We start from the raw sequence: 57,671 nt of genomic DNA, 5'->3' as shown, positions 1-57,671 counted from the left end.
AGAAGATAGAAAATTTAGAATAGCCTATTACCAAAACCAAAGCGGCGCTCCTAGAAATGCCCAGTGTAATGTTAACCACTTGTTCAAGCTGATCAACTGCCTCGACAGAAATAGATACAATCCCGACGGCAATAAACGAAGCAAGCACCCTACAGGTACGAACACCCCAAGCCAAATCACAGACACTGAGAGGGAAAGATTAACTCTTCTACTGCCTCTACTTCCCAAAGCTCTGTGGATAGAGCAAAGACTGTACGAAATCATCCAAGAACATATCAGCAACCCCAGAAGAAAGGGTGTCAACGATTTAGCATCAATTGATACACGCAAAACTACCCTTCTCCCCGATAGCAAGTACTCGTTTGGGTTTGGTGCGCCAACTGACCTCGCACTACCCATAATTGCATCCTATCGGGTATTCCTAGACCAAGACTATAACTGGATTATTCCTTTTGATGAATTCGCCGAAAACTTTCTCCAACACCTGTGGGTTAACTATTACCGTAAATACTTGATATCGGAGAAAACAGCAGGAAATACAGTGGGGACTAAAATTTGTCGCAATCAAGAGATTTGGGAAAGTCTGTACATTTCGACCTAAAGTTATCTCAATCAGCACTTGGTGAAAATTGTCAACTCCAGCAAGCATGAAGAATTAACGCTGACACCAAGCTAAAATGTCCACTTAACAATTAATTGTCATCTAGGAAGACATTATAGGCATTTTCTGGAATGCCAGTCTCTAGGCAAAGCCTAATTGTGCTGCGATCGCCCACCGTAGGCGCTTTGTGCCATCGCAGCGCAAGGGATTTTCAAAATACAGGTTCTGTGGGTGGGTTGGCAATTACCGTCTACCCCTAAAACCTGTAGCCTTTACTAGAAAAGGATTTCCGAATTTCAATAACAAATTAGACTTGACACGATGGATTTTACGGCGTACCAAGGTAGGTAAATTGCGCTTTCACGAGAATTATCTGCACTTTATTGGTGCGATGGTCTCCGACCGACCGGAGGTCATCGCCTACGGCGGGCGGTTACGCCATCGACAGCATCAGCTTCCGGAACAAACACGGGCGGTGAATTAATTTCAGGATGTCTATGACTTGAGTAGTTTTGGATACTAAGCCTGATGAAGGCCCTTGCAAAGGAGTATCAGAAAACCGACTCGTGCGTTCACACAAGTTAACATTTCAATTAATTTGGCAAAACCCTTTTTGTTAGTAGTGAGTAGAGTAGCAAGGGGGAGTAGAATGAGACTAAAAATGTCTGGGAACAAACGTTATCGGACATTTTTTTCGGGCGGATAAACCCGCTTTATCCCGCGTATTATTTTGAGGCTGTGTGATGACGTTATCACGTACAGACGCAGGTGTAGATACAGAAGAATTAGGGGTGGCGATCGCTCAGTTATCACCGGAACAACTAGCGGTGATCAAAGCAACAGTCGAAGCGGTGGTACAGGCAACTGGCACACCCAAAATCACTGGGGCGGAAACTACCAGCGAACTGTTTTCTAGTTGGCTCACCAGTAGGGAGTCAGAGCAAACTGTGCGAGCATACCGAAATGACGTGATGCACTTTGTTCAGTGGCGACTAGGCATTGACTATCCAGACTTAGATAATTTAAACCTGCACACCACCACCAAAGAAGATGTGGACAATTACAAAGCCCACCTACTTAAAAAAGAGAAAACAGGGGAAATTGCTCGTGCTTCCGTCCGCCGTCGCCTTGCTTCCCTTAAAAGCTTTCTGCGCTACGCTTGCGATGTAGGCTACTTGCGGGCCAACCCTGCAATGTTGTTGAAAGTACCTCCGGAGCGCAAAAAGATTAAGGAGCGCACCCTGACTGAGACTGAGATTGAAATCCTATTCGATGCAGCTGCACAAGTTGTAGAACAAGCCCCCACTCCTCACAAAAAGATACAAGCGCAACGCAACCAACTAATTCTGGAGCTTTTTTACTACGGTGCTATTCGGGTAGGTGAGAGTGGTTTAACCTGGGCTACCATGCATTCAAATCAGTCCGGGCTACCTTACATTAAAGTGGTAGGCAAAGGAGACAAGGAGCGCGATGTTCCCATACCGATAGAACTTTACCAATACCTTTTGGCTAATCGACAACATACTAAAGACAAAACCGAGCCGCTTTTCACAAGCCAAAAAACGGGTGAACCCATTTGCGATCGCCACATCCGCCGCATCATCAAATCCATTGCCGAAGTAGCAGGGTTAAGTCGCATCCCCTCCCCACACTGGTTACGGCACAGCCACGCTACCCATGCTGCTAAAAACACGCCTATTCACATCATCACTAAAACGCTGGGCCACTCGTCAGGGAAAATCACGATAGACAACTATTTACACGTGGGTGAAGATGAAGCTAGCTCTCTTAACCTCAAACGATATCGCTGAGGCTTTGTGAGATATGCCCCGATTAGAAATTAGCGGCGATCGCCACGTAGCCCATTGAGCCACTACCCCAGAAATGTGAATGCTTGCGTCACCTGAGCGGATGATACAGTTCGTCAAGAGCATTCCATTCCCAACCCACGCTCATTGGATCGCGGTTACGTGACCAACTCAAAAATTCTTTGGCGCTGAGTTTTTCTCTTTCAGCAATCAGGCTTTGGGGGTTAACACCGAGTCTTGGGGCAAGACTTTCATTTGTCCTGGGTTGTAATTCAACTTGTGTTTGTTGGTACGGGTGCACTTGTCTTCGCGGTTTGTTGTTGCCCAATCTCCCAGAGGCGATTGCCCGTTCGATTAGCTCCAGCTTTTTGGTGATAGCTTCAAGTTTTGTTTCCACCGAGGAGCCTTGAACGGCAAGATGGGATTCCAGTTTCTCCAGCTTTTTCTCTAGCTGTTTGACTGATTTACTGCCTGCCGTTACATCGATATCATTATTGATATCAAATTTTATTAGTAATTCCTCTAAGGCTTGCAGCAAGGCAATTGTATGACCCTGCCTGTGTAGTTTTGATAGTCGCCGAACCACCTTAATTAGTGGAACGGGCACACGAATCATCTCGCTTGGTGGGGACTTTTGGTCAGGCATTTGATATCATTTTTGATATCGACATATTGATTGTAAAAGGTTTGGCGCAAAGCTATAATTTACTGAGTATTAATTGTGTCCAGATTTTAAAGATTGTTACATTTAGACACAATCTGCTGTAGAGGAATAAAAAAGTTCAACAATAAATAATAAAGTCCAACAATTTCTGTTAGGTGCTTTACCCCGCTCCAAGCATCCGTCCATAAATCGCTCGCTTGCCTGTACATCGCGCCCGCGCTACGTTGTTACTAGAGCGATCGCCATCGGCTCATGGCGGTTACGCCATTGCTCTTAAGGCGGGGCGTAGCTGATCGCACCCACATTCTCTTAACATCACTCTCCTAATTGTTCAACTTTTTTATTTGAGCTTGGTGTCTCTGTGTTGAAAAAGTTGTGTAGTAATCCCTTTTCCAGCCCCAAATTGTTCAACTTATTTTTACGGGGCTTGCACCCAACCACTCTAAATCAATGCTTTGAGAGACTAGAATTGTTGAACTTTTTTATATGCTTACATCTGCGAGGCGATCGCTTCCAGCGGGCGGTTACGCCATAGCACTTGCTATTTAGATCTGGCGTGTTGACCTTCAAAGGTAGCGTTGACGCACTTCCCCTCGCTGTCCATATACTCATTACTCCCTAGTGCCGATACATAAGCGCACTATCCGAAAGAGATTGTCCCAGTTTAAGAAGTGAACTTAAGACATCACCTCATAATTTGGTTGAAATTCTAGTGTCCCTTTGCGTTGATTAGTTTCATAGGTGGGCTAGAACCAACAGAGTGTTCTGATTATTCTGTAACTGAAAGCTAAAATTTTAACCATGTAGGGGTAGAGCTAGCAATGTAGGGAAATGACCGAACTATATAAGGCTGGAATCATTGAGGTAACAGAAGCAGAAGATGAAGATTTATTTGAAGTTGCAGTGCATTTTGACGGCGATATTTTTCTTCCCAGCATTGTTTTTAAAGGAAAAGACCACGCATTGCGGCAAGCTAAAAAGCTCTATGATTGGCTAGAAGCTAATCATAAAGAAATCAAGGGAGAGCAACTGCGTTGGCAATCATACACAGTTAATCGTGAATCTCTAAGAGAGTATCCAGCCTGCTATTTACCTTACTACTATTCAACATATGAGCAAAGTTTAGAAGTTTTAATTTTTGAGCGAGACAAAGAAGCCATTGTTTATGGTTGGTTGAGCGCTGAACCTTTACCTTACTATATGGATAAAGAAGATGGTTTGGTAGTTCTTGGAGACATTTCAGATGATGCTGTGCTTGCTGGTTGGCATAAAGCTATTGATATACGCATTAGACTTTACTCTTTTATCTACCAGTCAAATAGCAGTCACAAGCTTTAATAATCAGTTAACAATTAGGAGCTTTAGGTGCAGCGAAAAATCGAGTTAAAAAGAGGTGTTGACAATACATCTGTTGAAGCCTATTTGGTAGATTTAGTCCAAAGACATGTTGATGATTATGTCAATTATTGGGTAGAAAGCTTAAGGTTATTTAGTCAAGAAGATAAATACTGGGATTGGATCTTCAAATTAAGATATATTGACAATCAAGAAAATCTTGAAGGTTACGCAATTGAGTGCGAAAACAAAACTCAAGGATTAATGATAATAGAAACACAAATGCACGGTTCTCGGTTAAATGTTGGTAAGAGGCTAGTTTATGTTGATGGTATTGCCACTGCCCCTACTAACCGAATGGAAATTCAGCGTCCGCCTCAATTCAAAGGTGTTGGTCAAGCACTATTAAATTTCGCAAGAATTAGAAGTGTTGAGTTAGGGTATGAAGGTAGAATTGGGTTGCATTCCTTACCAAGGTCTGAAGGATTTTACGAAAAACAAAACATGTTGAACTGCGGTTCGGAAGAAGAATATGATAATTTAGTCTATTTTGAGTATGGTGTATTGAGACGAAGATAAAGTTCGAGCGGGTAAAAATTTATGAATCATCAACAGCAAAAGGATAATTCTGAGGCAAACGAGTCAATAACAACCCAAGAAGCTATAGATTTACTTTTTGGTGAAGGATGGCTCGAAGAGGCTGTTTGCATCGAAGATGAAGCAAATTGCACTATTGGCGCTGGTTTGGATTGGGGTAATGCATTACCACCTTTAATGCTCAACCTTCCTTTATTTGGTCGCCTATCAACGCTGCGTGTATCTCTCAACCGCGAAGTCAGGCTAATAATTGAAACATGGGATTTAGGTATAGGTACAACTTCTGCAACAGAGACTGCAAGGACACGCATTAAAGAGCGGTTGCTATCTCCTACGCCTGAGTTAATACCTCACTTGGAAGCTACTTTGTTGCAAGATGATTTATACGGTGAAGAGTTTATATCTAACCGCGAAGCTCTCAAATCGCTACTTGCAGTAGTTCTTACTGATGCTGATAGAGAAGAAATTGCAGAGAAGGCTGCTAATTCAATACGCACACAAGTTATGTCACAGGCGAATTTTTCCGGAAAACTTTCTGCGTAAATATAATCACAATAATATCGCGTCAAATTCAAGCAAATTCATCAAAGGGGCGAACGCAGGAGCAGAGGTTACTCTACATCGCTCTTAGCCACATCCATGAGAACTAAATCTATCTGGTATGATAACTCTCATTAAGTATATTAATAAGGTAAAAGAGAAATATTCTCTTTATAAGTCAACATCACAACATTTGCTGACGCAACAACTTCATTGAAAAATTGAAGTTGTATAGACATGAAAACTACTACGAGTTATAACCCAAAAGCTAACAAACAATTAGTAAAATCTGCACAGCAAATTCAACAAACAAGCACCTTCATAAGCGAGGCAGATTACTACAACTATGAAGCAGAATTAGCACAAGAGAAATCAGACTACTATCACTTGCGGTACGGATACTAAATTCAATCTCCCTTCAAGCATCAACTCTTTTTAGTCAACAACGAGTAGCAGTTACTTGCTACTCGTTTTTCATATAAGAAGTAAATTATGACTCAAGCAATTGAACGCGAAATCAACCAACTCACTCTCAAAGAATTAAGCCTAGATGCTGCTAAACTTTGGTCACAGATAGAAGAAGCAAGCGAGTTAAAAGAAGAGGGTAAGGTAGAACAACTCGTACAAGAACTTATGACTATTCAGGATGGTATCGAAACCAAAATCGATGCGATCGCCTGGGTAGTAGACCAGTTAAATCTTGACCTTGAAACCTGGGAGGAAAGAAAAGCGCGAGTAGCTGAACTCCACGATCGGGTAATTTCACGTCGCAAAACTCAACTTGAACAAATCAAGCGCACCCTCATCCACCTACACGAGATTGGATTAATCAATGACAAAAACATCGGTAAGGAAAGGGTAATTGAAATCAGGGATAACCCACCAAAAGTCGCTAACTTACTAGTAGAATTAGATGATGAAGATTTTCCTGATGAATTTAGAGTTATTAAGTACCAAGCTAATAACAAGGCAATTATTGAAGCCTATAAATCTGGTAAAGATATTAGCAATGTTGCCGAGGTAACTATCGGGAAGCAGGTGCGGTTTAAGGTGCAATCAGGTAGTAAGTCTCGCAACAAGAAAAACCACAACTAATGGCATACGCCCCAAGCATGTGAATCAAACACAGGTATATCCCATCATTTTACAAAAATATCATCAAATGGTTAAGGGTCAAATCTTAATCATTTTTATTTTTTTAAAACTANNNCTCAATTTTAAACTTCTTCAAAAAATCATCAAAACTTTGCCTGAATTTAAACTCCGTGAAGATATAATCGATGAAATTGTAGATATCAATGAAAGCAACAGTAACTATGTCGGGCTAGGTACAAACATCGTTACAATAGGTTGGTATATTTAACCTTATTTAGTGTGGCTAAATAGGTAATTGCAATTGATTAGGTAGTTTCTATTTTCAACTATCAATATGATAATTCAAACTACTGCTAAGTTTAAGTTTAATCTGAAGGGATGCAATCACCCTAAATAAAAACTTAAATATTAGGCATCGGGAGCAGCCTTAAAATGTCATATAACAAAAACCGAAGTATAGTTATCCGTAACGCTATTATCAACAGTTTGTTTATCCTCTGGTGTTTAGTTTGGCGCACTGGTTTGGGGCTAACCTTTTTTATCATCTATGCTTCCCTTGGCTATATATATAGTTGGCCATTCTATCTTCCAATTTCGATTATTTTGGGATTTGCCCCTTGGGGTTGGAAGGTACAAGAAGAAAGAAGAGATAGAGAAGAAGAACGAAAAATGAGGAAGTTGGAAAATAAAATTGGGGATGGTTTTATCTATGCCAAAGCTGAATCAAATATCGAGATAAATTACAGGGGAGTTATCTTCCTCAAGTCAGTATTTGGTCTATTTGGTAGCGGTTTTTGGGGGATAATACTTGGCTGGAAAGCTATTTTGGGTATGATATTACAGTTAGTAGATAATATCAGAACAGTTATTAAGCACATATAGATGAACCTGTTCATCTAACCAAACCAAACTCAAAAGTTATCCTATCATTATTCCTGCATCAGTTTGATACACAAAGTATCAAAACTTAGCTTGATGCTGAACCTTTGGTTAACGGGAAAGTTATCAAGACTCCAGACAATCTACTACAGACCACTTAAATACTTCAAATTCACTGACCAATATTCAAGATTTCTGGTCTTGAGATAACATCAAAGCCAATAGAGTAGTATATTATTTCAACTTTCACTTTACCACCTTTTCAACCATAACCTTGCCGTTGCGGTAAACTCAAAGTTGAAATCACACAGGCTAACGCCTTGATATAAATAGAAATCTGGCAAATCACTTCATAAAATAGCCAGTTACTAGTTATATCAACAGGAGTTAAAATAATGGAATTAGCACAGTATATCCTAACAGGACTTCTCTACGTTATTATTTACGGATTTTCTACTCTCTTTATTTTCCAATTCTTGCTAGATATATCTATCGCTTTTGAAAAACACTGTAACTGCACTACATCTACAAAACACAGTGTAATTCAAACCGAGAGCTTAACCGAAAAATCCAAAACTCAGATATCTAACAAAAACAAAAATCAAGTATCTACAACCAAACACATGACTGTTCAACACTTAAGAAAAAGATGCTCACAAGCTGGAATAAAATGGAGTTACGCTATCCAAGAATCCAAAACAGGTAAGAAACGACATCTCAACCGAGAAGAAATGTTAATAGCCTTAACCCAGATTAAACAGTCAGCATAATAAAATATAAACTGATAGTAATTTATTCTACTATCAGTTTATGTAAAACTGGGTTACAAACACTTATCAAAAGTTGGGAAATTAGTAAATCAATCAGCAGTCTTATTGACTGCTGTTTCATACCCAAATTGTCAATAAAGCACAAAAAAGTCACATAAAGTTATGTTTATTGACAAGAAGTTAGGTGATCGCTGTCATACTCAAGTTAGCATCCAGGTACGATGACGAGGATGGTTAACATGGCACGACATCTGCGATGCCTACGGCGGGCTGCGCCTACGCTTGCGTCTGGTAGAGAAAGTTAGCAGTTTGCTAGAAAGACTTTCTAAATCCTCATCAAGTTTGGATTACAAAGTCTGATGCAGTCAAGGACAGGTTGCTGGTGAGATTGGCAAACTCTGCTCCAGTTCCGAAGCCAGCCACAAGTCCATTTTGATTGTAGAAGAGTGCCCCTCTGCTTTGGTTGTAAACAATTTTGGCTCCACTGATTGCCGCAGCAGCGTCACTAGTAACGATCGCAAATTCATTATTCAGGCTAAATCCATTACCAGCCGAGCTTTGTAAGGCTGTAAATGTGGTTTTATCTAGGATGATTTTATCACTCGCTTTTTGGAAATCTGTAATCCGATCAATGGCGATCGCTGTACTGTTAAAGGCAGCATTGGTGTTGTAAAGGAAGAAATCGCTGCCACTACCACTTGGTAGGATGTCATCACCAGCCCCCCCAATCAGAGTATCATTACCACTTCCCCCAATCAGGGTATCCTTGCCACCTTCTCCACTGAGAATATTATTGCTTGTGTTACCCGTCAGAATGTTGTCGAGGGAGTTGCCAGTCCCATTAGTTCCTCCTGTTATCAAAATCAGGTTTTCTATGTTAGCACCCAAAGTGTATCCCTGGGCAGAAGTATAGGGGGCTTGAACGGTATCAATTCCTTCGCCTGCATTCTCGATAATAATGTCATCATTTAAACCACTGACAATGTAAGTGTCGTTACCACTGCCACCCCTCATCACATCATTGCCTGAACTGGCAATCAGGGTGTCATTACCTGCGCCGCCATCAAGGGTGTCATTACCTGTGTCGCCATCAAGGGTGTCATTACCTATACCCCCGTTCAAAATATTGTCACCCCGGTTGCCAGTCAGGTTATTGTTCAGGCTATTCCCAGTCCCATTAATTGCTCCAAAACCTGTAAGAATCAAGTTTTCTAGGTTTGCTCCCAGGGTGTAAGTAATGGAGGCTTGAACCGTGTCAATTTCGGTGCTGAGTGTTGATGTTTCGGTGACGATATCTCCGGTACTGTCAACAATGTAGGTGTCGTTGCCAGTGCCGCCAGTCATCCGATCATTGCCAGCACCCCCATCAATGGTGTCGTTTCCCGCACCGCCATTGATAATGTCATTTCCTGCGGCAGTATTGATAGTGTCGTTTCCAGCACCAGTATTGATAATGTCGTTTCCAGCAACAGTATTGATGGTGTCATCTTTGCTAGTACCTATGACAGTGAACTCCTCAATGTCTTGGAAACCAATCAAATCCAAGCGAGTGCTGTTGGTGCTGCTGACTTCTCGTATGGCAAAGCCGTAAGTGCTACTACCAACAAAACGCATACCAGTGCCCGTATCACCAACGGAATAGTCCACAATCAGACGGTCAATACCATCACCACCATAGACGGTATCACCATCATTGATACTTCCACCACCCAGTCCTGCGTTAATGGTGTCGTTGCCAGCACCAGTGATGATTAAGTCATTAGTCCGCAGAACAGCACCGTTAACAATTCCAGTATGAGTAACAATGTCGTTACCACTGCCAGTAGTAATCGAAAATCCCTCAAAATTGATCGCAGTGACAACACCAGAAACATTGATATTTGCGAGATTAGAAAGATTTAGGTTAGATGTTTGTGTGGAGAGATCAAGAGTAAGGTAGTCTAAGCCTGAACCACCATCTAAAGTGCCAGCAACAGCAGTAACACTGTCATTACCAGCACCTGCGTTAATCACGTTGTTTCCAAAGTAAGTTGTGATGGTGTCATTTTTGCTAGTACCTGTGATGGTGAACTTCTCAATATTTTGGAATTGGAGATCATCTAAATCTAGGGTGTTTGGAACACCGCTAGATCGATAAGCAGAGCCTGTGCCTGAACTGGCGTAGTTGCTATAAAAATCCATACCCCCGCCTGTATCACCAACGGAGTAATCCAAAATCAGGTGGTCAAAGCCTTCACCACCATCAACATACTCATACTTACCCAGTCCTGGGTTAATGGTGTCGTTGCCTGCACCAGTTATGATGGTGTCGTTGCTACGAAATACTGTGCCGTTGACAAAAACTGGTCTGATAACAGTGTCGTTGCCGCTACCTGTAATAATTTCCATGATTTTCAGTGTGTGTCTTTAATATCGGTAAACGTGATAACTCTAGTAGGTATTTCGCAGTCAAATCTAATAAATTACGCAAACTACCGAATTTTTTCTCCAAGCAAGGTATTACGTCAAGAATCGCACACTAAAACTTTTTGAATAATTTGCGTAAATTCACGACTTTTCAGTAGAAACTATTTATAGATTGACAAACTACAGTCGTTAATTACCGTAGTCGTTAATTACCGTGAAAAACGCAAGACCATTTTTCAGTGCGACCTTATCCGGACTCATACTGAATACTGCAAGTCCTGTATTAGCCTCTCAACAATCACAATCTTCATTCATTCCATTTAGAGCTATGAATAAAAAATTTTCCCAAATCGCACTTGTGGTAATTGTCCTAGCAAATATAAATCCTGTCATGGCTGCATCCAAAGAAGCGAATGCAGATTTATCAACTCAAAAATTAGACTATCATCAAAACCCAAACAACACCATAGTTGCCGGATTGTTTGATGAGATCCGAAAGACTGTTGAGCAAATAGATGAAACACGACATAATATAGAGCAGCGTGAACTGCAACGAAAACAACAGGAGCAAGCAATACAAGAACGTCAAGCACGTGAGGAAGAAAGGAAAAGACAACAAGCAGAACTCGATGCAGCTCGTAAAGCAGCTACAGAAAAGCAAATTCAGGAAGCTGAAAGAAGAAGACAGTATTTTGAGAGTTTGTCTCCAGAAGAAAAACAAGCTTATATCAAAGAGCAACAGGCACTTAGACAAAAGCAAGTAGAAGCAGGTTTGTTTATGGGAGAGTTACTTTTAAGATCGTTCTTCAGTGGCAATGGTGGCTCTAAACAAGACGAAGAGCCTAATTTCTGGTGTCTCAACCATTCATACTACGATCCTAATTGTAATGTGCGGCCTGGATACTAGTACTTGTAGGTGGAAATTATATCAGGTTCGGTTAAACACTTATAATATCTGTAGGTTGGGTTGAGGAACGAAACCCAACATTTTATCCTTATTCATGTTGGGTTTCACTGCCGTTCAACCCAACCTACATTGATAGATTTTATTATAAGTAATCACCCGAACTTGATATTATAGAATCTATGGAACATCGGAGAATTTCTAAAACTGGGACAGCTTATTAAGGAGTAGTAGTAAGGTTGGTGGACAGTACCAACCTTACTTTAATAATTTATTACTATATCTGGTATGTGGCGATCGCGCTTTGTGGTACTGGATGTAGATAGTTTTGCACATTAGCGCGAAGACAAGATTCAGTGACTGCAAATAACTAATAGTTTCTGTAAACACCTCTGAACATCGAAACTCCCCAATTGACTACAAAATCACCCGTACATCCATAACCAAATTGATTCCTCATTGCGTTGGTGAATTCATTAATTAAAAGGTCTTGAGTTACACCCGCCAAATTATTGCCTTGAAGTATTGAAGAAAGCCCTGTAACTACTCTAGAAGATGTTTCATTGGGAATATTTTCTTTTTCAAGACTACATATTAAAGAAGTTTCAGCCAATGCAATAGCAAACCTATTAGCAGGACTGACATAATTTGCATACAAATGATATTCAGATGGTTGTGAACCATCATTAACTATCGTGATATACGCATATTTATCTTCCGAAAACATTGGCGTGACAACTAACTCTGTTTCCGTCCCCTGGTTGTTTCCTTTAACCAATAGCTTCCAGTCTCCAGAATAGTCATGCACGTAAATATCGACATTTGAACTGCGACTGTGATTTTTGAGTGTAAAAATCCCAAAAGTATAGGCAGGAACTTTATATCTATAGTAAGCAAGACCTTGAGAATTTAGTGTTTCATAGTAATATTTATTATCTTGATGCTCAAAATTAGTAAACTCCTGTGCATTGGCAATACCTGGAGAAGTAATCGATAAACCTAATGCTGAGATTCCTGCAAGTAATTTCTTCATTTTGTTATTTCCTCTTGCAATTCTGGTATAATCAATTGGCGAAAGACTTGAAGGTGAAATAAAAGTTTTCATAAGATGTGCTGTGCAGTCAGTTAAAAAGTATGCTGCAATTAAATTCGCACCAATTTTCTATGAAGATGCGCCTAATTATTCCGGTAAAAACCTCTGCGTACCTTTGCGTTGAAAAAAACGGTATCACTTCTTATTGTGTAGGCTGATTTTTTCCGGCAATAGCAAGACCAACGCCCATAGAACCAGAGATTCCAGCAATCACAAGAAAGGTAAATACTAAATTTTGCTTCCGTTCTAATTCTTGTTTGTTTAACTCTTCCCAGCCCGACAATTTACTAATTGTTGTATTAAACTGACCTCGACTTTTAAATTCATTTTCAAATTTAATTTTCTCCCAAAAAGTCCAACCTCCCAAAAGTAGAAACATAATTCCAACAGAAAAGAATACCCCTCCGGCAACAGTTATCATTTGCTTCATGGTTTAGCTCCTTGAACTGCAAATACAGCAAAATATCAAAATATATTGGTTGGCTGATTTATTAATATTTCGCATCTAAGTCTAAAAAATTACGCAAACTAGCAAAATTTATTGTATTTTTTGAATAAATGGTTAATTGTTTATTTTTCACCATAGTGAAAAACAGTCAGAAGTAGGGGCGGGTTCACAAATACGCTCACTTATCGACAATGGTCTCTATGAAACCATCTCTAAACGGTTACATCTGTGGTTTTTTTATAATTCAGATTTTTGCAATAAGTCTATTGTTTATAAAACAATACGGTTCAGTTAAGGAAAATTGTAGGTTGGGTTGTTAGTCTTAACCCAAGCGTATTGGTTGATAAAAGATAAAAAGTAATTATTATCTAATTATCTAACCGATTTCCAATCAGATATAAATTCCTTAAGCATAGTCACTATGAACTGCTGCTCGCTATTAGAATATCCAGATATATTACCTGTTCCATAAGTTTCGGGAATACTGTATGTAGAAGCCTTTATCTTTCTTCCATTCAGTTCTACATATTGAATAACTTCCAAAGAAATCAGGAAAGCCAAAGGTTCGCGCGTTTTACATGCAATGGAAATGTGTATATAAGGGATGCTGCCAACTGTGTTAGTTTTAGTAATAGGGATATCGTTACGTCTGAGATAAGTCTCGATACCTAATTTTAAATTTTCCGCATTTATTCCAACTGGGCAGTATTTTTTTGCTACCTGGACTTGCAATTGCAATATTTCTCGTAAAGTCTCAGGTTGCCAGCTAGTACTTGCTGCTGCCTTTTCGACAGATAAGAATAGGGGAGATACAGTAGATAAAGCTAATATTGCCAGTTTTTGAGTTAAATATCTCAAAGGCGCGTTACTTTGGGGGATGATGTTGGATAGAAGGTGCATGTGTGGTAATTTGTAAATTAGGTTTTATTGCTTTAATCAAGCAAAAAGATCAAAAGCCGATTCACTAAATTTTTCGCATCAAAGTTTCAACAAATACGCAAACTCTCAAAACTTTTTTAAGCATAACTATCTGGTTGCTGGTTATTTCACAGCTTGATAGGTAATGGACATGGCTGCTAATTGAGTAGTATCACTCAAAAGAGCTTTTTGTCTAGAAGTAATCTCAGAAGAGTTGGAATTATTTCTACTACGGTTTTCTGGAAGAGTGCTACTATCAATATCTTCTAATAAGAGGTCGATAATATTGGTGGGATTATCTGCTAAGGTGACAGGTACATCTCCTCTTCCTTGTTTTTGAGCAATAGTTTGTAAACTCTGCAAACTCTTTCTTAAAGGTGATTTGCTAGCAACGACTAATATTTCTGTTAATCCTAGAGGTTCAATAATTCCTAATACCCAAGTATCCTGTGCCTTGGGTATTGCCAGAGTTTCTCCCGCTTTAACTAAGGTGGCATCCTCGGCAGATGACCAAGTGTTAGGAAAGATAACATCAATCTTTCCTTCGGGGTTAATCGCTAATACTGTAATGTAGAGGTCGCTATTTTCCTGATTTTTAACTTGAAATTGAATTTGTGTTTTTAAAGGAATTTGAGGAATGCCATTTTGATAATTAATATTAGTATTTGTGGCGGGTGTGAATGAATTTTGATCGATTTTGCTTGGTGAACGAGAAGTAAATGTTTGAGCAGCAACGGTTACATCTAATTCTTTTGGACGTAAAATATTTAAGGAAGCCAATACGTTGAGACGCGATGAGTTGGCATTTAAAGTTAATTTGATGATTCTCGCTGCCAAAAGAGAACGAAATTTAGGTTTGAGTCGAGTTAAGGCATCATTTATGGTTTCTTTCGCATTACCAAAAGAACCAGGAATTAAATCGAGTCCTTCTGTATATAAACCCAAACTATGGAGAGGAGGAATATAGGTAGCTTGTTTGTTTCTTAATTCTGTTTGTTGTACTTCTGTTATCCGACCAAAAATATAATGAACTTCCCCTGTTTGTAAGACAACTGGCTGGAGTCGCTCAATTTCGGCGATTTCATTTCTGGCTACAGCGATATCTTTACCTAAAGAATCGTCTAATCCAATCCGCAATTTATAATTAGAGGGAATCACTCTAACTCCTTCTTGTAATAATGCTCCTGGTTTTAACAATTCTGGTTTTTGCAGTTCTAAAATTTTGCCTTCACCCGTCAACCCCTTGCGAGATTGTAATTGTATTCTGCCTCGCTTAACTCCTTGGTTGTCTACTAGCTCAAAGATGGGATTTTGGTTGAAAGCTGCAAGAGCTTGAGGTGCTATTCCTCCTAACCAAAGATTAACATTATTCCCCCTAACTTGAGTAATTACTGCTTCCGCAGTGGGGACTGATCTAGAAATAAAATATGTTGGTTTTGTTTCATTATTACTATTGTTTTTGGCTTCAAGTTCTGGTATTTGATTAGAGGTAAAAGTACTGTTGATGCTGCGAGAGATATTAGTAATGACATTCTCAAGTGGAGTGTTACTATTTTCTTGCCACAGGTATTGAGTCATCAAATAAGTAAATGCTCCTGTGACAAAATTATCCAAGTATGCTTCGGAAGCGACTTGGTTTTTTCTGGCTGAAGCAATTACTACTCCTTTAGCAATACCCTGTTTTCGGCGTTGTTCTAGTTCTTCGGGAGATATACCTAAATCAAACAGCAATTTTTGTTGATATTCTCGTTCGATGTCGCTAGAAATGTATCCTTTTCCGCCTTCAATTGACCTAATAGTTAGATTTCCCCGTTTCCCTCCTCCTGAATAACAACTATCTAAAACAACAGTGAGATTTTCGGTTTTTATTTGTGACATTAATAAGAACAAAGTCTTACCCGTAATGTCAGAAACTTGCTTTTGATTATCGGCTAGAGAAGTAGTGCGATCGCTAGGTACAAAAGTACTATTAAGTTTGTCTTCCAAAGCACTCTCTCGGTCGAATACTTGAGAACCATGTCCTGAAAAGTGATAAACTACAATGTCCCCTGGTTTTGCCTGTTTAATGAGATGTTCTTCAAAGGCTTGTAAAATTCCTTGGCGAGTCGGCTTAATTTCACTTTCATCGCTAACTATTAATATATCTTGAGGATTAAAGCCAAAACGATGAATTAATAGTTCTCTTTGCAGATAAGTATCAGTAATTGCACCTTTGAGGTTATCAACGTTTTGATAATTGTTGATTCCTACTAACAACGCTAATTTCCGAGGACTAGAAGAGGCAATAGCTTGAGCATAGCGTAAGCTTGGATTTTTGATATCTAACTGATTTAATCCCAAAGTTGTTAAAGCAGAAGTAGCGAATTGCAGAAATTGGCGGCGTTTGAAATGAGACATAGTTAACTAATAATTAATTCGTAATCTTTAACAAAAAATAATTCAGTATTCATCATTCAAAATGAATTTTTAAATATTGCTAAAATCTCTTCTAATAATGTCAATTTAGTGAACTGTCGCATTACTTCCGAGGGGTGAATAAGTTTGTAGTAAGGACTTTAGTCCTGGATTTTTAAGCACTGAAGTGCTTACTACAAACTCATCAAAATTAATGCGACGAATTACTAATCTATTTTGATTGTCCAATTAAAGTAAAACCAGCCCAATCAACAAGGTTAGGATGAGTTTTCATGATCTCCAACATCGCCTGACGCAACGCTTGAGCTTTGTCTAACTTACGCTCTTGAAAATTACGGTAAAATTCCACCATTAGTTCGGCTGTCTCTGCATCAGGAATAGACCATAAAGAAACCACAATACTAGGAACTCCAGCAACGATTAAGGCTCTAGATAAACCGACAACTCCATCTCCGGTAATATCGCCTCCGCCTGTGTCACAAGCACTGAGAACGGCTAATTCGGCTTGTAAATTCAACTCTTGAATTTCACTAGAAGTTAAAAAGCCATTATCTTGATTAGAAGGTGCTAGAGCAACTGCTCCTGGGATACCAAAACTCGCAAAATCTTCTAATAGTCCATGAGTTGCTAAATGAATATAGCGTGCATTGGGTAACTGTTTTAACACCTCGGCTTTAGTTGCTTGATTTCCTGTTAAAAACTCAGCATTCAGCAGTTGAGCAACTTCTTTTCCTTCTCGTTCTGCACCAGGTAAATTATTTAGTTGTGTGGGAGATTGGTTATTAGGTCGCTTAATTGTAGGCATTGTGGGATTGCCTACTACTACTGCAAGTTTACTCTTTCCAGTTTGTTTCTGCCGTTTTTGTCGGGTAACATCTAAGGCTTGAATTGAAGGTGCAGTGATAATGGTGTGTTTTTCGATGAGATACTTATCTTTCGAGTCGATTAAAGCTGCAAAAGGAACAAGAAATAGTTCTTTATGAGGAACAAAAACTACTTTGGCTTCTGGGTTGCTTGGTAGTAAATCAGCAATGGGTTCTATGAGTAATTCATGGAGTTGTTTAAGTTTTTCTTTGGCTTGAACTTCAGAAGGATTGCGAGTAGAACCATCGGGTAATTCTGCATCTGGTTTAAGGAATACTCCAACACTGCGATCTAATCCCATAGTTTTACGGGTATTAGTTACTAAGTTGCTGAGGGTAATTTTTTGATTTTTCAAATCGATTTGACGGGATTTGATTTGTCCTGTGGGTTTGATTACCCAAATAACTAATTTCTGTTCTTCTCCAGCAAATGCGTTCCAATGGGCATCATTATGATCATAAGGAAGATTGGCTGGATGGAAAAATGTAGTTTCAGAAATAATTGAATATTGTACAAGGGTTGCCTGATTAAACCGTGCAATTTGTTTTAGTTGTTCTATAGCTGGAGGTTTAATAGTTGATGGAGATTTATTGGCAAGAGTTACTAGTTCATCAAGATTTGCTGGATTTGATGTTGCACTTTTTAACCAGGTTTCTTTTATTTGCCGGATTTGTGCTTCTGCTTCCTTATCGCAATCAAATTTTGCTAAATCTGACAATAAGAACGCTTTGCCTTCGCTATTATATATACGGTCAACTCCGATTCTACGATATGAATCTAGAGAATATTGAATATCTTGAGAAATTTGCTTACAAATAATTTCAGGAGTGTAAACAATATCTACTAAAGCATCCACTTTTTCTTTTAAGGTCAGATTGCTAGGTGCAGTTGCCGCTTCTAACGATAATCGCGCACGTCCCCATTCAGAAGCAGCTAAGGCTTCTTCTGGTTTGTTTTGAGCTAAGAGAACTCGCTGTAAAAAAGAAGTAGCACGAACTTGATTGTTAAATAGTTTAAAAATGTGTCGAGTATGTCCTTGAAATCTAGATTTTGTCCTAATATATTCAAATAATTGAGTAGCTTTTCGTAATTCTTCCTCTGCCTGTTCTAGCTGTCCTAATTTTTCTAAAGCAATTCCAGCTAAAACATGGCCGTGTCCACTACCTAAGTCACCTTCACGATCAATCCTGGGTATGTCGCCATTGCCATTGCCATGTATCTCATAATAATTTTGAAAAATTTTACCTCTTTCTATAGCTTTTCGAGCATAAGTCAGGGCTTCATTGTAATTTCCTAAACTATAGTGTACTCGACTGAAGTAAAGCGAAGGATCTCTAAAATCTATGAAATGGAAAAGATAGCGAAGTGAGATGTCGTTCCAATTGTCTGGTGTGGGTGTTATTGCGTCAACTTCTTTAATATACAGTAATGCTTGATTAGGTTGTTGTTTCTGTAAATAGGTTTCAGCTATTAGTAATAAAATAGGAATGCGATTTATTGAAATTTCTTGCTCATAATCAGAATCGCCTGGTTTTCTAGCTCTATATATAGCTGCTGATAATCGCTCGGCTGGCTGTAAATTAGCTAGAGCATTAACGTAATCTTCTTGGTAGAGATAAAATGCTCCTAGTGTTGCGAAAGCTGTAACTTTGTCTTGTTCTCTCCCAATCGTTTTGGCTTGAGATAATGCTTGCTGAAAATATTCTTTTGCTCTAACAGAATCTTGTTGGTTTTGCCGATTTAAGCCTTGAGAAATTAATTTTCCGACTTGGGGACTTAATTGAAATTCATATTTAGGTTTTTGTTCTCCTTCTTCAAGATTTTCTTCAGCTTTCTCAGCAGTTAACTGCTCATATTTATCGTATACTCCTCGTAACCCATAAATACGAATAAGTCTATCTCTAACCTCATTAGCAATTTTTTTATCTCCAATTTGCTGATAAATCCTCATTGCCTGTTCGAGAGTATTTGTACCTATTACATATTGTCCTGCTTCTAATTGTTTTTCTCCCTGCTGCCTTAATCTATCGGCTTCTGCTTTAGTATTATTTTGAGCGATCGCCACAGGCAATTGAAAAGATAACAAACTCAAGCTAGAGGTGAAAATCACACTAAATAATGCCAAAAATGTCAAGAATATTTTGATGTTTTTATGTTGTTTTTTCATATTTTATGTAAATTATTCAGGAATAGGATTACAACATTCAACTAAAGGCTCGGAAATGAATCCTGCTAATTCTACATGGGTATTGGATAATAAATCTGACCAATCTTGTTTTAATTCTTGCTCTGTCGGTTTAGATCGACGTAATTGAATTAATGTAGAAATAGTTTCATGCCATAAACCTTGATTGGCATATAAATTAATTTGTCCTTGGATAGTAGTGGTTGATGTCAATTTAGTTTTAAAAGCTTCGTTTTTCGCTACTCGTTCCACTACTCCCTGTACTCCTGTGAATGAAGGTTCAATATTGGGTTCGCAACTAAAGGAAACTTGCCAACGATAAGCACGATTTACTTCTAAAGCAGGTGAAGTTTTAGGTATTGGGAAACCCATGATACCTCCACCTTTATTAACTTCATAATTCACGCGAGCTACAATAGTACTTTTGCCTTCATCTTTAAGAATTAGCTTTAAACGACCCCGTTCGTAAGGAATGTAAAACCAAAAAGTAGGACGTTCAGCAAGGGTATTTGCCCAATTTGTTTTCGGTATTAAAGCAGTGATATCTTTTTCTACAGTAGGACAAATAGGACGACTTCCTGTGTTACCAGAAGATCCAGAGCGATTCCCTCCTGGTGCGCCATTGTTAGGAGGTTTAAACTGAAGCGGTTCTTTGGTTGGAAGATTTTGACCAGCTACTGGGTAAATCAAATAGCGATCGCCTAAGAATAAAGTTAAAGTTAAAAGGGAAATATAAGCTATTATTTTGCTCATTAATAATATTTGTAACTAATTATATAGAGGTAAATAAGCTTTCTCCGTATTACCTACATATAACGTTATCACCATTCTTACGTATTATTTCTACTTTGCAAAAACTTTAAACTAGGTATTCGATCCCAATGTTTTAGTAAAAACCGTCCAGCAAAGCTACTGACAGCGAAAGAGATTGCAGCTGGTAACAATGGTATCCATCCCCCTTGTAGTAAAAAGACAAAGCAAATTAGACACAGAGTAAATATAGATGTTCCAGCATATATAATCAGTAAAAAAGAATTACGATGATTTAAGGAGGTGATCGCAATTCCACTTCCTGTTAAAGACCAGATTACAACCCAAAATCCTTCTCCTATTTCAGACCAACTCCACAATAAAGGTCGTTTATCTAAAACCGCACTGAGGATTTGACTTGTCATTTGCGCCTGAATATCAACTCCAGACATCTGAGGCAATACACCTTTACTATAAGGAGTAGAAAAGTAATCTGTAGGATTAGATATGGGAGCAACTACACCAATAATGACAATACGCCCCTTTATTAATTCGGGATCTAACTTATTTTCTAATACATCAGTCAAAGAAACTGTATTAGCAATCTTATCGGAGGTGCGATAATTAAGTAAGAGTTGAAAACCACGATTATCTAGTTGATGATATGCACCACTATCTGGTCTTAAACGGTTAATTATCGTCTCACCAATTTTGATGCGATCGCTATCTATTTCTTCAGGTTTGATTCCTTTTGAGTTTAAGTATTGCGATGCTAATTGAAAGCTAAAGGAAAAGCTGGTAGGACAGGGATTATTAAAATCGGGATTCATGAACAGTAGATGACGACGCAGAATCCCATCAAACTTGTCTCGCTCTACATTGCTAAACCCTAAACGGTTTTCTGTAACTCTAGACAGTGATGAAATACCAGGTTGATTATGGTCATTATCAGTCAATTTAACACTACATAAAGCAATTAAATCATCATCATTTTGTAAAAGCTTAAGTAATTCTTGATGACCTGGTTCTATCGGGCGATCGCGGAATATTAATAAACCGATTGTGCTAGGTTTATAGTGTTTTATGCGCTCGATAGTTTCAGCTAGTTTACCATCAGATATAGGATAACCCAAGCGATTGATATCCTTTTCTGTAGCTTCAACTATTAACAACCGAGAATCTACCTCTTCCTGGGGACGCATTCTCATCAACCAGTCGAAAGCTTGAAATTCTAAGGATTGTAATAAACCAAAAGACCGCACTCCTATTACCATCATCGCTACCAATAAACCAGATAAAATTACTCCTCCTTGACGAAATAGTAGGTTTGGAGGAGATGGTAATGCAGGNTCACGTAATTCTTCCCAAGTAGGTGGTTTAACAGACCAATGTTGACAGACTACAGGTAGCCAACTTGCACAGTAATATTTATCTTCTATATCTTTAAGTCTACCTCTAGCTTCTCGTATAGCTAGATAGAAAGATTTACCGCTAGAAAAGCTAGCAATAAACTCCGCTAAAAATTCTTGAGCTACTTGATTTTGAACTTGCTCTCGCATCACAATAATCTGAGGAATTCCTAACTCTTCAAGTTGAGGTACTAATCCTAAACCTTGACAGGAATTGAATATGGCTAGTTGTAACCCATTTTCTATTGCTACTTCTAATGCTGAATTTAACTCGGATATTTCTAGCTTGGTTTTCGCGTTGATACTGATCCATCCTTTCTGTGCATTAGACTTACTATGTCCAGCATAAAATAAGATATCCCAGCCTGATTTTTCTCTAAGGCGATCGCAAATTTGCTTACGAGTAGGCTGAGAGATAATTTCTAACTCTACTTCCTGATTATTTCTGAGAGTATTCAAATCTGCTTCTGGATCGATATTAGTAGAATCTCCAATAATTGCTAATATGCGTACTTTTCCAACAGTTGACGACTTTTGTTTTAGTTTTAAAGAAAATTTAGGCGCACTTAAAGCCACTTCTGCTTTTGTGTACTTCTTGAAGAAATTCCATTCATGCCACGGTAATTTTCTTAATATATCGTTATTAGTTTGAATTACTAAAACAACTTCATCTTTCGTATTTATGTTAGTGCGTAAAGCTTGGTCTATTAATTGAAATTCTGGCGAGTTCAGCCATTGATTAATTATCTTAATCATATAAGCAGTTACTTCTGTTGCACTTTCTTGACTTCCTCGCTCTATATTATCTTCAGCAAATTCTAATACTCTCGGTTTAAAACCAATACTTTGACTGTCAAAATCTCCATATAAAAAACTACCTCCAGTACTAATGAAAGCCTCATATAGACACTGCCATTTTTGATAATTTTCTTCAATTTCTTGGTTAGGTGGTAGGCTCCCAGTATCTATTTCTTCAAGTAATTGTTCTCCTGCATACAGCTTCAATAAAATCTGAGAAAACCCGATTTTAAAATTTCCCTCTCCCAATCGCAAAGAAATAATTTTCTTCATTATTGTTCGTCACGCTCTAAAAACTAAACGATAAATTCTTCAGTTATGTTAGCATCACCAAGACTTATTCTCAGCTTAAACTTATCTCCTGATTCACTAGTAAACTCTGGTAACTGAATAAAATAATCTCTAAATTCAGATTTGACTTCTTTGAGAGTTTCTTCTAATTGAGAAAGTACCTCTAATTTCAACCCTAATGGTAAATATTTTTCTCCAGAAACTGGACATAAGCGAGCGCGAATTTTTAGCTTTTGTTCTGCTTGCGGTGTCACAGTCATCAGCAACATTACTGCTTGACTAGCTAAATTCATTTTTAAGTCAATTAATTTAGCTTTATTAATAGCTTCAGAACTATTTCTAGTCATATAACTGAGATTTTGTGGTTGTCTCATTAACAACTCTTCCGCATTTTGCCATTCTCGTCCAATATTTTCTTTAGTTTCTTTAAACCAATGTCTGAGTATTACGACTTTTTCTTTGATTGATTCACCAAGAGTTTGTTTAACAGTTATTTCGGACTGTTCTTTTTGGCTAAGATATTCAGGCAAATATTCCAAAGAACGTAATTGATTAAAAGCTACAACTCCTTCTGTTTCTTCTACTGAGGATACAAAACCAAGAAGATTTGCTTCTTGTAACGATTCATCTATATGTACAAATATATAACCAATACGACTTGACCAAGCATCTTCTGGAACATGAATATCGCCATCACCATAAACTGCACGACATTCTAACTTACCGTAATTTTTAACTTCTAAATCTGCTACATCAGCAAAGGTGGACATTACAGGATTGTTAAAGTCGCTGTTATTCCAATCAGTTTCATATCCCAGAGATTCTAAATAATCCTTCACAGTACATAAAGCCAAAACATTATAATAGAACTCTTTTGCTTTAACTGTAGTTAATTTTTTNCGGCTCAACTGTTTGGCTATTTCTCTGTGAACCGATTTTAGATTAACCGTGAAGATAAAAGTTTCAGTTAGTTCCCAAGTATTCATGACTTATAATCCCTAATTATTTATTGTAAATATTCTGCTAAATCAGCTTTTACTTTTTCAAATTCTCGTTCGTAAAAGCTTTTGATAGTAGTGTATGGTATGTTCCATTTATTTGAGAGATTTTTAAATGTTTCTCCTTCCCAATTGATAGCAATTAATACATCTTTAAATGTAATATCTGTTCTGTCCTTTCTAATTGGTTTGCCAAGTTTATTGTTAGGATCTTCATGGATGAGATTTTTAATTTCTTCGGATTGTTGATAGTAAGCAAATTCTTGTTCAGCATTCTCAAAAAGATATTCTCTCATTAAATTGATGTCTACGGGAGAAATGCTGATTTTGTCTTCTTCTTGTTTCTTAGATTGACTTTTTTTGAATCCTAATATTCTGCCAGCTGCATCTGAAAATTTTATAGAAATCCAGTGATTTATCAGAGCCATAAAATCTCCAATTGTTTCATCATATCGGTCAATTTTATCTAAAACATAGCGAATAGACTCTCCTTTAGCTTCTAGAAAAGCATCTTCATAATCTTGTGGAGATAATTGTAAAGTTGACCCAAGTCCTTGTTTCTTATATGTATTTTTTATTTCCATAGCCTTAATCAGGCATTGCACGGCTTGTTTTCTTTGAAAGCTATTCGCTTGAGTTTTTTTAATTTCTATTGCTAAAGTATTGATAAATTTATCTGTAATTAACTTTCTTTGATATTTTTTTTGGATAATTAAAGCTTCTTTTAGCAAAAAATCTGCTAATTCTTTAGAGTTATTTTTTTTGTTTATATGAAGTTGAAATGTATCTCCTAGTTCTTGTTGTAAATTTTCTTTTATTTGCTTAATCTCTTCAGAAAAAAGATTGATAATATATTGAGAATGCCACCAATAGCATGAAGATAAATGTGCAATAATTTGAATTTTTATATGTTTTTTTTCCTCTCTTTCAGGTGAAGTATTTTGATACTCCTTGAGTAAATCAACTAACTCTTGTGTATTCATCTTATCTTTTACCCTTTTTAGGATGCTCTATATCTCTCTGAGCAGTTCATACCCAGAACGCGACTCAAGCTCAGTCATTGTCTCAACTACCTCTAAATGTAGATGTGAAACGAATGCATTTATCTATTTTTCTCTAGAATAAGCAAGATTTTACGCAAAATTTCAATCTAATTTTAGATGTTACAACTACAAACAGTATTTCTGGTAAAAATTATGTATAAAAAATACTATTAAGTTCTAATCGCTCTCACTAGTATTGTTGTATCGAATATCACATCCTTAGTTCTTCCTTTGGACAAGATAGCCTTGGCGGTAATCACTCTTCTTTAATTTGGAAGCTTGACGTGCAGACCACTGACGCATAGGAGTAACTTTTTCTACATGAAGTAGCTTCTGGCGATAAGTATCATTGCCCGTTAGTTGAGCGATCGCACCAGCAATAAATCGAGCGCAGCGTTCTGGCTGAGACGAGACTTGTTCTTCTGCAAACCGGATGACTAGCCAGTTGGCATCGACAAAACACTTGTTTCGGTAATCATCCTCGCCGATACAGTGGGTAGGCTTAAGAGTTGCAAACGAAATTGGCTCATCAACCTCCAAATCTATGTGTAAGCCAGTATTTGGTTCAATAATAAGAAAATCAGCCGTAAATGGTAGTCGATGCCCTGGAGGAAGCATCACCTGCTGGGGAGAAACAATTTCACCAAAATAGTGTTTGAGAACATTTTCAAACAGCCCCTCACTTGCCCCGATTGCTGCATCTCCCTGTCCAGAAGGAAAAACTAAAGGGGTAAACTGTTTTTTTTCTTTAACTAACTCTGGGATAACAACAATTGGATATTCTGGTGTCTTTGCCATACTTGCACTAACTCTTCATACTGCAATTATCTAAATTCACAACGCGATTACACAATCAACAAAATACTGAAAGTAAATCAACTTTTTTCTAATTTATGGACGCAAGAATTAGAAAATTATCAGTTCTCGTACAGTATCTCTTCTGGATAAGATTACTTCTGAGTACGCTACAAGCAACTGAGATGAAGTCTAGCTTTGACTATCTAGAAGACCTTCTTGCGGACAACTATCCAATCATCGCCTGCGAATCTCCCCTCCAAGAACGTCACCGCTTCCTCACCCAGATCATTACTTACTGTCAGCAAGCAGGCAAAAAAGCCTACATCTGGAATCTCAGCGAGGATAGTATTAAAGAACTAGCCGTCAGCGCCGAAGAAAATCTCGTTCTTCGAGAGTTTGACGACTATAAACCTTCGATAAAACAAAATAAAGAAGACTATTTTCAAGTACTCAATTTCTGGAAGGTTTATTCTGGCACTGGAGTATTAATCGTTGAGAATATCTTCCCTTTGATAAAAGAAAATACACATAAAGAAACCGATTTTATTATATCAGAATGGATTAAATCGTCGTTAATCAATCTCAAATTTCATACCAAAGATAGTGGTAAAACTACTATCTTACTAGGAGCCAACGCTGAGATAGCAAGCGAAATAGCGGCAGAAATTCCCCTATGGAGTCAAGAACTACCAGATGCACAAGAAATTATTGACAGTTTAATTAAAAGCAAAAAATTTTCTTTCACATATACGGAACAAGACTATTTAGAAATTGCTAACGCTAGTGCTGGTTTGTATATTTCTGATATTATGTATTGCCTAAACGATATTAGTAAAAATCATGATTTAGGAAATTCCAGTGAGATAGCCAAGCTTCTGCTNATCAAAAAAATTCAACTGCTCAACCGCTTGTATGACATTGAATTCTTACCTCCGCCAAAAGTCCAGCTTGGTGGGTTGGAACTCATGCAGCAGTCATTCAAAAAGTTCAAGCGATTGCTTACCCCGCGTGCTAAACAATATAATCTGCGTGTACCCAAAGGGATTATGCTTGTGGGGCCACCGGGGACAGGAAAATCACACTCAGCAAAAGCCTGTTCCCAGAATATGGGTATTCCCCTGATCATGGTCGATTGGGGCAACTTTAGAAGTTTTGGCAACCAAGCAGAAATGAAACTTAAACGCTTGTTGCAACTGGCAGATAGGCTCAATCAAGTAATTTTGTACTTCGACGACTTCGATAAAGGCTTCGCCGGGGATGATGACCTCGCCAAACGGCTTGCTGGTCGGCTGTTGACATGGATGCAAGAGCGCACGTCAGATGTACTGGTCATCGCCTCAGTCAACCGCATGGAATGGCTGCCACCCGAACTCACCCGTGCCGGACGGTTTGACTATTTATTTAAGGTAGACCTGCCCAATAATGGGGAAAGATATAGTATCTTCAAACTGCACGCTGCCCGATTTGACGAACGTTTTCGCAATGGCGGCGACCCCTGGAGCGAGGAACAGTGGCGCAGAATTCTTAAAGCCACCAATCGGTGTGTAGGTGCAGAAATCCAGACAATTGTAGAACGCGCCGCTAGTACCATATTCTGCGAAACAGTAATAGAAGATACCTACGCATCAAGCAAACTCCCCGCACTCGAACTAACAATCGAGGCATTACTAGAAGAACGCCGCCAGATTAACCCGCTTGCCATCCGCGAAGCCGATAAAGTCGAGTCGATGCGTAACAAAGCTGACCAACAAGCTTTACCTAGTAGTCCCCTCGATGAAAGCAAGTTTGCTGTTGGTAACATTGAGATTTTTAGCTAATGAAAGGAGTCAGAAGAACTCCAGCCATAAAGGAAGGAGTTTCGCGCTGGTGGTTAAAAACTTTTTTGTTTTGCTTAACAACTCTGATGAGGCTTTAAACCAACAGTTAAGAGTCATTCGTACAAAGTCCTCAAGCCTTACGCAAGCTTTCTCCTGAATTCTGACTCCTGAGTTACGACTACTTCTTTGAAAACATCATAAATAAATTCAAAGTTTCACCATGTTTGAACGAAAGCAAATGTAGCCAAAACATTTCAAAAGTTCATAATGCCTGCCATTTCTAACCACTCTACTACTTTATTTATCTAAGATTATGGAAGTCACAAGACAAACCGCTCAAACCAACATTCAAACTAAACAAGCACAAAATCCAGAAAAAAGCCTGTTTTTCAAAATTCTCAATATCGTTGGGCCAATTGCTGGTTTTACTGCTGCTCTCTCACCCCTACCACTATACTTTTGGACTCGCCAGCCCCAGTATCTACCTATTGGTGCAACCTTTACCAGTAATAATCAGACAGTTCAACTTGAACTAGCAGACGATAGAAAAGAATATGCCCACGGACTCAAATTCCGTGACTCGATTCCCGAAAATCACGGAATGCTATTTGTCCTCAAAAAACCTGAAAAAGTTAAACTTTGGATGCAGGATACGTATATTCCTTTAGATATGATATTTCTCCAAGACGGAGTTATAAAATCAATCGTAGAGGCGGCTCCTCCCTGCAAAACAAAAACCTGTCCTAAGTACGATTCCATCTATCCTGTTAACCAAGTTATCGAACTACCTGCTAACAGTACCAAAACCCTCAACCTCAAAGTGGGTAAAAAGATCCATCTCGACTTCAACCCAAATCAAACGCAGAATTAGTTGACGGACAATTTATTTCACTCGGTAAATTAACGGTAAACACCGTAATTACACTACCTCATATATCAATTACTGACCCCCGATATAGACTATATCGGGGGTCAAACATTATGAAATAAACCACTGATTTAAATGTTGAAAGTTGTCAATGCAATTTTTCTAATTTTTTACTAATGATTTACTGAAAATCATAGTGTTTAAAAATGGAAAATTCTTAGATGCTTTTACGGATATTAGTCTCATAAAATAGGTTTACAAGCGAGAAGTTGGAGCAGAGATTTGCTCCAATCCAAACTATGTACTAGGAGCAGACTCCGCCAACGGAATAAAGCAGTAATTCAGTCGTAATTACCCCTACAAAGTTTCATCCAGTAATTTACGAAATCATCTACTTTTTTTATGAGAACAGACTACGAATCTAATTTTAGCAATGACCGCATTCCTTCCTACGAAGAATACGGATACCCCGCTCCCACCCGTCGCCGTCGCAATTGGAAAGAAAACGCCAGCATCGCCGGACTAATGGCAGTTGGTACTGGCTTGATGATTGCAGATATCTCCATTCATCACATGGTAATGGCATCGCTGGCTTTTGGAACTGGTATTGTAGCGTTACTACCCAAGGAAGCAAACTTGCTACTTTCCAACTTCGAGAAATGGCAGCGCAAGTATGGCATCAATATCTATACCGTCTTGTTCTGCTTAGTAGGTGTAATATTTATGTTGGATATGGCCGCTGCACCCGCAAACGCGCAGTTCATGCAAAACGCAGAGGACTTTTTCACAGAGTATTTTACAGGTGTTGACGCAGACATCATCAAATACGTATTCGCAGTACTGCGCGGTTTGTTCTTAATTTACCTTGGTATTGGTCTAATCCGGGTCGTTCAATCAGCCAGAAACGACGAGGATTGGCAAACAATCGCCCGTACACCAATTATCGTTGCCCTCACAGTTGTAGTCGGAGACTTGCTTGCAGGACTGGTAACAGGCTGATACCAAGTCTTCAAAAAAGCCACCACGAGTGGCACTTGTGGAATTGTGCCACTCATCAAGATTTCAAAAGCTGACTTTTGCCTTTCGTAATAATGACAAGAGTTCGGGAATTTCGTACAGTCAACCGTGTATTAGGAGACCAACCACGTCTCGGGCCATTCCCCGCCGACCAAATTGTTCCCTGGAGTGCGATCGCTCTCATCTCCTACATGGTAGTCAAGGGTTTTATGCAAGCTTCTTGGCTTGCAACCGGAATTGTAACCGCCTGGGGATGGGCAACCTGGTGGACAGTAAGTTCCAACAAAGCCTTTTTCGGTAAGTTTGTCGGCACGCCCCGCATCACCCGTGGTTACAAACCTTTTGTCTCCCTCGTTAATCCTCTACAACCTCAACCCAAGAAAAAGCGCAAGCTGAAAAAACGCAGATAAAGCTTCTGAATTAATACCAGCGAACAAAACTACAGGCTATGAGTTCGACCACCTCAACGAAAATAAAGCACAAAATTGGTAAAAAATCTCTCGATACCGAACAATTAGGTGTTGTCAAAAACCTGACACCCTTTGAAGATATTACCCATTTAGCCGGGATTGCAAGTATCTCGCTTGCTGGTCGTAGAGATATCGGCGCACTCATCCTCCAGAAAAAAGAAGACATTCAAATCAAGTTTTGCTTCGACGTACAGGGAATTCACCCGTCTTTACCCGAAGAACAGATTATCCCCATTTTTGAAAATATTGAGGGCGGACTCAAAGAACTTCCCGAACGAGAAACCTTGACAATTCATCTTGGTTCGTTCACTGATGACTTTCTCCGGCAGCAGGAACTAAAAAAGATAGAGGATAAATGCGATCTAGAGCAATTAACTTTATTAGTGCGATCGGAACGTCTACGAGCAAGAGAACTCACTGAAGCAGGAACCCGTAAAAACAAGTTCTTACGCTTCTGGTGTACCTATAGTGTCCTAGCTTCTGAAGACAGTCGCTCAAATGATGCGATTGAAAAAACTATCAAACAGTTGCAGAACGCCTGGTTCCAATTTACTGGACAAATCCACGGTGTTCGGCAAGAACGAATCGAAACAATTTTACGGGATAGTTTTACTTCTGGGTTTCAACGGTGGGAACAACTTTTTACTAACTCAATGGGGCTTTCAGTACGAGCAGTCACAAGTGAGGAAGTATGGTCAATTCTTTGGAGTCAGTTTAACCGTAGCGATGCACCCAAAGTTCCCAATCCCCTCATATTAGATGAAGAGGGGCTTCGAGAAGTTCAAACCAGCGATTTCCATATTCGCCACCTGATGCTGGAGAATGAGAAATCTGTCCCTTTTCTCGATCGCAGTTGGGTAAGACTGCAAGACAAGTATATCGGCGTTCTCCAGTTTAGCGAAAAGCCCCAAGGCTGGGTAGACGAATACGCCCAGCTTCGATACCTCTGGGAGGTAATATCCAAAGAAAAAATCTCTGACACTGAGATTATCTGCCAGCTATCTAAAGCTAACCAGGGACTTGCCAAAACTGCCCTTCAACGAATTACCAAACAGTCAATTACCTCCAGCGCGATGTCTTCTGAGAAGGGATCAATTGACGTAAAAGCCAATATGAACATCGAGGAGGCAGTTAAGGCACAAGAAACTATCCTCAGAGGCAGTCTCCCGATCCATACTGCCGTTGTTTTTTGTGTTCATCGTCACAGTCGTCAAAAACTTGATGAGGCTTGCCAATACCTTTCTAGCTGTTTCTTACGACCTGCCGTAGTTGATAGAGAAATCGAGTATGCCTGGAAAACATGGTTACAATGTGTACCTATTGTCTGGGAAAACCTACTTACAAGACCCTTTAACCGTCGCCTCCCCTATTTCTCATCAGAAGTTCCCGGACTCATGCCGATAGTTAGAACGGCTACGGGAGATAAATCTGGGTTTGAGCTAATCGCTGAAGAGGGAGGAACTCCAGTACATCTCGACTTGTACAAGCAGCACAAAAATCTCGCCATTTTCGGTACTACCCGTGCAGGTAAATCTGTCTTAGTAGCAGGTCTATTAACACCTGCCTTGGCTCAAGACATTCCCGTAATTGCACTTGATTATCCCAAACCCGATGGTACTAGTACGTTTACCGACTATACCAAATTTATGGGAGAAGAAGGGGCATATTTTGATATTAGTAAAGAATCCAATAATCTATTTGAATTACCTGATTTAAGGGGGTATGAGCCGGAACTTATTAAGGAAAGGATGACTGATTTCAAGGAATTCTTGAAATCCACATTAATGATAATGGTACTTGGGACAAATCCTGTCGGGGTAAGTCCGACAATGATATCAAATATCGAAAGTATCATTACAATCACAATTGAAACTTTCTACAACGATGAAGATATCAAACTTCGATATAAACTTGCACTAGAAAATGGATTAGGAACACCTGAATGGGCAGATATTCCAACACTTAAAGATTTCTATAATTATTGTTCGCCTGGGTTTATCAAACTTGATTCCATCACCAATAATAGTAAAGAAATTCTTGATGCTCTTGACCAAATCAGATTGCGATTAAAGTTTTGGCTGAACTCACGAGTTGGACAATCAATCGCCAATCCATCTAGCTTTAAAACTGATGCGCGACTACTGGTATTCGCACTGCGATCGCTTGGGAGTGAAGCTGATGCAGCAGTCCTTGCCCTTAGCGCCTATTCCGCAGCATTACGTAGAGCTTTATCATCCAAAGTATCAATATTTTTCTTAGACGAAGCGCCGATTTTATTCAGTTTTGACAGCATAGCCGAGTTAATTGGTAGACTCTGTGCCAACGGAGCAAAAGCAGGTATACGTGTAATTTTATCTGCCCAAGAACCAGAAAGTATTTTCCAAAGTAAGTCTGCCTCCAAAATATTTGCTAACATCACAACCCGCCTTATCGGGCGTATTCAAACATCAGCTGTTGACCCATTTGTTAACAGGTTTAAATATCCTTATGAAATTATTTCGCGTAATAGTACCGAAGCATTCTTTCCAAAACGCGAAAATATTTATTCACAGTGGTTACTTGACGATAATGGCAAACTTACTTTCTGTAGGTATTATCCTGCTTATTGCTTACTTGCAGCTGTAGCAAATAACCCGAATGAGCAAGAATTACGCACTCTATTTCTCAATAAATATGCCGATAACCCAATGCTGGGTATGGTGAGATTTTCTGAGGCATACATACAAATGCTTCGGGGAGATGAGTTAAGCCAAGAAGCACAACAATTACTGGATAACAATAACAATAAGCAATTAAAGTCAGCATAAATTATATAAGACAAACTAACAAATAATCTGGACTGGGAAAAAGAAGAATAAATAAATCATAAAAAAGTGGCTTAACTTTAATTGCCACATTGGTTATTTTATCCACAAAAAGTATGAAGCAAAAGTTCAAGTTTACTAAGAAAGGGGTAATAATCGGGTCAATCATTGGTCTGGTTACTTTACTCGGTACAGCACCCAGTTATGCCTTTTCAATTGACGATTTTTTCAAGGTTTTAGGCAAATTCAATAACTATTTTGAGGAAACCAAAAACGAACTCACCGCAGCAGCTAATGAATGGGGTGGGATGAAAGGCGAAGCTAAAACTGCTATTCAGACTGGCAGTATGGATATGCCAGATCCAGTAAATTCAGCCGAAAAGCTCAAAGAGCAACTCAAGGAAAAGGGTAACTGGAATGAAAGTAACACAGTTGAAGGTGCTGTAGGTGCAGCTAACGAACTGGAGAGAGAAACCACCCGCGCCACAATCGAAAGCGTCTTAGGGGAACTTGGTCAGGAACGTACCAAAAATGAAATAGAAGCAACTGAACAAACTGTAGCCGAGGCCAAAGAACTCGCGGAATCTGCACAATCAATGGATGCTTCACAAAACATTCTCAAGGTAATTGCTGCCCAAAACTCGCAAATTGTCTCAATGTTGGGGCAATCTCGCACCGACGGACTGCAAGCACGGCACGATGTCCAGCAAACTAACCTGATGCTAAGTCAACTTGCCGAACAGGTGGCAAGCGATCGCCGTCGTCAAAACCTGATGATGGACGGTATCAGCGCCCAGTACATCGAAATCAGCGGATTTAGCAGTCTCAAAACTACTGCTGGGCAATAATTCACCCTAATTAGTTGGTCATCTCTGCAATTGAGATGGCCAAACCTTCACGCCTGTTAACCAAGTGCTATGTTAGAACACCTCATAATTGCAACCGACCCATTTTTTGGACAAGACATCTTAGAAAATGCCGCCGCTGGAGCGCAATTAGTAGCTGAAGGTTTCAATGAACTTTGGCAAGAAACCCTCAACGGTAGCTTGTATGGCTCAATGTGCAAAGTTGGTCAGTTTTTTGCGATCGCCACACTTACCCTTTTTATGGTTGAGTTAGGCAAAAACTGGATAAATCAAGAAGATATGAAAGCTCTCTCCAGTTGGATATGGCCCATCCTGGTTATCGGGCTACTAGCTAACAATGGCACTTTGCTCAGAAGTGGAACACTCGCCATACGAGGATACATTAATACTGTCAATAGTGACATTCTTGAATTTACTGCTGCCGGAGCCAACCTAGAAGTAGCATTCAACCGCGCAGTCGGCAATATTGCCCTCCAGCAGCAAGTAGGGGCAGCAATGGAAAGATGCCGCTCAATCCCTGGTAACACGCAAGATTCAATCACCTGCTTGCAACAAGCAGAAGCAGAACTCAAAACCTCTGCGCCCGATCTATTCAAAGGAGAAGCCCCCGATAGCGGTAGTTGGGAGTTTAACCCACTTCAGGCTTTATCTGATGCCAAAGATGCGCTCGACGACCTCTCCCCCGGTCAAATTGCCGAAAAGATTGGTAATTCTATCACCAGTACAATCGGCTCAATGATCACCGGATTTGTTGCAGTCATCCTCCTCGCCCTAAATAACGCTTACCAGTGGGGTATCGAATTCACGATGCTGTTAACTGCCCTGCTTGGGCCATTGGCAATAGGCGGTTCACTACTCCCCTTTGGCGCAAAACCTATTTTCGCTTGGCTAACTGGTTATTTCACCGTTGGAATGGCAAAACTTTGCTTCAACATGATTATTGGTTTGTGCGGACAACTTATTGCTAATTCCGAACAAAACCAACCGATGATATTTCTCCTTTTTGTCGGATTGGTTTCTCCTATCCTTTCATCTGCATTAGCCGCAGGTGGTGGAATAGCTGTTTGGACAGGATTAGGTAAAACAGTAGCATTTGGATCTGAAATTGCAGCAGGAATCGCTACTGGTGGAGCAAGTACAACTGCTACGGTTGCTGTCAATGCCACCAAATTTTTTAGTTCCAAAATTAAAGTTAAAAAGTAATTAGTCAGAATTCAGGAGTCAGAATTCAGGAGTCAGCTAAGACATTTCAAGATTTGATAGTTTGGCAAAAAGCACATCAGTTTGTTTTATTAGTATATCAATTTATCAGTAAGTTCCCTAAATCGGAAATATATGCTTAAACCTAAGTCTAAATCTCAACCAGCCCGCCTTCTCAGTTACGGTCAATCTACCTCTACACCTATTGCAATGGCAATCACCATAACAGCAGGAGGAACTATCTTATCTATCCTATTGCAAATTGTAAATATTGGTATGAGTTCTAGTACAAATCGTCATGTCAAAGGCATGACGGTTGTTCAACTCCAAGATGGCTCTATTTCACCTGGTAAATTTGCTGCTCCCAACGAACGCGAAGACGAAACTATCAAACGCTTTATCTCAGATAGCATGATTAAAATGTTTGGTTGGAACGGAATAATCGAAGCAACAGAGAATGGCGAAAACGTTACCAAACCCGATAAAGGAATAGATGTTCAAACAACAAAAAATAGTAGAAAAAGAATTCCGACTAGAGCTTGGGAAGCTGCATTTGCACTATCTGAAAATCAAGATTTTCGGGCAAACTTCCTCAAAAAATTAGCAGAAATTGTCCCAAATGGTGTATTTAACGGTGAAGTTCAAGTCTCACTCGTCACCCGCCATATCTCTGAACCCAGAAAAATCAAGGATGGAAAGTGGGAGGTTGATTATATCGGCACGCTTGTAAGCTTTGATAGAAATGAAAATCAAGGTAAAGGAATCGCCTTTAACAAAACAATTACTGTCGAAGCTATCGATACTCCCAAGTTACCAGCCAAGCCAACTGAACTTGATAAAAAAATTTATTTAGTACGAGAGCCAGGTTTAGAAATTACTCAAATTGTTGATTATAATCTCGGCAAAAAAGAAAATAATTAGTAATTAGATCCCAAAATATGTTACAGCTACAAGATGAGGCTTCAAATAAGCATGAATTATCTTCCGTAGATAGTCTTTTACCAATTGAGAGTAAAGATATAAAACCTGTAGAAAATGAACTGGAGGGTTCACAATATGAGGTAGCTGAAGAAGATGAACTGGAAGTAGAAGACCCCGCATTAATACAAACTAAACACGATTTTGTCACATCCCCCTGGTCAAGATTAGGAATTATTGGTGGTGCATTCGGTGCTGGGTTCCTAGTTATATTTGTTGTCCTCAACGGCATGATGAATGGGGGTGGTAAAAATGCCAAAAAACCAGAAGTAACCCCTACCCCCACTCCCACGGTTGCCGCATCTGAGAAAAAAGATGGGGATGTTTATGCCAAGCTTGCCCTTGCCAAGCAACAGGAAGAACTTGATGCACTAAATGGTAAAGGCAAGACGGAAGATAAAGAAGAGAAAAAGGAAAGTACTGAAGAAGAACAATCTAAAAACAAAGAGAAAACACGCTCTATTCCACAACGAAGGGTAGTCGCTCAAGGAACTCCTCCTACTTCTAGAAGACGTGTATACCGAGAAGAAGCACCCGAAACTGTTAGACCAAGACGTAGAGAAGTCGCCTCACAGCCAATAGCACCCCTGCGTCCTAGCGCTCCTCTGCCAAAATTTGCCAAACAAATAGTTGCCAGCAACCAGAGTGTCGCCAAAGACCCAATAGCCGAACTCGAACGCCTGCGTAGCCTGGGTTCGGTTGGTCGGGTTGATTATATGTTAGCCAGTACCACTGTAAGTGAACCTACAAGCACAACAGCAGAAGAAGTTACAGCTAAAACTGAAGAAACATTACGCCCAGCAGAACAAAATACCAGTCGTTCCCGTCGCCGCCGTAACCGCCGCAGCGAGAATACCGAAACAGTTACTAACACTCCCAGTCAAATTGAAGAACTGCGCCCGCGCTGGGAACCTGTAACCACAAACGACAGTACTCCAGAGTATAGCAATACTGGTGACAAAGAGGACAATCAAGCCGTACCAGTTATTTATAGCTTCTTGGTAAAAGAACCACAAACTAGCTCAGAACTTGGCAAAGAAAAAACCTTAGAATCCAGTTTTGCTGGTAATAAAGAAAACAACCCCACTCAGCAAGTCGAACGACTTGCAAATAACTACTTGCCAGAAGAAGCACAGATACTTCAAGAAACACAACCACAGTATCTAGTTGTCGGTTCGTTTGCAAGTGCAACTCTCGTAACTCCGCTCGTTATGCCCCAAATCAGCAATAACGGTCGTTCCCAGGAGCAGACAAATACGTTACGGTTTGTCGCCCAGTTGAACGAGCCGCTTTACAGCAATACTGGCGAAATAGCCATTCCAGCAGGAACACAGGTAACTATCGCCATGATTTCGGTTGATAGCACATCAGGCGTGCGTGCCGAAGTCACGGCTATTCTTAAAGATGGAACTGAATACTCCATATCACCCGGAACGATATCAGTCCTGGGAGAGGCAGGTTCCCCCCTAGCCGCCAGACCCTACGACGACAAGGGATCTGAAATTGCTAAGTATGATGCCACTTTGGGGACAATAGCTGGTCTTGCCAAGGTAGGGGAAATTATCAACCAGCCGGATGAAGAAGTCACAGAAGATTTGCCTTTAGGTGGGACAAGAACCCGCAGCCGCAATAACAACCGCAACCTGGGAGCTGCTTTCCTTGAAGGTGCCTTTGGCAAACTTGGCGAAACAGTCAGCAAGCGGACAGAACGTGCCACCGACGAAATCAACCGCCGTCCCAATGTCTGGTATGTGCCTAAAGACACCAAAATTACAATCAAAGTCGATAGGTCAATCAAGCTGTGAAACTCAGATATATAGCCGACTTTAGTTTAATGATGCCCTGCGCGATCGCCTTTGGCGGATGCCTCACCATTGCCTCCGTGTTTGCACCAAACCAACTTGTACTAGCAAATACTATCCGTCAAGTTGCAGCGTCCCAGGTGTCAGGGGAAAATGCCCAATTGCAGACAGTTAAGGTCTGGCCCGGACATGGGGTATCAATATCGTTCTACAACACCCGAGAAGTCATCAAGAAAATCTGGCTGGATGACCCATCTAGGTTTGTTTTTGATGTAGACGGATGTCTTGAAGGCTTGGGTAAGTGTTCTAGCAACAGTACGGGCGCAGGACTAATTCACATTCGCCGCATAGAGACAGTCAAAATCCCCGGTTTACCACAAGCTTCTTACGGGGGGCACATGACAGTAATTACCGAATCTGGGTCAACAAGGAAAAGCTATCACTTTCGGATTGTAGCGGGCAGTGGCACACCAGAGTACAGCCAAATTGAAATTATTAGCGATACTCCCAGCAAACCTGAAGAAGTAAAACCAAAGGTTAGTTACACCGCATTATCTGATAGCAGACATATCGCTAAAGGAATGCAAGTTGCCCTTAAAAATCAGTGGGTTACTACAGATAGCAAGCTTTGGAAGCGTCTGAACCAACTTGTGGAGTTGCGATCGCAAGGAGAGGAACTTGTTGTCGCCGCCAGCACTACCGGAGTATCAATGCAGTTGGTTGAAAAACTCATGGTGCTAGGTGGAAAGCGCTTCTTAGAAATACCGCCACAGCCCAATAACACTCCCATAACACCAAATACAGGTAAAACAAACTTTCTCTTGAATCAATAATTTTTAAATAACCAGTGATGTATAACGAAAATTTGACCTCCAACAACCAAATTTTAGATATCACAACCGAGGTAACTGCGATTGTACCAGTGAGAGCTGCAAGTCAGGAAACCACTCACAAAAAAACCAACCGAGCGCTTGAGTATCGGATGGAAAAATTTAATAACTTACGCTACCTGATGGTAGCAGGACTTATTGCAGGACTTGCCCTACACGGGTTAATCCGGTTTGGAGGTAGCTACAATATCGGCAGTCTCCTATTCGGTGAGAAAGCAGTAGCTCAAACAGTTCCATCGAAGTATTCAAATTTGAACACTTCGATAAATAAAACAAAACAAACCAAACAGCCACAGCCCGTCGCAACTAAATACGTCAACGGTGCGCCTACTCCTGACTGGAGCAGTATCACGTTCAAAAATATGAAATTCGGCGGTGCTGGCAGCGTCGAATTCCCTAATATTAAAAACCCTGGTATGAAAGAGACACGCACCTGGAGTACTAGACAAAGCCTTGCCGAAGTCATGGAACTGGGCGATTTTGAAGCAACTGAGTTCAATATTGAAGATTTTACGCTTGAAGATATCGCCAGCATCACAGGAATTAACCTCAAAAATCTCAACCTGTCAGATTTTGAGACACTAGAGTGGCAAACACTCGAAGACCTCGCCGAAGCAATTCCCAAGCTTGAAGATTCAGAAGTTGGAGCCATCCCACCAATTCAAGAACTAGTGACCAAAGTTACAGGCAGCACCGCAAGCTACCAAACTGTTGGTGAAGTGCTAGACAATTATCCCGAACTGGGAGAAGTGGAACTTGGCAAGTATGTCAAACTTGATAAGTATAAACTAACCAGCATCCCCGGTATTCAGGATGCACAGCTAAAGGACTTCACTAACTGGCAAAACACAACAATTAGTAAGGTTCCGGGATTAGCTGATGTACCGTTTGATCAGTTCCCCAGTGTTCCCATCCCCGATGTTAGCTTTATCGGCAAAGTAGACTTACCCCTCGGTTCGCTTGAAAGCGGACGCTGGAAGTCAATAAGCGGTAGCTATCAAGCTGGATTTAATGTCCCGTGTGAGAAAAAGTGCGGTCACATCGAAGTTTCGGGTAGTGAGACTATCGTTGGCGCACAATGGATGTCTGGTAAAGACCAAAACGTTAAAGGCGGATTCGGCATCTTGGGCAGCCTCAACGGTGGGAAAGAACCCACAGGTCGTCATCCCTTTGGAAAATCATTTAAACAAGTCATCTGGGATATTAACGAAGCTGACGGCAGTATCACCACCGCGATGTTCTTCCGTATTTGCAAGCGGGGATGGGTTGACTTGGGCTGCTCGCCCTACTTCATTGGTCCTGTTCCCTTCTTCACCTACCGCGAAATAGACCCAATTATTCTTGGTACACCTCTCACAGTTCCTAAAAAGTAAAAAGGCAATCATAGAAGAATTTATCCTCTTTAATTTTTGACTTGGAGAGGACATACCAGATAACTAATGAAGAAATATGCAACTTCACTTCATCGCATATTTCTTCGATTTCCTCATTGCAAAATTAGCACAGATTAATATGAATAATTATCTGTTTGTAACTGCTAAAACTAAGACAGTTAAAGAAGTAAAAGCTACTCATAAAAATAGCAATCCTGACTTTAGTAAATATACAGATAAGCTCATGTCACCTCAAGGTTTGGCACTTGCGGGTGGAATTGGCTTATTGTTGCTTTTACAGCTTTTTAGTAATGGTAAAAAAGGCAAGCTTGCTACTAGCTATTGGGGTGGAGCAAAGGAAACCGCCCAAGCTAAGAAAAAAGCCTTGAAGCAAATCGTCGCTCCTAAATGTGATAGTGCCAGTTTATATATTGGAGTACACAAATACAAGGGTCAAAAATCACCCAAGGGGAGTGGGGGAGTTCCAGTTTATGTACCCGATGTCCAACGCGGAACTGCTGTAATTGGCGCACCTGGTAGCGGTAAATCATTCTCGGCTATCAACCCGATGATTTACTCAGCAATTGACCAAGGCTTTGGTATAGTACTATACGACTTCAAGTATGCAAGTCTTGCCAAAATCGCCAGTTATGCCAAATCAAAGGGGTATGACGTACACATCTTCGCACCGGGATTTCCCGAATCGGAGGTATGTAATCCCATCGATTTCTTGCGCGATTCCTCTGATGCTGAGACTGCACGGCAGTTAGCTACGGTTATTAACAAGAACTTCCGCCTGTTGGGTAATGCGTCTGAGGACGCATTCTTTGCCTCTGCGGGCGACCAGTTGACGCAGGCTATTTTAATGCTAACTAAAGAGTTTGGCGAACGCGCTGATATTATGACGGCTGCGGCAATACTTTCCAGCGAGAAGATGGTCGAACGCTTGATGGCAGCAGCACTAAACCCCTGGATTAAGATAGCTTTTGGTCAATTATTTAGCTCAGCTGGCTCCGAAAAAACCGTGGCGGGTATCGCTGGTAGCGCTTCATTGATGTTCACCCGGTTCATGGCAAGGGGTACATTGGGATGCTTTGTCGGTAAAACAACCCTCCCCCTGGAGGTAAAACGCAAACAGATGATTATCTTCGGGTTAGACCGCGAACGCCGCGATGCTGTCAGCCCCCTGATGACCAGCATTCTCCACATGGTAGTTTCCCGCAGTATCGCCAAAAAACGCAAGGAAGATGGCCCATTAGTAGTATGTCTTGACGAGTTGCCAAGTATCTTCCTTCCAGATTTATTTAAATGGCTTAACGAATCTCGTTCCGAAGGATTCTGCGGTATCCTGGGTTGGCAAAACATGGATCAGCTTGAAAAGATTTATGGTAGGGAAATCTCTAAAGCCATCCTCGGTGCGTGCGGCACAAAATTTGTTTTTAATCCTGGTGAAGAAGAATCAGCACGACTATTTTCTGCATATTTAGGTGAAGAGGAAATTAAATATAAACAAAAATCTCGCTCAACTGGAGGGGGTAGGGCTAGCACGTCTATCAGTGAGCAAGAACGGACTCGGAAGCTGTTCGAGCCTGCCCAATTCCTCAAATTACCACCTGGTAAATGTCTACTTATTAACCCTGCTTACAGTAATAAAAATGAGGGTTCAGTACCAATATTAAAAAATATCAAAATTCCGAAATATATTATCGGACTCGAACAAGAAAACGATACTAAGTGGGATAAAGTCATTAAGGAGCTTGCTAGGAAAAGTACCCAGAAAAAACCCACACAAGAAGATTTAGATTTGCGAGTCAAGGAAGTAGATCGGAAGTTTCCTATCCCACAAGCACCCATACAAGCAGGCAATGCACCGTTACCTGTTGATGCATACAAGAGCTTTTTCTAAAAATGATACAATGTAGCGTCAAAGACGAAAATATCACTCAGACAAAAATAATTAAGTTAATAAATAATTATCACCAAAAAGGTCAATTAATTAGTTCACATCAAGTAAATAGCAAGAATGCACATTCAATTATTAGCTCTTTTGAGGAACAGTTTATCCTCCGACCAAGAGTGAAACTTCATGGGCTACATAGACAGATCGTAATCGATAAAATTGAAATTGAAATAAATGCTAACAACTATGGTGAATTAATCAAACATCATGTAAATTTAATTGGTTTTGAACAACAACAATATGTTGCATATCTACTTCCTTATCCAAGAGTAAACATACATATTATTTTCAACCGTGCCACAGGAAGCCAAGGAAACTTAATTGACATTAGTTTCCCTCAATATAGTATGTGGAATTCAGAATATAAAGTTAAACTCTCTTACGAGGCAATTATCAATGAATATTACAGAGCAGAAAAACAACAACTTGAGTATAGAAGAGATATTGAACGGAAAGTTAGACGACTTATTGAATATTCTGAAAAAGTCACAAACTACGACCTACAACTCGACAACGCTATTAATAGAATTAACCAAATTCTTAGAAAAATGGCATAAAACTTGTGAGGATATTAATGTACAGCACCAACAAATCAATCAAGAAATATTTATAGCAAAAGAAAAACTAACATTAATGGAAGTTAAAATATCCAGACTAGATGACAAGCTAGAAGCAATGTTAAAAATTATTGCTAACCAAAGCGAACAACTAAGCGAAATAAATCAAAATTTCAAAAATAGCCAAATAGAACTAAGTCAAAACAAACATCAAAATGTAAATTCAACCTCTCTATCACTTGAAGAGGTTAAATTTTTTATTTAATAAAACTACCTCAGCTTCAGTTCGATTCCATAAAAAATTACCCATTTTAAAGTAAGATATGTTTGACCCCAGACAAACTCAAATTAATGAATCATATTTAAATACAGCTGATACTGCAATTAAAACAAGTCGGGAATTAAGTAAAACCCTCATCAATGCACTTACTAAGATAACTAAAGTAATTCTCGAAAAACTCAAAGAAGCTCAAGAAGCAAGTAAAATTGCAGTTGAAGTTGGCAAAGATATTTACAATCTTGTATCTGATGAATCTACCCCTGGTGCATATAAATGGGAAAAAGTAGATTTAACCAGCCAAAGTATAAAAAACAATCAAGAAACTAATATTGTGTTCATGCCCGATCTATTAATAGAAGGTCAATACACAATAGAAACTGAACCTTTTACAGACTATCAAGCACAAAGAATTGCTGCCAGATTATTAGAAGATATACCCAATTTAAATAGTGATTATCAGCAAACAGGTGAGATCGCTCTGAAAATTACAGCTTATCTGGAGTCAGAGGGTTCAGAAAAACAAATCGTTATCTATGAACAAGATAGCGAAGGTAAATGTACAATTAATCTCGTCACTGAAATACTTACCCCAGATGAAATAATAGATGTAGCAAGTGAACCACTGATTAAGCTACTACCTCCATCTGCTGAAATTATTGAAAATTCTGAAGATACAAAAGAGTTATTATCTGATAATGAAAATTTCACTGCTATAGAAGTAAATCCACTGTTAGATGATAGTCATCTGACTATAAATAAGTTACTACAAGATGAAAACAGCGAAAATAGTTCGCTCATAACTCAAGAAATAAACTCATCTGTTGAAATAGAAGCAGATGAAAATTTTGGAGATGATGTGGTCAATAATCTTCAAGAAGAAATCGCACAGTCCAAAGAAACTCTTCAAATCAGAGAGATAGTTGTTAGTAACTACCAACCTCAAGATAAAACTGAAGGAGAGGTAAACGAAAATGCAACTCCCAATCAGTTTTTTGCACAAGAGCCAGAGGAGCTAGAAACTAATAATCGAAACAAATATGCACCTGAATTTAGCTATCAAGAAGTAGCTAACTCCCAAGGTGTAGAGTCAGCAGCGCAGCAGTGGGCGCGTCAAGTTGAAGTACCTATCTATCAAATTAATAATAAACAAGCGCGGGAGGAACGCTACAACGGGGAAAATAAAGACATTGCTGAAACCGCGACGGCAATGTTAAAAAAATACGGCATCCTTGAACAAGATGGGTCGCGTATTTACCGTAGCGATACATTTGTGATTCGCCAAGAGGGAGACACTGTTAGCATTCACCGCCGCAGTGATGAACTCTTTGGGTGGGAAAACTCCTTGATGGATTTTAAACTCAATAAAAAAGAGGAAACCAAAATAACGAAAAAACCTACTGAGATGTTACCTGTTGAGCGTCAGGAGTTTCTGATAGTGGCAGAGTACTTGGGCGACAATGACAAGCTCCCTGACCTCAACAATGCCGATATCCGTGATGTAGCAAATAGCTTGGGAAGTCTTGCACCCGCTGGCACGATTAAAACCCTGGAAGTCTTTAAACAAAACGAGATGTTGCATACCCTCAATAATGTCCTCATCCAGGCTGATAAGGAAGAACTTACAGTAGGTGAATTTACCATCAAGCGTACTCGTGAACCCGAAAATAATCGAGCCAGCCTGCAATTATTTAAAACTACTGAAGAGAAAGGTACTCAAGAACTTGTCCGGTTTGACTTGACTAAAACCGAAGCTGGGATTACTAAAGAGGTCAGTAAGATAAATATCTCTGACTACGACATCAACCAAGTCAAGTTTATTGCCCAGAACGCCAGCAAACTCAACTTGGAACAAATCTTCGGTAATGAACAATCTACCCCCGCAGCCGCACCCAAAGAACGAGTCATACAAGCAGCTGGTGATATGCCTGTGAAAGTTCACCCCTATATCGCTGAGGAATGGGCGAACATGGTCAAGCATGGTAGCCCTGACTGGGGAAAGGCAATGAACCAGGGTAATGAAGAGATTCTTCAACGGATAAATGAGAATGACGGCAAGTTACCAATTGCCGACCAGAGGGAGATGTACTTCAAGATTTTAAACCATAAGACAAATGAAGCTGAAAAGAAAGGAGAAACAGTCGTCGATTTTGTTCCCCTCAAAGACATTATGAGCGACTTACAACAATGGCGAGGAGAAGAAATTCGGCAGCAATATACCCCAACTGAACACATACCCTCCCTTCAACGGCAAACTGTTGCGGCTGCATCTAAAACCAAGTCGAGAGAAGTTGAATTGTAAACTAACTATCACCAAGTTGTCTAATACCAAGTCTAGAGAGGTTGAGTTGTAAACTAGCTATTACCAAATTGTCTAGCACCAAGTTTACAAAGTCGCATNNNCAATATAANAAACTTTGGTTGAGAATTTATCCAAATTTGTACGAGTTACGAAATTTAAAAAGCTTACCTTATAAGCTTTTAACTGATTTTGAANNNTTAGTCTCTTTACTTAAACTAGTAACGCGATTAAAACAAAAATTACTACGTAAAGCTCACGCAGATACTCAATGTAGTATCTCAAATAAAAAACTAAAAAGTGAGCTTAACATCCGAATTAAAAAATAGAAACTCACCTATCAGGAGATGGTTTGACTCTAGACTCAACAAGACAGTCATCAAGATGATTACTAACCATAACCAGCTATTAGAAAATCAAGAAATTATCAGACCGATTAATGGGGTAGATTTTCCCTTAGTAGGAAATGCGATCGCCAAAGCACTTGCCAAGTACTTAGGAAACATCTATGAAGACCAAACATGGTTTACTAATTGTCTTGCTCAGGTTGGAGCAAAAGCTCTCAAAATAGAATATGCCTTCGATTATTCCATTACAAATTCAAATTCACTTGAAGAAGAAGCTCTAAAGTGTATGCTACTGGGTGCATTAGAAAATTATGCTCGTAGCCGTAATATTCATGAGATTATTCAACCTTTTCTACAAGGAGAAAAATCTCTTCAGCTTGAAGCAGAATACTTCAAAAAATGGCTTCCTAGTATCCAAGATACATCTCAAATCATCGGTATTGTACCCCGTACCTGGCAAACAGTAGCTAATCAAGTAAGTGGAAATATTACCTGCAATGCTTCATATCCTTTAAGTGAATATCTTGGAGGTGCTGATTGCCAGATAATTGCTGGAAATACTCTCATCGATGTACGAACAACTGCCAAAAAGCGTCCTTTCTCTCTAGAGAATTTTTACCAACAAATTAGTTACGTCCTGCTTGATAGCAATGATACCTATACTATCAATCAACTGGTCTGGTTTTACAGCCGCCAACAGTCGGTATTCTTCTATCCTACTGACAAAATATTCCGCGACTTGCAAGCAACAAGAGAAGAATTTAAGAAAATGATTCTTGATAACTATCACACAAATAGGTTAGCAGAACAAAATAAGTGTTTATATCTTCCCCAGTAAGGATAAAAATATGATTCAAGACTTTCAACTCAATCCTAGTTTCAATATCCACTTCGATGGTATGAAGTATCACGCCAAGATTCACTTNNNNTATGCTTTTGAAACTGAAGCAGAAGAAATTCCAGCAAGTGATATTAGCACTCTTGCTACAAGAGTATCTAACCGTTGGCGGCAGTATCTTCTGAATATTGCAAATAAATACAGATATCTACTAGTTAGCCCTTTCCAAGCAGAGGGTTAACTTAACGAATGTAAATCAACTTCTGCTCGTTTAAATACTATGAAATTAGGTTTCTATCCAGTATTGGGTAAGAGCGATTTTGTTAGAAGCAAGGGTGAAAAAATTCCAATCTGGCAGTTGCTTGAGTATCAGCCTGTGGGGTGGCTATACTCACTCGCAATCAAGGCAGAAATTGTTCCAGATAGTCCCATTATTCATGACTGTGGATCATTTAACTACCGTGAGCAAGATATCCCCACTCTAAACGGTAAATATGTTGATGCCCACTGGTCTATTCATAGATATCGAGAACGCTCAAAGGTCGGCGATATTATTGTTTGTCCCGACCATTTACTTGTTGGAGAAAATATCAGGGAACGGCAAGAATACAACCTTAAACAAGCAGAAACATTTATCCAACTTGCTAAAAGTTATCTTCCCAACAGAATACCCCTAGCAGTCATCCACGGGCAGTCTCTCAGTGAACGCCTTGAAGTAGCAAAATATCTTTTGGGACTGGGATACCGTCATCTCGGCATCGGTGGGCTTGTTTCCCAGGCGAGAGAGTATTCGATTAACTTACACATTATCAAAACAATCACTCAAGTTGTGAGATCGCTAATTAACTCGGAACGAGTATTGCCGAAAGCGGGTGCGATGCCTGCGGCGGGCGTAGCCATCGCACCATTGCACGAGCCAAATGCTCACCTGCACGTTTTTGGATTATGCTCGCCCCAGTATGCCAAAGCTTTTATTCAGATGGGACTATCCTTTGATGGTTCAACTTTTATCCGGGAAGGACTAGGCGGTGGGATGTTCGTCAGCCACGAGGAAAAATTAATTCGGATACCAACCCACTATGCGCCAAAGTGCAACTGTCATGTTTGCAGGGTTCTCAACCGACATAGGATTGACCCTCGGCTGACAAACAAAGGACGGACGCATACTATGGGAAGAATCGCCCACAACCTCAATCTGGTGATCAGCACCTACAGAAAGTTCACTCCCAAGGAAAAAGTCTACCTGGTTGCTGGATGTGGCAAGCAGCTTACCTACCCTGCTGCCGCCAAAGACTTATATTATTCCCAGCACTTTCAAGCGTGCCGTCGCTACGTAGAAGAACAAGAGTCAAGATGGTATATCCTCTCACCTTTACATCAAGTTATTAACCCAGAAGCAATCATCAAACCCTACGACAAATCCCCCTATTCCTTATCACATCAGGAACGTATACTATGGGCGCAACAAGTAGCAGAAAACCTCATACAAGTTGCGTCCCCGGAAATAGAGTTTGTATTCTTGACGGGCAAGCTTTACAGACAGGAGGTAACGCCCATTTTAAAAGCAAAGGGATATGAGACAAAAGTACCAATGCAGCACCTAGCCATTGGACAGCAACTTGCCTGGATAAAGAAGGAACTGGAGCAAGAAAAACAGCTTGTTTTAGATATATAACCCAGCAGTAATAGCACCAAAATAATTTATGGAGACTACAAAACGAGTAATTAATATAAGTGAAAAATTCGGCAGCTGGATTGTACTAAATAAACAAGGAAAGCAAGTATTATGCCAGTGTGATTGTGGAACCCAAAAACTTGTCTACAGTCACACCCTTACCAATGGTCGGTCAACTAATTGCGGTTGTAAAAAAAGAAAAGAATCCATCCCAGTTGGGGCAAACTTTGGGAGACTAAAAGTTATATCCGATGTAGAAGTTAAGGGGAAAAGGGGTGAATTACTACTCCTTACCCTATGCAGCTGCGGAACCCAAAAGTATATCAGTAAAAATAGCTTAAAAAGAGGGCTTACACAAAGCTGCGGATGCTTGCAGCGCGAAACCCTCAAGAGCGATAAAACTGTCCACGGACACTGCAAAAGCCACGAGTATAACTCCTGGTTACACATCAAGCGCATCTGCTATAACAAGAACCACCATCAGTACAAGTATCATGGCGGGTGCGGAATTGAAGTCGATGCATCCTGGCGCGATAACTTTACCCAGTTCTTAAAAGATATGGGAGTAGCACCCGAAGGAACAGTCATAGCACGTATTGACCTAGAGAGTGACTTTGCTCCCGGAAATTGTCAATGGATACCCAGAAAAGAGCATTACCGTCAAATACATTTCTTAAGAAGAAAAGAATTGTTCATTTCTCAAACTTTACCCAAACCAGTTGTTACAAATTGTGAGATAAATGTTTCACCAAATATTATTCGCGCAATTGTCAAAGCTCATGCAAATGGTGAAGCCAATATGAATAAACTTGCTACACAATATCAAATTAGCACTCAAGACGCAATAAATATTATCCTTCACCACGCTTAAATAATAAATTTATTTTTAATAAAAGTGCATCATCAATTATAATGGCGCACTTTTTATTTTCAATAGCTCATTGAATATTTTAAATAAAAATTAATCTGTTCATAAATTAATCACCACAGTTATTACACACCTTGTAAAGGTAGTTATTAGGAGTAATTCAGCAATCAATAAAATACTTTGGATTTTATCTGAGCATGAAGTTGACTGCACATGGCTAAATAATGGCGATTTTTAACTAAGTGTTCATACAAATACGAATCATTCTTTAGGTAGAAAAAGTAGCTAGATTTTCTACCACAGACGAAATTATCAACTAGCTAGGCAAGCAAAACCTCAAGTCAAAATCATAAAAATTGTACATGATAATACACAACGGCTCTTACATCTGGTTTCACGCAGGACAAACTGCAAGATGGGGAACTATAAGTGCGATTAAAGCATTGCCATACCTAATGATTGCATACCAAATCGACGGACAGTGGTACAGTGACCCCAATTTTTTATCACCCAAAAATCTAGAAGTAAAACCAACAATCCCTGTAAGTTCAGCAATTATTCACATACCAAAAACAATAGTTGAGCTACAACCAATTGTTCAATTATGTGCGGGATTTAGAAACAGAAAAGTTCACAGCCTTTGGGTAATTAATGCTCCAGAGCAAGTATTGAAACATATCTTAGAGTGCAAGCAATGGGACAGTATATCACCCAAGCAACTATTAGAAACTCTGTATGAATTAATTCTTTATGGCTACGAAGTAAAAATACTTCCCGCCAAAAAGGAAACCATATCCCCAATCGAATGGATGGAATAGTAATGACTAATAGCAAGCAACAACTCACACTTTACTATCCTTGTGTAGTCCAAATTTTAGATCAGTTTGTACAAACAATATCAGTTGAGTTTTGGATACAGAATCCAATAAACGACAAATGGAATTTGGTAGTCTTGAAAGATGGTGATAGCAGCAGCCTATCGGGTTATACATCTGCGACAGCACCACGTAAAATGGCATACCTCAATGAAGAATGTCTATCAATAGAAGCCTTTTTGCAAGCCAAAAAAGAAGAAGGTGTAGACTATCCCATTCGACATAAAAGAACTTATCTGACAGTTAAGGGTGCTGCATCTCACAAACTATTCTGGACATGGACAAATCCTCAGACCAATAAAATTGAACGCATCCATTGGCATCCTTTAGCTATAAAAGCAAAGGCAAGTGAAGATGACCGAACTGATTACTCAAATATAACTCCAGTCAAGATTGTAAATGGAAAATTAATTACACTTGAAAAGGAGAATTTACCATCAAATAGAGCAGCTTTTTCGGAGTTTCTTGCAGACAGGGAAGAAAACCTCCGCCTTGCACTCGAAGCCCTAAAATCACCCAATCCTGATGCCGCACTCGAACTGCTAGCCATCATGGAAGAAATATCCAAAGACTGTTTCTACGCCAGTTGGATTATGGGCAATGGATACAATTTAGAATTAATTCTTAAATCATGGGATGGCACTAGCAACGTCAGCTACGGCGGTGGGGAAATCACACAGCAACAGTTAGCACTAATGCGCGTTCTTTCTGAACTATCCCAAGGTTGGTGGTTTTGGGATGAAGATCAGGATACTGGCGTAATTTTCCAAAGTTAAACTTACAGGGGAATCGCCTGATTATTTGGGCTGGGAGTATTGCGATCGCTGTACATGATCGGGAATGCGCTACTGTTAATCGTAAGCGCATTTTTTACACCCAGTATATCGAAGGTTAATTTTGAGTATGGGAAAGATGGCGATATTTGAGAAAAGCCTCTAAGACACTTACTTCGAGCTAAGAGTAAGTGTCTACCCCTGTGTAGCAACTGGTTAATCTCTATTTTCAGTCATTTTAGAGAATAACGATCTCATATCCACTACAGATTATTATTTAGTGATGAATTATACTTATAACTCCATATCGCAATTCCGAGTTGGAGAAAATTGATATTGTTTTTGTTTTGCAGCCGCTATTTCAAAAGAGGTATCAAATTCGGTAGCCTTTGTTCCAAGTTTTAATTCCTCGTATAAAGGCACACCATCGCCGTCATTATCACTCTTGAGAACCTTAGTCATGATATGAGCAGGGGCAACTTGCGCGAGGCGATTTACTACATTAGCAACAAACTCGTTAGATGCTTCACAGCCATTAAGGTATCTAATTAAAGCATCAGCAGTAGCCTCAGTCATCTTGGCTGGGTTTTTTACCCCCGCTTCCAGAATAAAGTCATCGTAAATAGCTTTCTCGCTATCAGTAAAATTTTCCTTGCAAGCTTGTTGGATAATTAATTCAGCCTGCTGTTGTTGATTTAAAATTGTCATAGTAGTTTTTAGATATTGTTAAAGGAGTAACAGATATGACACATTATGTTTGCGATTTGTATGGCAATACAAACTGGAAGATTCCAGTAGAAGAAGTCGCCGCTAGAACATTCAATACAGAACAAGAAGCACAACAATGGTTCCAAGAGAAGTGTTCTGATAACAGTATTGAATTTAGTGGCTTCCATGACACTGAACGCTATGTCACTAACTGGGTTTCGTGCAACGGTCAAGAAGTTGGTGAAATCACCAAACGCCCTACCTAATTCCAACAAATCCTATTAGAAATTCAGAAAATTGTTTGTACCAGACAATTTTCTTCATCAAATTTAACGCCATATTAAATGACGCTCATAGACGGACAGTTAATACGAGAACACGTAAAGCAAGAATGTCAAAAATACAAATCCATATTTCAAGCATCTCAAAAAGAAGTAGCAATCATCAGATTTGAGTCTTCAGAAAATGCCAGCAATGAATTAAGAGCTAGATATGAAGCAGCCAGAATCTCAGCAGAACAAAAAGTAGCTATTTTCAACGCTATTGGCATTACTCCCAATTATATTGTGCTATCACCCAATATCGCAGTAGAGCAATTTGATGGCATTGTTCAATCCATTAACGAAAACACCCAAGTCACTGCTGCTATTGTTCAATATCCAATTCCAGCTAAGTTTACAAGCTCAATTGGGCTATTAGAGCCACAAAAAGATATAGATATCGTCCGCAGACAAAGCAACAATTTCTTTGAAAGTTGTGCTACTGCTGAAGGAATCGCCAGAATTGTTGAATCCTACGCACAAAGAGATTCCAATGTTGCAGTTGTCGGCGGAGGTGGCTTTGTGGGCAATGGTGTCATCAAATATTTAGAAGCAAGTAGAATCAGCTGTTTCTGTTTGGAAGACGGCGATGACCTGACTAGAACTCAAGAAGCTGACATTGTAGTATCAGTCACCGGAAGACGAGGAATTTTCACGGACTATGTACTCCCCTCTCATCGCTTGGTTGTCGATGGTGGCTTTATACCTACTGCTTCTGGTGCTGCTGGCGATGTAGCTCGCAGTGCTTACAGAATCCCCCAGAACATTACGCCCGTCCCTGGAGGTGTTGGCCCAATAGAAATGGCAATTTTAGCAGAACGTTTGGTAAAAATGGATTTGGGCATAGAACTTGGGAAATGGGACTATCAGCAATTACAGCAAGAACAGATGCAACGCGCTACTATAATTGCCCCCATAGCTAGAGTGTTCTTCGCACAGCAAGCAACTGCGTATCCTCAATCCATTCGCACAGAAAAAGAAAACCTATTTGTCTTGGAAGGTAGTAACTACCAGATCAGCTTCAATAGCACCACGCAAAGTTTAACTGTTGCCAGAACCAATGAAAAGCTAACGCTAATTCGACTAACTCTTGCAAGTAATCAAATTGAAACCGCCAGGGGTATAACAAACGAGGATATAGCAAGATGGCAGCAAATTCAAACTGCGATCGATTCAACAATAACGCAATCAACTGATAGAGGTATAGGGGACTTCCAAAGAATAAATTATTCCAAGAAAAACAAGAGACAGGTTTTCTCAAGAATGATAATCATTTTAAGGGGGAGAAAAGGGGTTGCCGAGGGCAACCCCTTTTCTCCCCCTCATCTATGCATGAAGAATCTATACACTTGTCGTCTGCTTTGAAGTTAAACAGTGTAAAAATAGTATGTTTTGTAGCTAAATAAATGCTGTTTATTAAAATCAAATAACTTTTGTCTTACTACAACAAATATCAATAAACCAATTACCTAAATTTGGGAAAACTTCATGATTAGAATCGGTTAGCCGCTCAATCTGTTTTTCAATTTGAGCCATAGCTTTTTTTGTAAGCTTTACCCCATTCTCATAAGTTTCGTGTACTAGCTTAACTACTGGATGAGAACCTTTCCATTTCATAGTACTAGCAAAGTTTAAAGCTGTCTCCACTTCATCTAGAATGCTGCCATTCCAATGATTCTCTAGTATTGCCCATGTCCTTTCTATTGGATTATATTTACTATGATATGGAGGGTAGTAAGCTAAACGTATATTTAGTTGATACTTGTGAGCAAACTCTACTATACGTTTCATAAATTGGGTACGCCGTGAACTATTCTGCGGCCCATTATCTTGATTGAAAAGTAATGTTTTAATTTGCGAAAAACGATGCTTTTCACAAGACCAGAAATCTTCTAAAACATCAACAATAAAATCACTGGTAACTTTTGATTCTGTAAAGTACAAAAATAGCTCATCAAGCTCTGGAAGAAATATACCATAAGGAGTTACAGTTGTTTTTGGATTATAATCATGGTCATCAGCTTTCGCTCCATCCCTGCTTTTACCCCCTCGATCAAATGAGCCAATCTTAACACGAGCTTTTGCGTCCATGCTTAGACGTAAAATACTTTTATCTTCCGAAGCATCAATATTAACTAAGTTTAATTGCTCAAAGATGGCATCAGTTTGCGGNTATTTTTTTTGAGGTTGAACTTTTTTTACCCTTCTGAGCTTGTAACCTAAATTATTTAATTTGACTCGAATTGTTTCTGATGTATGTAAATTTTCATCACTATAACCATATTTTTCAATTAATTGCTTTCTAACTTCGGCTGCACTGAGTCTGCTATATAGTCTTTGACTTTTAAAACTAGGATCAGTTTGACTTTGTGAATCTACTATATTTTTTATATCTTCTAAAAGATTTGGCAGGTGTTCTTCTGCTTTATAACGCCCTTTGCCACTCATGTTATCAATGCAAGTAATACCACTTTCTAATTCTCTCATTCCTTTCCTAATAGTATCTCGATTCCATCCTAATTCTGATTGTGCAACCCTTTGCCCTCCTAAACCTAAGCCCCGAACTGTCTGTGCCATAAATTTGCGTTTTGCTGCACCTTTTAATTCAAATGCAGTTTCAATCAACAACTTTTTGAGAGAATCAGTTAATACTATGGCCATCAGTTACCACACTCAAAAACAAGGGTCATTATTTAAATTACTATAAAAAGGGAATGAAGGGCTGCCGTCGGCAGCCCCTTCATTCCCCTTTAAAATGATTATCATTATTGGTGATGGAATAGTTTATTTTCTGGAAGTCCCTAGAGCTTTGAAACTATCAATTATCACTGCAACCTACAATAGACCTATGCAGCTTGCATCTACTGCACTGCCAAGCATTCAAAGTCAAACTGACCGCAATTTCGAGTGGATTGTCATCAATGATGGCGCTAATCCTGATACCAAAGATATCATCAACAGCATTAAGGCAATATCTGATTTCCCCATCAGTTACATTGAAATGGAACACCCTGAACCGAGCAGTGGCTTTGGCTTGTGCTACGCTCGTAACCTGGGACTAGATGCAGCTGGTGGTGACATTGTTTCATACCTGGACGATGACAACAGCATAGCTCCTGAATTTGTTGCCTCAATGCGGCAGTATTTTGAACAATATCCCAATATCCGATACAGCATGGCAAGACAGCAGCGCCGCCGCGATGTCATCCGCAATGGTAGTGTTGTTCGCCAAGGTAAATCGTTTGTTTCGCCTAGCAATTGCTGCTCCTTACAGCAGCTTCTATGGCAACAAGAGATATTCGACAGCAATGGTTTCGTCCACTACCGAAGCAATGCTCCTAGATGGAACCCCCAGTTTCAAGTATTCGCGGACTACGAGTATTTGCTGCAATGTGCTTGCATCTGGGGTGAAGGTGGCTTTGGTCTCAATAACAGCATTCTTGTTAACTATATTCAGTCTTCTATTGGTATTATTGGTAGTTCCAACTATGAGCAATGGGCAACTGAGCTATCGCTGATTGTCAGTAACCAAGCAAACTATTTCATCCTTCAGGACAATTCTGTTGAACCCTTAGAGCAGCTTGTAAACACTTATATTACTAAAGGAAAAATCTCATTAACGCCAAAAGCATTTGCCCTTCTTTAGATTTAAAGAAGCTTGTCAACAGGGCTGAATCTACCCTGAAGTAGAGAGTCAGGAGGCATCTTTATTCTGGCTCCTGACTCCTCAAAACTTTAAAAGTGAAACTTAAATGGCTATTGGCTTAACTAGTTATTGAACAAGTCCAAATCTGTCACAGCCCCAAGACTGCTAGAAGATACCAATTTGGCATATTTCGCCAACACGCCTTTAGTGTAACGCGGGGCGGGGGGTTGCCAGTTGGCACGACGATGGGCTAATTCGTCTTCAGATATATTCAACTGCAATAAACGAGCGGGTGCATCAATAGTAATACTATCGCCTTCTTCTACAAGAGCGATCGCACCACCAACTGCTGCTTCTGGAGCCACATGACCAACTACCATGCCATAAGTACCACCAGAAAAGCGCCCATCGGTAATTAATCCCACCGCATCACCCAAACCAGCGCCGATAATTGCCGAAGTGGGAGCCAACATTTCTCGCATTCCAGGGCCACCCTTAGGNCCTTCGTAGCGGATAACCAAAATATCACCAGCTTGAATTTTACCCGCCAAAATTGCATCTAAAGAGGCTTCTTCCGATTCAAATACTCGTGCAGGCCCAGTAATGACTGGTTTTTTCACCCCGGTAATTTTGGCAACAGCCCCTTCCGTTGCCAAATTACCTCTGAGGATGGCTAAATGTCCTTGAGCATACATCGGGTTATTCCAAGTCCGAATCACATCTTGATTGGCAGATGGTTCTTCGGGGATGTCTGCTAATATCTCTGCAATGGTTTGTCCGCTAATGGTGAGGCTATCACCATGCAATAAGCCATGTGCGAGTAACATCTTCATTACTTGCGGAATGCCGCCAGCTTTGTGCAAGTCTGTAGCTACATATTTACCGCTTGGTTTTAAATCACACAAAACAGGAACACGGGCGCGGATTGTTTCAAAGTCATCCAGGGTTAACTCTACATTAGCAGCGCGAGCGATCGCTAAAAAATGTAATACTGCATTGGTCGAACCACCCACCGCCATAATCACAGAGATGGCATTTTCTATTGATTTGCGGGTAATTATTTGACGAGGCAAGATTTGTTTACGAATGGCTTCGACTAACACAAATGCTGATTTTTCAGTGCTGTCGGCTTTTTCAGCATCTTCGGCTGCCATTGTCGAAGAATAAGGCAAACTCATTCCCATTGCTTCAAATGCTGAAGACATGGTGTTAGCTGTGAACATTCCCCCACAGGAACCAGCACCAGGACAAGCACGACTTTCAACTTCTAATAATTCTTTTTCGTCAATTTTTCCAGCACTGTATTGACCAACAGCTTCAAAAGAACTGACAACAGTTAAATCACGTCCGTTGTAGTGACCGGGTTTAATTGTACCACCATAAACGAAAATAGCAGGAATATTCATCCGCGCGATCGCTAGCATTGCCCCTGGCATATTTTTATCACAGCCACCAATGGCTAGTACACCATCCATACTTTGCCCAGTACAGGCGGTTTCAATGGAATCGGCGATGACTTCCCGCGACACGAGGGAATATTTCATCCCTTCGGTTCCCATTGAAATCCCATCGCTAATGGTAATCGTGCCGAATACTTGCGGCATCGCCCCGGCAGATTTAATCCCAACTTCTGCTCTGAGTGCCAGTTGATTGATTCCCATATTGCAGGGAGTGATGGTGCTGTAACCGTTGGCTATACCGACAATGGCTTTATTGAAATCTTCATCTTTAAAACCAACTGCCCGCAGCATAGCTCGATTAGGCGATCGCTGTACTCCTTGCGTCACAACTTGGCTTCTCAAATTCTCCGACATAATTACATCATCCTCTGACTTGCGTGTATGAGTATGATAAGTAGCAATTTTTGATATGTCCAATATATATTTATGAATAATTGAGACTTATAAAATATCAAAACTATGGAACTGCGACACCTGCGCTACTTCATTGCTGTAGCTGAAGAACTACACTTTAGTAAAGCCGCAGAGCGACTTCACATCGCTCAACCGCCCTTAAGCCAGCAAATTCAGCAGCTAGAAACAGAACTAGGGGTAGAACTTTTTCAGCGCAAAACCAAACGACAGGTGCAGCTAACGGAAGCCGGACAAGTATTTTTGCAAGAAGCTTATCAATTGTTCGCTCAACTGTCCAAGGCAATTGATCTGACTCAACGGACAGGTAGGGGTGAGAAAGGACAACTACGAGTAGGTTTCACCAGCTTGGTAACTTACGATTTGCTGCCTGTGATTTTGCGGCGGTTTCGAGAACAGTTTCTAGAGGTGGAGTTAGTGTTGCAAGAATTAACCACAACTCAGCAAGAACAAGCGCTATTCAATCGCCGCATCCATGTAGGTTTTGCCCATCCACCTTTAGAAGACAACACTTTCAATCAAGAATGTATTCAGCAAGAAGGACTAGTTGTAGCAATGCTCGTAACTCATTTCTTAGCTAGACAAGAAAATATTTCAGTGCGCGAGCTAAGAGACGAAAATTTTATTATGTTCCCTCGCCATTTGGCTCCCGGACTTTACGATCAAATCCTGAGTCTTTGTCAGCAAGGAAATTTCAGCCCAAAAGTGACTCAAGAAGCAATCCAAATGCAGACAATTATCGGGCTAGTGTCAGCAGGAATGGGGATTGCGATCGTACCGTCTTCTTTGCAAAATCTTCAAAGGGCTAGTGTAGTTTATCGCACTTTAGAAGAAAAAACACCATTAGTAGAAACGGCTGTAGTGTGGCGACAAGAGGATATGACACCTGTTTTACAGGAGTTTCTACAAATTGTGAGAAGTATCTGTGGTTAATTAGTCAGTTATGGCAATAACAAAAACCAC

48 protein-coding genes and 2 pseudogenes (1 of these 50 only partly in view) are annotated in these 57,671 nt (G+C 39.8%); 35 read left to right on the top strand and 15 right to left on the bottom strand.

Going from position 1 to position 57,671, the window contains the following annotated elements:
* The 3 genes and pseudogenes from QUD05_RS02170 to QUD05_RS02160 all read left to right on the top strand — a co-directional run.
* A pseudogene (locus QUD05_RS02170) lies at positions 1-676 on the top strand (AIPR family protein); it begins 530 nt to the left of the window's first position.
* Positions 677-732: 56 nt separating this feature from the next.
* Complete coding sequence (locus QUD05_RS02165) at positions 733-861, top strand: hypothetical protein (protein WP_289794567.1); 129 nt, start codon at positions 733-735, stop codon at positions 859-861.
* Between the two features lie 483 nt (positions 862-1,344).
* Complete coding sequence (locus tag QUD05_RS02160) at positions 1,345-2,412, top strand: tyrosine-type recombinase/integrase (protein WP_069072344.1); 1,068 nt, start codon at positions 1,345-1,347, stop codon at positions 2,410-2,412.
* An 88-nt stretch (positions 2,413-2,500) separates the two neighbouring features.
* On the opposite strand, the gene QUD05_RS02155 is transcribed toward QUD05_RS02160, so the two are convergent.
* The gene (locus QUD05_RS02155; protein ID WP_289794566.1) at positions 2,501-3,055 is read right to left on the bottom strand and encodes a hypothetical protein; all 555 of its coding nucleotides are present in this window, start codon (positions 3,053-3,055) and stop codon (positions 2,501-2,503) included.
* 849 nt (positions 3,056-3,904) lie between these two features.
* On the opposite strand from QUD05_RS02155, the gene QUD05_RS02150 reads away from it, so the two are divergent.
* From QUD05_RS02150 to QUD05_RS02120, 7 genes are all read left to right on the top strand, one after another.
* Positions 3,905-4,411 carry a hypothetical protein gene (locus QUD05_RS02150; protein ID WP_289794732.1) on the top strand — a complete coding sequence of 169 codons (507 nt, stop codon included), beginning with the start codon at positions 3,905-3,907 and terminating at the stop codon, positions 4,409-4,411.
* Positions 4,412-4,438: 27 nt separating this feature from the next.
* The gene (locus QUD05_RS02145; protein ID WP_289794731.1) at positions 4,439-4,987 is read left to right on the top strand and encodes a GNAT family N-acetyltransferase; all 549 of its coding nucleotides are present in this window, start codon (positions 4,439-4,441) and stop codon (positions 4,985-4,987) included.
* A gap of 21 nt (positions 4,988-5,008) precedes the next feature.
* Positions 5,009-5,548, top strand: a complete 540-nt coding sequence (locus tag QUD05_RS02140; RefSeq protein WP_289794730.1) for a hypothetical protein — start codon at positions 5,009-5,011, stop codon at positions 5,546-5,548.
* A gap of 234 nt (positions 5,549-5,782) precedes the next feature.
* Positions 5,783-5,950 carry a hypothetical protein gene (locus tag QUD05_RS02135; protein WP_289794729.1) on the top strand — a complete coding sequence of 56 codons (168 nt, stop codon included), beginning with the start codon at positions 5,783-5,785 and terminating at the stop codon, positions 5,948-5,950.
* An 87-nt stretch (positions 5,951-6,037) separates the two neighbouring features.
* Positions 6,038-6,640: a siphovirus Gp157 family protein gene (locus tag QUD05_RS02130; protein WP_289794728.1), complete on the top strand. Its 603-nt coding sequence runs from the start codon at positions 6,038-6,040 to the stop codon at positions 6,638-6,640.
* Between the two features lie 432 nt (positions 6,641-7,072).
* Positions 7,073-7,522, top strand: coding sequence for a hypothetical protein (locus QUD05_RS02125; protein ID WP_289794727.1), 450 nt, complete (start codon positions 7,073-7,075; stop codon positions 7,520-7,522).
* A 392-nt stretch (positions 7,523-7,914) separates the two neighbouring features.
* Positions 7,915-8,289: a hypothetical protein gene (locus tag QUD05_RS02120; RefSeq protein WP_289794726.1), complete on the top strand. Its 375-nt coding sequence runs from the start codon at positions 7,915-7,917 to the stop codon at positions 8,287-8,289.
* Positions 8,290-8,625: 336 nt separating this feature from the next.
* Here the strand turns inward: QUD05_RS02120 and QUD05_RS02115 are convergent, their stop codons facing one another.
* Positions 8,626-10,677: a beta strand repeat-containing protein gene (locus tag QUD05_RS02115; RefSeq protein ID WP_289794725.1), complete on the bottom strand. Its 2,052-nt coding sequence runs from the start codon at positions 10,675-10,677 to the stop codon at positions 8,626-8,628.
* Between the two features lie 346 nt (positions 10,678-11,023).
* On the opposite strand from QUD05_RS02115, the gene QUD05_RS02110 reads away from it, so the two are divergent.
* Positions 11,024-11,602 carry a hypothetical protein gene (locus tag QUD05_RS02110; protein ID WP_289794724.1) on the top strand — a complete coding sequence of 193 codons (579 nt, stop codon included), beginning with the start codon at positions 11,024-11,026 and terminating at the stop codon, positions 11,600-11,602.
* Between the two features lie 367 nt (positions 11,603-11,969).
* On the opposite strand, the gene QUD05_RS02105 is transcribed toward QUD05_RS02110, so the two are convergent.
* The 10 genes from QUD05_RS02105 to QUD05_RS02060 form a co-directional block, all read right to left on the bottom strand.
* Positions 11,970-12,704, bottom strand: a complete 735-nt coding sequence (locus QUD05_RS02105) for a hypothetical protein (RefSeq protein WP_289794723.1) — start codon at positions 12,702-12,704, stop codon at positions 11,970-11,972.
* A 130-nt stretch (positions 12,705-12,834) separates the two neighbouring features.
* Positions 12,835-13,122, bottom strand: coding sequence for a hypothetical protein (locus QUD05_RS02100; RefSeq protein WP_289794722.1), 288 nt, complete (start codon positions 13,120-13,122; stop codon positions 12,835-12,837).
* A gap of 390 nt (positions 13,123-13,512) precedes the next feature.
* The gene (locus QUD05_RS02095) at positions 13,513-14,040 is read right to left on the bottom strand and encodes a hypothetical protein (protein ID WP_289794721.1); all 528 of its coding nucleotides are present in this window, start codon (positions 14,038-14,040) and stop codon (positions 13,513-13,515) included.
* Between the two features lie 141 nt (positions 14,041-14,181).
* Complete coding sequence (locus tag QUD05_RS02090; RefSeq protein WP_289794720.1) at positions 14,182-16,455, bottom strand: caspase family protein; 2,274 nt, start codon at positions 16,453-16,455, stop codon at positions 14,182-14,184.
* Between the two features lie 229 nt (positions 16,456-16,684).
* Positions 16,685-19,504, bottom strand: coding sequence for a CHAT domain-containing protein (locus QUD05_RS02085; RefSeq protein WP_289794719.1), 2,820 nt, complete (start codon positions 19,502-19,504; stop codon positions 16,685-16,687).
* Between the two features lie 12 nt (positions 19,505-19,516).
* Positions 19,517-20,275: a DUF928 domain-containing protein gene (locus tag QUD05_RS02080; RefSeq protein ID WP_289794718.1), complete on the bottom strand. Its 759-nt coding sequence runs from the start codon at positions 20,273-20,275 to the stop codon at positions 19,517-19,519.
* 77 nt (positions 20,276-20,352) lie between these two features.
* Complete coding sequence (locus tag QUD05_RS02075; RefSeq protein WP_502911375.1) at positions 20,353-22,437, bottom strand: CHASE2 domain-containing protein; 2,085 nt, start codon at positions 22,435-22,437, stop codon at positions 20,353-20,355.
* Between the two features lie 338 nt (positions 22,438-22,775).
* Positions 22,776-23,756, bottom strand: coding sequence for a DUF1822 family protein (locus tag QUD05_RS02070; protein ID WP_289794716.1), 981 nt, complete (start codon positions 23,754-23,756; stop codon positions 22,776-22,778).
* A gap of 20 nt (positions 23,757-23,776) precedes the next feature.
* Positions 23,777-24,751 carry a hypothetical protein gene (locus QUD05_RS02065; protein WP_289794715.1) on the bottom strand — a complete coding sequence of 325 codons (975 nt, stop codon included), beginning with the start codon at positions 24,749-24,751 and terminating at the stop codon, positions 23,777-23,779.
* A gap of 279 nt (positions 24,752-25,030) precedes the next feature.
* Positions 25,031-25,609 (bottom strand): hypothetical protein, encoded by a 579-nt coding sequence (locus QUD05_RS02060; RefSeq protein ID WP_289794714.1) that lies wholly within the window; start codon positions 25,607-25,609, stop codon positions 25,031-25,033.
* Between the two features lie 182 nt (positions 25,610-25,791).
* On the opposite strand from QUD05_RS02060, the gene QUD05_RS02055 reads away from it, so the two are divergent.
* The 20 genes and pseudogenes from QUD05_RS02055 to QUD05_RS01955 all read left to right on the top strand — a co-directional run bounded on the left by QUD05_RS02055 (position 25,792) and on the right by QUD05_RS01955 (position 50,166).
* Positions 25,792-27,426 carry an ATP-binding protein gene (locus QUD05_RS02055; RefSeq protein WP_289794713.1) on the top strand — a complete coding sequence of 545 codons (1,635 nt, stop codon included), beginning with the start codon at positions 25,792-25,794 and terminating at the stop codon, positions 27,424-27,426.
* Positions 27,427-27,739: 313 nt separating this feature from the next.
* Entirely contained in the window at positions 27,740-28,297 is a 558-nt protein-coding gene (locus tag QUD05_RS02050) for a DUF192 domain-containing protein (RefSeq protein ID WP_289794712.1), read from the top strand.
* Positions 28,298-28,696: 399 nt separating this feature from the next.
* Positions 28,697-29,293: a hypothetical protein gene (locus QUD05_RS02045; protein ID WP_289794711.1), complete on the top strand. Its 597-nt coding sequence runs from the start codon at positions 28,697-28,699 to the stop codon at positions 29,291-29,293.
* A gap of 92 nt (positions 29,294-29,385) precedes the next feature.
* Complete coding sequence (locus QUD05_RS02040) at positions 29,386-29,721, top strand: hypothetical protein (RefSeq protein ID WP_094351880.1); 336 nt, start codon at positions 29,386-29,388, stop codon at positions 29,719-29,721.
* A 38-nt stretch (positions 29,722-29,759) separates the two neighbouring features.
* Positions 29,760-32,588, top strand: coding sequence for a putative type IV secretion/conjugal transfer ATPase (locus QUD05_RS02035; RefSeq protein WP_289794710.1), 2,829 nt, complete (start codon positions 29,760-29,762; stop codon positions 32,586-32,588).
* 113 nt (positions 32,589-32,701) lie between these two features.
* Complete coding sequence (locus QUD05_RS02030) at positions 32,702-33,433, top strand: hypothetical protein (protein WP_289794709.1); 732 nt, start codon at positions 32,702-32,704, stop codon at positions 33,431-33,433.
* Positions 33,434-33,502: 69 nt separating this feature from the next.
* Positions 33,503-34,654: a hypothetical protein gene (locus QUD05_RS02025; RefSeq protein WP_289794708.1), complete on the top strand. Its 1,152-nt coding sequence runs from the start codon at positions 33,503-33,505 to the stop codon at positions 34,652-34,654.
* Positions 34,655-34,677: 23 nt separating this feature from the next.
* Positions 34,678-34,788 (top strand): annotated as a pseudogene (locus QUD05_RS02020) (four helix bundle protein); the annotation flags it as partial.
* Complete coding sequence (locus tag QUD05_RS02015) at positions 34,787-35,572, top strand: hypothetical protein (RefSeq protein ID WP_094345814.1); 786 nt, start codon at positions 34,787-34,789, stop codon at positions 35,570-35,572. The pseudogene QUD05_RS02020 and the gene QUD05_RS02015, both read left to right, overlap by 2 nt.
* 17 nt (positions 35,573-35,589) lie before the next feature.
* Entirely contained in the window at positions 35,590-37,434 is a 1,845-nt protein-coding gene (locus QUD05_RS02010) for a TrbI/VirB10 family protein (RefSeq protein ID WP_289794707.1), read from the top strand.
* Positions 37,431-38,264 carry a hypothetical protein gene (locus QUD05_RS02005; protein ID WP_289794706.1) on the top strand — a complete coding sequence of 278 codons (834 nt, stop codon included), beginning with the start codon at positions 37,431-37,433 and terminating at the stop codon, positions 38,262-38,264. Before QUD05_RS02010 ends, QUD05_RS02005 begins: the two co-directional genes overlap by 4 nt.
* Before the next feature lie 17 nt (positions 38,265-38,281).
* Complete coding sequence (locus QUD05_RS02000; RefSeq protein WP_289794705.1) at positions 38,282-39,694, top strand: hypothetical protein; 1,413 nt, start codon at positions 38,282-38,284, stop codon at positions 39,692-39,694.
* 139 nt (positions 39,695-39,833) lie between these two features.
* Entirely contained in the window at positions 39,834-41,600 is a 1,767-nt protein-coding gene (locus QUD05_RS01995; protein WP_289794735.1) for a type IV secretory system conjugative DNA transfer family protein, read from the top strand.
* 450 nt (positions 41,601-42,050) lie between these two features.
* Positions 42,051-42,476, top strand: a complete 426-nt coding sequence (locus QUD05_RS01990; protein WP_289794704.1) for a hypothetical protein — start codon at positions 42,051-42,053, stop codon at positions 42,474-42,476.
* Between the two features lie 58 nt (positions 42,477-42,534).
* Positions 42,535-44,790, top strand: a complete 2,256-nt coding sequence (locus QUD05_RS01985; RefSeq protein ID WP_289794703.1) for a hypothetical protein — start codon at positions 42,535-42,537, stop codon at positions 44,788-44,790.
* 381 nt (positions 44,791-45,171) lie between these two features.
* Positions 45,172-45,972 (top strand): hypothetical protein, encoded by an 801-nt coding sequence (locus QUD05_RS01980; RefSeq protein WP_289794702.1) that lies wholly within the window; start codon positions 45,172-45,174, stop codon positions 45,970-45,972.
* 280 nt (positions 45,973-46,252) lie between these two features.
* Positions 46,253-47,647, top strand: coding sequence for a DUF6884 domain-containing protein (locus QUD05_RS01970; protein WP_289794700.1), 1,395 nt, complete (start codon positions 46,253-46,255; stop codon positions 47,645-47,647).
* A 370-nt stretch (positions 47,648-48,017) separates the two neighbouring features.
* Entirely contained in the window at positions 48,018-48,518 is a 501-nt protein-coding gene (locus QUD05_RS01965) for a hypothetical protein (protein WP_242062816.1), read from the top strand.
* A gap of 359 nt (positions 48,519-48,877) precedes the next feature.
* Entirely contained in the window at positions 48,878-49,333 is a 456-nt protein-coding gene (locus QUD05_RS01960) for a hypothetical protein (protein WP_289794699.1), read from the top strand.
* Positions 49,334-49,335: 2 nt separating this feature from the next.
* Positions 49,336-50,166, top strand: a complete 831-nt coding sequence (locus QUD05_RS01955) for a hypothetical protein (RefSeq protein WP_289794698.1) — start codon at positions 49,336-49,338, stop codon at positions 50,164-50,166.
* Between the two features lie 291 nt (positions 50,167-50,457).
* On the opposite strand, the gene QUD05_RS01950 is transcribed toward QUD05_RS01955, so the two are convergent.
* Complete coding sequence (locus QUD05_RS01950; RefSeq protein WP_289794697.1) at positions 50,458-50,871, bottom strand: hypothetical protein; 414 nt, start codon at positions 50,869-50,871, stop codon at positions 50,458-50,460.
* Between the two features lie 35 nt (positions 50,872-50,906).
* On the opposite strand from QUD05_RS01950, the gene QUD05_RS01945 reads away from it, so the two are divergent.
* Both QUD05_RS01945 and QUD05_RS01940 read left to right on the top strand, forming a co-directional pair.
* A complete protein-coding gene (locus QUD05_RS01945) occupies positions 50,907-51,137 on the top strand; it encodes a hypothetical protein (RefSeq protein WP_069072316.1) in 231 nt (76 codons plus the stop codon).
* A 78-nt stretch (positions 51,138-51,215) separates the two neighbouring features.
* Positions 51,216-52,556 (top strand): bifunctional 5,10-methylenetetrahydrofolate dehydrogenase/5,10-methenyltetrahydrofolate cyclohydrolase, encoded by a 1,341-nt coding sequence (locus tag QUD05_RS01940; protein WP_289794696.1) that lies wholly within the window; start codon positions 51,216-51,218, stop codon positions 52,554-52,556.
* A 57-nt stretch (positions 52,557-52,613) separates the two neighbouring features.
* Here the strand turns inward: QUD05_RS01940 and QUD05_RS01935 are convergent, their stop codons facing one another.
* Positions 52,614-53,846 (bottom strand): ISAzo13 family transposase, encoded by a 1,233-nt coding sequence (locus QUD05_RS01935; protein WP_289794734.1) that lies wholly within the window; start codon positions 53,844-53,846, stop codon positions 52,614-52,616.
* Positions 53,847-53,946: 100 nt separating this feature from the next.
* Between QUD05_RS01935 and QUD05_RS01930 the strand changes: the two genes are divergently transcribed.
* Complete coding sequence (locus tag QUD05_RS01930; RefSeq protein ID WP_289794695.1) at positions 53,947-54,837, top strand: glycosyltransferase family 2 protein; 891 nt, start codon at positions 53,947-53,949, stop codon at positions 54,835-54,837.
* A gap of 122 nt (positions 54,838-54,959) precedes the next feature.
* On the opposite strand, the gene ilvD is transcribed toward QUD05_RS01930, so the two are convergent.
* Positions 54,960-56,651 (bottom strand): dihydroxy-acid dehydratase, encoded by a 1,692-nt coding sequence (ilvD, locus tag QUD05_RS01925; protein ID WP_289794733.1) that lies wholly within the window; start codon positions 56,649-56,651, stop codon positions 54,960-54,962.
* Positions 56,652-56,756: 105 nt separating this feature from the next.
* Between ilvD and QUD05_RS01920 the strand changes: the two genes are divergently transcribed.
* The gene (locus tag QUD05_RS01920; RefSeq protein WP_289794694.1) at positions 56,757-57,641 is read left to right on the top strand and encodes a LysR family transcriptional regulator; all 885 of its coding nucleotides are present in this window, start codon (positions 56,757-56,759) and stop codon (positions 57,639-57,641) included.
* Positions 57,642-57,671 lie beyond the last annotated feature (30 nt).

The sequence above is a fragment of the Nostoc sp. GT001 genome (assembly GCF_030382115.1).
Taxonomy (GTDB): domain Bacteria; phylum Cyanobacteriota; class Cyanobacteriia; order Cyanobacteriales; family Nostocaceae; genus Nostoc.
This window is presented reverse-complemented; position numbering and strand designations above follow the sequence as displayed.

Excerpts from the sequence above, each read along its gene's own strand:
- QUD05_RS01960 (WP_289794699.1), top strand. The coding sequence starts at position 48,878 with ATGATAATACACAACGGCTCTTACATCTGGTTTCACGCAGGACAAACT.
- QUD05_RS02165 (WP_289794567.1), top strand. The coding sequence starts at position 733 with ATGCCAGTCTCTAGGCAAAGCCTAATTGTGCTGCGATCGCCCACCGTA.
- QUD05_RS02140 (WP_289794730.1), top strand. The coding sequence starts at position 5,009 with ATGAATCATCAACAGCAAAAGGATAATTCTGAGGCAAACGAGTCAATA.
- QUD05_RS02065 (WP_289794715.1), bottom strand. The coding sequence starts at position 24,751 with ATGAATACACAAGAGTTAGTTGATTTACTCAAGGAGTATCAAAATACT.
- QUD05_RS02085 (WP_289794719.1), bottom strand. The coding sequence starts at position 19,504 with ATGAAAAAACAACATAAAAACATCAAAATATTCTTGACATTTTTGGCA.
- QUD05_RS02030 (WP_289794709.1), top strand. The coding sequence starts at position 32,702 with ATGAAGCAAAAGTTCAAGTTTACTAAGAAAGGGGTAATAATCGGGTCA.
- QUD05_RS02115 (WP_289794725.1), bottom strand. The coding sequence starts at position 10,677 with ATGGAAATTATTACAGGTAGCGGCAACGACACTGTTATCAGACCAGTT.
- QUD05_RS02150 (WP_289794732.1), top strand. The coding sequence starts at position 3,905 with ATGACCGAACTATATAAGGCTGGAATCATTGAGGTAACAGAAGCAGAA.
- QUD05_RS02040 (WP_094351880.1), top strand. The coding sequence starts at position 29,386 with ATGACAAGAGTTCGGGAATTTCGTACAGTCAACCGTGTATTAGGAGAC.
- QUD05_RS02025 (WP_289794708.1), top strand. The coding sequence starts at position 33,503 with ATGTTAGAACACCTCATAATTGCAACCGACCCATTTTTTGGACAAGAC.
- QUD05_RS02000 (WP_289794705.1), top strand. The coding sequence starts at position 38,282 with ATGTATAACGAAAATTTGACCTCCAACAACCAAATTTTAGATATCACA.
- QUD05_RS02155 (WP_289794566.1), bottom strand. The coding sequence starts at position 3,055 with ATGCCTGACCAAAAGTCCCCACCAAGCGAGATGATTCGTGTGCCCGTT.
- QUD05_RS01945 (WP_069072316.1), top strand. The coding sequence starts at position 50,907 with ATGACACATTATGTTTGCGATTTGTATGGCAATACAAACTGGAAGATT.
- QUD05_RS01995 (WP_289794735.1), top strand. The coding sequence starts at position 39,834 with ATGAATAATTATCTGTTTGTAACTGCTAAAACTAAGACAGTTAAAGAA.
- QUD05_RS01980 (WP_289794702.1), top strand. The coding sequence starts at position 45,172 with ATGATTACTAACCATAACCAGCTATTAGAAAATCAAGAAATTATCAGA.
- QUD05_RS01990 (WP_289794704.1), top strand. The coding sequence starts at position 42,051 with ATGAATATTACAGAGCAGAAAAACAACAACTTGAGTATAGAAGAGATA.
- QUD05_RS02130 (WP_289794728.1), top strand. The coding sequence starts at position 6,038 with ATGACTCAAGCAATTGAACGCGAAATCAACCAACTCACTCTCAAAGAA.
- QUD05_RS02095 (WP_289794721.1), bottom strand. The coding sequence starts at position 14,040 with ATGCACCTTCTATCCAACATCATCCCCCAAAGTAACGCGCCTTTGAGA.
- QUD05_RS02045 (WP_289794711.1), top strand. The coding sequence starts at position 28,697 with ATGAGAACAGACTACGAATCTAATTTTAGCAATGACCGCATTCCTTCC.
- QUD05_RS02125 (WP_289794727.1), top strand. The coding sequence starts at position 7,073 with ATGTCATATAACAAAAACCGAAGTATAGTTATCCGTAACGCTATTATC.
- QUD05_RS01985 (WP_289794703.1), top strand. The coding sequence starts at position 42,535 with ATGTTTGACCCCAGACAAACTCAAATTAATGAATCATATTTAAATACA.
- QUD05_RS02050 (WP_289794712.1), top strand. The coding sequence starts at position 27,740 with ATGGAAGTCACAAGACAAACCGCTCAAACCAACATTCAAACTAAACAA.
- QUD05_RS02010 (WP_289794707.1), top strand. The coding sequence starts at position 35,590 with ATGTTACAGCTACAAGATGAGGCTTCAAATAAGCATGAATTATCTTCC.
- QUD05_RS02105 (WP_289794723.1), bottom strand. The coding sequence starts at position 12,704 with ATGAAAACTTTTATTTCACCTTCAAGTCTTTCGCCAATTGATTATACC.
- QUD05_RS02060 (WP_289794714.1), bottom strand. The coding sequence starts at position 25,609 with ATGGCAAAGACACCAGAATATCCAATTGTTGTTATCCCAGAGTTAGTT.
- QUD05_RS02100 (WP_289794722.1), bottom strand. The coding sequence starts at position 13,122 with ATGAAGCAAATGATAACTGTTGCCGGAGGGGTATTCTTTTCTGTTGGA.
- QUD05_RS02015 (WP_094345814.1), top strand. The coding sequence starts at position 34,787 with ATGCTTAAACCTAAGTCTAAATCTCAACCAGCCCGCCTTCTCAGTTAC.
- QUD05_RS02135 (WP_289794729.1), top strand. The coding sequence starts at position 5,783 with ATGAAAACTACTACGAGTTATAACCCAAAAGCTAACAAACAATTAGTA.
- QUD05_RS02035 (WP_289794710.1), top strand. The coding sequence starts at position 29,760 with ATGAGTTCGACCACCTCAACGAAAATAAAGCACAAAATTGGTAAAAAA.
- QUD05_RS01930 (WP_289794695.1), top strand. The coding sequence starts at position 53,947 with ATGATTATCATTATTGGTGATGGAATAGTTTATTTTCTGGAAGTCCCT.
- QUD05_RS01970 (WP_289794700.1), top strand. The coding sequence starts at position 46,253 with ATGAAATTAGGTTTCTATCCAGTATTGGGTAAGAGCGATTTTGTTAGA.
- QUD05_RS02090 (WP_289794720.1), bottom strand. The coding sequence starts at position 16,455 with ATGTCTCATTTCAAACGCCGCCAATTTCTGCAATTCGCTACTTCTGCT.
- QUD05_RS02080 (WP_289794718.1), bottom strand. The coding sequence starts at position 20,275 with ATGAGCAAAATAATAGCTTATATTTCCCTTTTAACTTTAACTTTATTC.
- QUD05_RS01955 (WP_289794698.1), top strand. The coding sequence starts at position 49,336 with ATGACTAATAGCAAGCAACAACTCACACTTTACTATCCTTGTGTAGTC.
- QUD05_RS02110 (WP_289794724.1), top strand. The coding sequence starts at position 11,024 with ATGAATAAAAAATTTTCCCAAATCGCACTTGTGGTAATTGTCCTAGCA.
- QUD05_RS01920 (WP_289794694.1), top strand. The coding sequence starts at position 56,757 with ATGGAACTGCGACACCTGCGCTACTTCATTGCTGTAGCTGAAGAACTA.
- QUD05_RS02120 (WP_289794726.1), top strand. The coding sequence starts at position 7,915 with ATGGAATTAGCACAGTATATCCTAACAGGACTTCTCTACGTTATTATT.
- QUD05_RS01940 (WP_289794696.1), top strand. The coding sequence starts at position 51,216 with ATGACGCTCATAGACGGACAGTTAATACGAGAACACGTAAAGCAAGAA.
- QUD05_RS02160 (WP_069072344.1), top strand. The coding sequence starts at position 1,345 with ATGACGTTATCACGTACAGACGCAGGTGTAGATACAGAAGAATTAGGG.
- QUD05_RS01950 (WP_289794697.1), bottom strand. The coding sequence starts at position 50,871 with ATGACAATTTTAAATCAACAACAGCAGGCTGAATTAATTATCCAACAA.